This is a genomic window from Thauera sp. (assembly GCF_047601425.1).
GTDB lineage: Bacteria > Pseudomonadota > Gammaproteobacteria > Burkholderiales > Rhodocyclaceae > Thauera.
Genome location: NZ_JASGJL010000002.1, coordinates 505,523 through 562,623, shown reverse-complemented (window position 1 = coordinate 562,623; position 57,101 = coordinate 505,523). Strand labels below are relative to the sequence as shown.

Sequence of the window (57,101 nt, the reverse complement as noted above, 5' to 3'; positions counted from 1 at the left end):
GGCGAGATTTCGAAATAGTCCGCCGGCCCACCTGCACGCAGGATGGGGCAGGCATCCTGCGTCCGATAGATGCCATCGCGCACCAGTGCAGCCGCGATATGCACCACGACCACCTCCCCGAGGACCATCCAGGTATCGATCTGCCGGCCATCGGCATCAGCAAGCTGCAGCACCTGCGTGACGCGGCACTCCAGGGCAACCGGGCTCTGCGCAACGCGAGGCGCCGCGACGAGGCGGCAAGGCGCGGCGGCCAAGGCGGCAAGCTCGAATTCGTCCACATCGCCCGGCACGCTGGCGCTCGTCATATTCACCTGCTCGGCCAGCGCCCGCGTGGCAAGGTTGACAACGAACTCGCCCGTCGCCTGCGCATTGCGAACGGTGTCCTTCCAGCCGACGCTGGCGAACGCCACGATGGGCGGCGTGTAGTTGAAGATGTTGAAGAAACTGTACGGCGCCAGATTCGCCCGGCCCTCCGCGGAACGCGTGGAAATCCAGCCGATGGGCCGGGGCGCGACGATCGAGGCGATCGGATCGTGCTTGAGACCATGCCCCTTGGCTGGCTCATAGACATGAAAGCCGTCATCCATGCCGATCCTCCCGTAATTCATGCGGCACCGCGAACTCGATCACGGGCACCTCGCCCAGCCCGCCTAGAGATGTCTGCCAACGCCGAGTGCCGGCATCGAAATGCAGCTCCAGCACACCGGGCACCTTGGCATCGATCACGAGCAGCCGGACAGGATGGCGGTAATTCATCTTCGCCGCGCAAAGTGTCTGCAATGCCCGCCCGAGACCTGCGTCGGACAAGCTGTCGGCGATGATCAAGGTGGGCCGGCGCGGCCTGAAATCCGCCAGCCTTGCCGCAACCGCAGAGTCATCCACCAGATAGCCGCAATCCCAGGGCTGGCGCGGATGCCGCTTTCGCCACCACCAAAGCTCGTGCCACTTCACCGCCAGCTTGAGGCGCAAGCCCTTCAGCCTCGACTCGGCAGACAGCGCTTCCAGTTCGGCATTGCGATCGATGTGGCGCGCGAAGGCGTCGGCCAGGCGCAATTTGCCTGCACCGGCCTCCCCCACCATCACGGCCAGGCTGAAGCGCTCGGGCACATCGGGCAGCAAGGACGGGCGCCAGAACGGCGTGCGCCCGGTTCCCATGCCGGACTGGCACCAGGATTCGAGCGCCTGCCACGCCCGCTGCTGCGCCACATCCGGTGGCCCGGCCCGTTGCGGCTCCGGTTCAGTCGGAGGTTCAGGCCTCAGCGCTTCATCATCGTAACGTGCGATCAGGGCGGGACCGATGCGCGCACCTGCCCAGAGACAGGGCAGGAAAAGCGCGAATGCAAGAATTGCCACGTCCCGCCACGGATCGCCGGCAAGGCCGACCGCCAGCAGCGCGGCCTCCAGCAGCATCGCCAGCAACAATGCGGACGGCAGTGCCACGGCAACGCTGGCAAGCCTGTTCTTGGAATGATCGCTACTGCGCTGCTTCAGGACTGTTTGGCTCATCCTTCAATTCTTGCCCACGACGGCCTGTTCTGTCGAACATGCATCCATCCTGGACAGGCGCCGGGCCGGCCCTCCGCCGCGCGCACCGCTCAGTGCAGAGCGCGATTTCCCCACGAGCGTCCAGCCACATCCGCGCAACCCGCCTCGCCCGCCAATCAAGGACGAAGAGCGGCGGTTCGCCTCCTCACCATCCCCAGTCCGAGCATGCCCATCGCAAGACAGGCGAGCACACCGGGCTCCGGTACGTCGCTGGCCTGACCCACCCTGGCGACGAGGGTGAAGTTGAATCTACTGGGGAAGGTGCCGTCTCCCGCATAGTCGATGCCGGTCATCGACAGCGTCGTACCGTCGAAGGCCCCCGCATAGCTGCCGGAATACCCCATCAAGCATGTAAAGGATGCAAGCCACGAGCACCAGTTTTCGCTCGCCGCAAAACCTTGCCCCGTCCGGACGGCAAAGTAGCCAGGAAAGACAAATCCGGCCGCCGACGCGCCGCCACTGTCGATGGAAGACGAATCGAAACGGATCTGCTCCTGCTCGTAGCCATCAAGCGGGGAGAAAGACGTGGTCACGAAAACGGTTTCCTGCAGCAGGTCGAGGCTGCCGGAAAGCGCAAAGGTCTGCGGCGGCGGCAGGGTGCCGCAGGTGCCGTCCGACCCGCACAGCGGAAAACCGCCCGGGGTATAGGTGACCGAACTCCGGCTGGCATCGATCTGCAGCACGACGGCATGGGCAAGCGTGGGTATTGCTCCGAGTGCGGCGAAAGCAAGGGCCGAAACGGCAGCAGCCCGGGAGGCTTTGGCAATGAGGTTCATGTCCGGGGTTCACTCATGAAAGGGCAGCCTGACGGCACGGGCGGCAAACACGGCGGCCGGTATCGGCCACGGCGTCGAGCGATGCAAATTTCATGCCCACAGCCCCACGACGGCATATGTCCTTGTATTTATTTGGACATGACCCTACCTTGATTTGGAACATCGATGCCGATGTAAAAGAGGCCGACATGCGGTGATTCGCCTCCCCTCTTTCCTGGCCGCTTACTCCTTTGCCTGACTGTCTGAAACACCCTCACAATCTGCCCAAGCGCATCCGGATGGGCCAACGAACGTGCCGACGCAGCCCCGGGCTTCCCCACAGCTCGGCGAGATCGACGGAAAACGCGGTCAACAGATGTTCGCGCCCCGCCTCACGCGCCTTACGGACGGCAGACCACGTCGAGATGTAGCCAAGCAGTTCTTCCAGCTTCCAGGCTGCATGGATTTCCATCGGCGGCACGGCATGTTCGTCGAAAGGAAAAGGCAGATCGGCATAACCGCCATCCACCAGCTTGCGTTCGGCCGGCCAGAAGGGGCCGATTTCATCCGCGTAGAAGCGCCCGAAACGCGCGCTCAGCGTCTCATCCAGGCGGGGAGCCCCGTAGCTGAGCAAGGCCAGGACCGCGCCCGGAGCGGCGGCGCGGCGGACTTCGGCGTAGAAACGCGACAGGTCGAACCAGTGCGCCGCCTGCGCCACGGTGATCAGATCGGCGCCGCCGTCCGCAACCGGCAGGCACTCGGCGGCAGCGCAGACATAGCCGACCTGTGGATGCGGCACGGCACTGGCAAGCTGCGCCGCGCTCGGATCGAGGCCCAGCACCATGCCGAAATGCTCCCCGAGCAGCCCCGTCAGCTGCCCGCTGCCGCAGCCCACGTCAACTGCCAGCGCCCGGCCCGGAGCGAGGCCCGCCAGAAAGCGCGCGAGTTCCGGCGGGTATGTCGGCCTGAAACGCGCATAGGCTTCGCCGCCCTGTGAGAACCAGTTTCTCGGGCGTTTCGATTCGTTTTCCATCGGCGTTCCCACTCCGGCGTGGCAGCCAGCAACACAGACATTGTCAGGCTTCAGGCTCAAGGACAAATCCGGGCAGAACGACTTCCACGACTCGCAGCAGCATTGCGCCTGATGGCCGGACTCGATATCGCAAGCCGGAGTGTGCCAGACAGGGAGGCGGGCATGTCGGCGCGGCGCGCCTTGTCGGCATTCTTTACATATGCCTGCCGCCAGCACACACCTGCATGGCAAACATCTTGAAAATCAACAACAAATCACCCGAATATGTTATCGGCACCAAATATGCTTCATACGCTTGCCATCGCTGGGAGCGAGCTCGGCAGTGATGCGCACCACCACCAATGGCAGGGAGATGCTCATGTCCATAAGGAAATCCTTCGCGGCGGGCGTGCTGGCCTTGTGCGTTTCGGGCACCGCTTTTGCAGGCCTGATCGGAAAGACCTTCGGCATTGCATACCATCATCCGGACATCGGCACGATCTATCCGGACGTCAGCTTTTCATCATCGACGTTCACGGTCGGCTCCGGCGTCGAAACCGTCGGCGATGTGGAAGGAGTGACGTCCCTGCTCGTGGACCTTGCGGATTCCGGGCTCACCGTGACCTTCGAAACCGTGCTGTCGAACCCGACATGGAACAGCACGCCATTCAATGGAATCATCCTGACCTCGGCAGACCTGCTCGATCTGACCACCCCGATCATGGTGGATGGCAGCTTGAGCGGATTCGACGCGAGCAGGGTGAGCATCGACGGAAACAGGATTCTGCTGAACTGGAGCGGCTTGAGCTACGTGAACGGAAGCATGCTGTCGCTCAGGTTCGGCAATGCCCCGAACCCGGTGCCGGAACCGAACCCGCTGGCCCTGCTCGGCCTCGGATTCGCGCTGGCCATCTGGAGCAGACGAGCCCGGGGTTGAACGGCCGCCCATAGCCACCTACGCCGAAGCGCTTGCCTCGGCGGCCATCGCCCCATTCCGGCTCTTTCCAGGGTATCGGGCCGGCCAGCCGCCGCGCGACAAGCACATCGGTCCGTCGGCTCGCCAAGCGATTCCCGCTTTTCCGCCCGCTGCTTCAAACGTCCCACTCCCCCGCTCCTTGCACACCGCAGCGCGTTCCCGTTCCGGAACACACATGCCGCTCCGAATGTCGGACAATCCGCCCGTATGACGATGGCGCCTGCCGTCGACGACGGCAGATGACCGCATCGCCATACCTCCGGAACCCCCGCCATGATCGACCAGGTCGCCGAGAAAATCGTCCGCCGCATCATCCTCGGCCTGCTGCTCGGCGCACTGCTGGTACTCGGCTATGCAGTGCTGCAGCCTTTCATCGTGCCGGTTGCATGGGCGGTCATCATTGCCTACGCGACCTGGCCGCTCCATCGCCGGCTGCAGCAGCGCATGCCCCATCATCCGGGCGTGGCCGCGCTGTTGATGAGCCTGCTGCTGAGCGCCGCGGTGATATTGCCGGCGCTGTGGCTGGGCAGCCTGTTGCGCAACGAGCTCGGCCTGGCGATCGCCGCCATCACCACCGAAATCCGCCACGGTACGCTCGCCCTGCCCGAGTTCGTCCGCAACCTGCCGTGGATCGGCGACGATCTTCAGCAGATGCTCGATGAGCTGACGCATGACCCCGAAGTCTTCCGCGCCCAGTTGACCGACTGGGTGCGCCAGGGTGCCGACCTGATCGTGGCGCTGATCGGCGACGTAGGCCGCAACGCGGCCAAGCTCGGCTTCGCGCTGATCACCGTGTTCTTCCTCTATCGCGACGGCGAGCGCCTGCTGCAGCAGGTGCATCAGGTACTGCAGCGCTTCCTCGGCGCGCGGGTGGACGACTACCTGGCGGCGGTGGGGTCGATGACGAAAGCCGTGGTCTGGGGCCTGGTCGCCACCGCGCTGGCGCAAGGTTTCGTCGCCGGCCTGGGCTACTGGTGGGCAGGAATATCAGCGCCGGTGCTGCTCGGCGCGGTCACCGCGCTGATTGCGATGATTCCCTTCGGCACGCCCTTCGCGTGGGGCTCGATCGGCGCCTGGCTGCTGATCAGCGGCGAGACCGCCGCCGGCATCGGCCTGCTGCTGTGGGGCGTGCTGGTAGTCAGCTGGGTCGACAACCTGGTGCGACCGCTGGTGATCAGCAACGCCACCCGCATTCCCTTCGTGCTGGTGATGTTCGGCGTGCTCGGCGGCCTGGCCGCCTTCGGCCTCGTCGGCCTGTTCCTGGGGCCGGTGGTGCTGGCGGTGCTGATGGCGGTGTGGCGCGAATGGATCGAGGATTCCGACCTGGGCAGTCGCAGCAAACAGCCGGATGCGCAAGCACGGCATGCGGCCGACGGCGAGCGGACGAGCAAGGACTGAAACACGCGGCGTTTCGCCTTATCCTTGCACGCTTTCGCCAATCACCCCGTGCGCCTCACATGAAACCCGCCCAGCACCCCACCGCCCTCCGCACCCAGCAATACCTCGCCGATGCCGGCGTGACGACGCAGGTCGTCGAATTCGAGCAGCCCACCCGCAGCAGCGCCGAAGCCGCCGCGGCCATCGGCTGCAGCGTGGCCGAGATCGCCAAGTCGGTGGTGTTCCGCGGCAAGGAAAGCGGCCAGGCGGTCGTCGTCGTCGCCAGCGGCGACAACCGCGTCAGCGAAGCCAAGGTCGCCGCGCTAGTCGGTGAGAAGATCGGCCGCGCCGACGCCGACTTCGTGCGCGAGGCCACCGGCTACGCCATCGGCGGCGTCTCGCCGGTCGGCCATGCCAAACCCGTGAAGCTGCTGCTGGACACCGAGCTGCAGCGCTTCACCCGGCTGTGGGCGGCAGCCGGCACGCCGTTCTCGGTGTTCCCGCTGACGCCGGCACAGTTGCAGACGCTGACCGCCGCAGAATGGAGCGACATCCGCCAATGAGCGCCCAGCATCCCGAAATCCGCCCGGAACAGTCGATCGAGCTGCTCAAGCAGCTCCACATCCTGACCCGCGACGGCAAGCTGAACCAGGACAGCCGGCGCAAGCTCAAGCAGGTCTATCACCTGTACCAGTTCATCGAGCCGCTGCTGGCCGAGGCGCTGGCGGCACGGCCCGACATCCAGCTCGTCGACCATGGCGCGGGCAAGTCCTACCTCGGCTTCATCCTGTACGACCTGTTCTTCAAGCAGCACGCGCCGGCCGGCCGCATCCACGGCATCGAGACCCGCGACGAACTGGTCATGAGTTCGCGCCGGCTGGCCGACAAGCTGGGTTTTTCCGGCGGCATGCGCTTCCACAACCTGAGCGTGGCCGAATCGATCGGCTCGGACCGCCTGCCCGGCCGGATCGACGTCGTCACCGCGCTGCACGCCTGCAACACCGCCACCGACGACGCGATCCGCTTCGCGCTGGAGAAGCAGGCGCGCTTCATCGTGCTGGTGCCCTGCTGCCAGGCGGAAGTCGCCGCCGTGCTGCGCAAGAACAAGCAGCAGGCGCTGCGGAACCCGCTCGCGGAACTCTGGCGCCACCCCATCCACACGCGCGAGTTCGGCAGCCACGCCACCAACGTGCTGCGCTGCCTGCAGCTCGAATCGCACGGCTACCAGCTCAGCGTCACCGAACTGGTGGGCTGGGAGCACTCGATGAAGAACGAGCTGATCATCGCCAGCTACAGGGATTTGCCGCGCCGCCGCGCCGCCGAACGCCTGCGCACGATGCTGCAGACGCTGGGACTGGAAGAGCTGGAAGGGCGCTTCTTTGCCGGCGACACGGCCGAGGACCACGACGCTCCCGACGGCGAACGCTGAAAACCCGGCCTCACGCCTGCCTGCGCGGACCGGCTTTCGGCAGCCCCTGCGCGAGGCGGGGACACCGCAAGCCGTCAGACGGCCTGCACCAGATTGCTCGGCCTGCCGGCGACGAAATTCTCGATGTTGTCGATCAACTGGTCGGCCAGCGTCTGCTGCGACTCGTCCGACGCCCAGGCCACGTGCGGAGTCAGGATCACGTTGGGGCGGCCGGCGATGCGCATCATCGGGCTGTTCGCCGCCGGCGGCTCGCCGTCGGCGACGTCGAAGCCCGCGCCGCTGATCAGGCCTTCGTCCAGCGCCTGCACCAGCGCATGCTCGTCCACCAGGCCGCCGCGCGCGGTGTTGATCAGCAGCGGCTTGCGCTGCATCGCGCGGAACTCCGCCAGCCCGATCATGCCGCGCGTCGCCGGTGTCAGCGGGCAGTGCAGCGTGATGATGTCGCTGCTCGCCAGCATGTCCTCCCACGGCGTGTACAGCCTGCCGTAGCCCGGCTTGCCCTTGTGCGCGGCGAACAGCGGCTGCATGCCGAAGGCGCGCGCGATGGCGGCGACGCGCTGGCCCAGGTCGCCTTCGCCGATGATGCCCAGCCGGGCGCCGCTGAGATCGCGGACCGGATGGTTGAAGAAGCAGAACTGGCCGGACTTCTGCCATTCCCCCGCCAGCACGTCGTCGCGGTAGGCGACGAGGCTGCGCCGCAGCGCCAGCAACAACGCGAAGGTATGCTCGGGCACCGAATTCACCGAATAGCCGCGGATGTTGGCCACCGCGATGCCGAGGCGCCGGCAGGCGGCCTTGTCGACCTGGTCGGTGCCGGTCGCCGCCACCGCGACCATGCGCAGCGAGGGCAGCTGCTCGAGCACCTCGCCGGGCAGCGGCACCTTGTTGGTGATCGCGATCGTCGCCCCGTTCAGGCGCCCGGCCAGTTCGGCGGGCGCCGTGCGCGCATATTCGACGTAGTCATGGGCGAAGCCGGGGCTGCGCACGCGGATCTGCGGCGCCAGCGTGTCGCGGTCGAGAAAGACGATCTTTTCCATGGTCGGCTCCTGCGGGAGGTGGGTCGGGGACAGGTCATTATCCGCGAGTCGCCCCGCGGATGCGTGCTGGCCGCGCTTCCGGCGGCCGGCACGCGGGTTCAGCGCCAGGGTGCGATGGCCTCGACCAGCGCCTCGATGCGCTGCCCCAGCGCGGCCAGCCGCGCATCGACGTCGGCTTCACCCTGCCCGATCGCCTTCTCCAGCGCACCCGCTTCCTCCATCAGCTCCATCGCGCAGATGAAGCCGGCATTGCTGCGCAGCGTGTGCATGCGGCGGGCGGCGGCCTCGCGCTCGCCCGCGGCCAGCTCGCGGCGCGCCTGCGCCGCGGCGTCGGCGTTGTCCTCGATGAAGAATTCGAGCAGGCCGATGAACATCGCCCTGTCCCGCCCCAGGCGCTGCGCGGCGCGCTCGTGATCGATACCGGGAATCGCGGGGAAGGCGTCCGCGCTCGCCCCCACCTCCGCTCCTCCTGCCGTCTCAGCCGCCGCCATCGTGTCCCCTGGCGGCAGCTGCATGCCGGCTGGCGATTGGGCCGTACTCGCCTGGACCCGCTCCGGGCCGATCCAGCGAGCCAGCAATACCGCCATCTCGTCCAGATCCATCGGTTTGGCCAGCACGTCGTTGGCGCCGGCGCCGTGCGCCGCCGCCTGCTGGGCATCGTTGACGCCGGCGGTGAAGGCGATCAGCGGCAGATCGGTCAGGCCCAGCTCATCGCGGATCGCCCGCATCGCGCTGAGGCCGTCCATCACCGGCATCTGCACGTCCATCAGCACCGCATCGAAAGCGTCGGGCCGGGTCTTCAGCAGCTGCAGCGCCTGCTGGCCGTCGGCGGCGAGCGTCGCCGTGGCACCTTCCAGCGCCAGCGCACGCTCGACCAGGTCGCGGTTCATCGCACTGTCGTCCACCACCAGCACATGCGCCCCTTGCAGCCGCGGCCCGGCAGGCGCTGCCGGCCGCGTCTCGGCCACTGCCGGCGACTCGCCTTCGGCCGCCCGCTGCAGCGGCAGCTCGAACCAGAAAGTGCTGCCGATGCCGGGCTGGCTATCGACGCCGATCGTGCCGCCCATCAGTTCGACCAGGCGCTTGCAGATCGACAGCCCCAGGCCGGTGCCGCCGAAGCGCCGGCCGATGCCGGCATCGGCCTGGCTGAAGGGAGCGAACAGCCGCCCGATCGCCTCGGCGGCGATGCCGATGCCGGTATCGCGCACCTCGAAGCGCAGGCGCAGGCTTTCCGCATCCGCTTCGAGCACATTCACCTTCAGCGCGACTTCGCCGCGCTCGGTGAACTTGATCGCATTGCCGACCAGGTTGAACAGCACCTGCTCCAGCCGCAGGCCGTCGCCCCGCAGCGGCCCGGGCGGCGGCGATGGCATCTGCACCCGCAGCGCCAATCCCTTGCGGTGCGCTTCCAGGCCCATCAGGCTGTCCAGGTTCGCCAGCAGCGCCGCGAGGTCGAAGGCACATGGCTCGATGCGCAACTGGCCGGCCTCGATCTTCGACAGGTCGAGCACGTCGTTGAGAATGGTGAGCAGCGACTGTCCGGCGCTGCGGATCCGCCCCACCATGTCGCGCTGACTGTCGGTCAGCGAATCGCGCGCCAGCACCTGGGCAAGACCGAGCACCGCGTTCATCGGCGTGCGGATCTCGTGGCTCATGTGCGCAAGGAATTCGCTCTTGGCCGCATTGGCCGCCGCGGCCTCGTCCGCCAGCTGGCGGTGACGGGCCTCGCTGACGCGCAGCCGCTCTTCCATCTCCACCCGCACGGTGATGTCCTCGACCATGCCGAGATGGCGCGGCGCCTGCTCGGTTTCGACCTGCACCGGGGCGAAGCTCAGGCTCACCCACACCACCGAGCCGTCGGGCCGCAGGTAGCGCTTGACCAGGCTGTAGCCGGCAATCTCGCCGGCGGTCAGGCGGGCGAGCTGCGTCGTGCTCTGCTCGATGTCGTCCGGATGCGTGAGCGCAATCGGACTGACACCGGCCAGTTCCGCCGGGCTGCGGCCGACGATGTCGGCAAAGCGCTGGTTCGCCTCGGTGATGCGGCCGCTCCTCGAGTCGAGCAGCACCACGCCCAGCGGCGCCTGCTCGAACACCACCCTGAAGCGCGCCTCGGCGGCACGCTGTGCGCGCAAGGCTGCCAGTTCCTGTCGTTGCAGGCCGCGCCGCCACAACAGGTAAGCCGACGAATACACCAGCAGCAGGCCCAGGGCCGTCATCAGCGAGGTGGCCCAAGTCATGGTGCGGATGCCGGCATAGGCCTCGCGCTCGTCGATTTCGGCCAGCATCAGCCAGGGTGTGCCACCGACGGCGGCGGCATAGGCCAGTACCGGCACCCCGCGGTAGTCACGTCCACCCTCGAGGATGCCGGACTCACCCCTCGCCGCTCTCACCGCCGGCACGCCGGCATCGCCCAGGGGCAAGGTCAGCACCAGCGCAGCATCCTTCCGGTGGCGCAGCGGCGTCAGGAAACGCACGCCGCCGCCATCCCGGCGCACCAGATAGGTCTCGGCCGTGCGGGTCGGCACCGGCCAGGTTTCGACCATCGGAAACAGCGTCTCGTCGGCGCGCCAGGTCAGGTAGGCCACCCCGCGCGGCGCCGCGCCAGGCCGGCCGACCGGCGCCAGTACGCCGTAACGCGCCTCGCCCTGCGCATTGAGGTAGAAGTCGACCAGCACCACGCGCGGTGTGTGCAACACGTCGCGGATGGCCTCGGCATGCGCCCGGCTGTCGGCATCGCCGACCGCAAAAGCCTGCTCGCCAGCGGCATCGATCAGCGCCACGCCTGCCCAGCCGCGCGCAACGACCGCCTCCTGCATCAGCTCCCGCATGCGCGCCAGCGCCTCGCCGTCCTGGCGCCCGCCATCCAGCCAGCGGCCGAACAGGGTTTCGAGCTGCGAATGGCCGGAGAAATAAAGCCCGGCATCGATCTGCGCCTTGTGCAGCCGGTCTTCGATGTGCTGGCGCTTCTGTTCGGCGATGACGGCCAGCGTGCGGTGCGTCTCGCGCCGGATTTCGTCGCCCAGGTAACGATAGCCCACGGCCCCGATGGCGCCGATCAACAGGGACAAGGCCAACAAGGGCAACACGAAACGCAGCCACTGGCGGCGCGCACCGCGGGCAATGGCGGGCGTAGGGTCGGCGGTAGCAAGGCTCATGTCGGCGAGTACCCGCGCGGCCAGCGTGGCCGGAAGGTACCTGTTTTGTCTGCAAAGGGAGCGATTATCCAGCATTCAGGCGGGAAAACAGCCACCACGACGTACAATCCGGGCATTCCGACGGCCCCACCGGCGCCGTCCGGCTTCATCGATACGCCCTGGAATCGAGCATGAGCAAGCACATCCCCCTGTCCGATCTGCGCAAGAGCTACGAGCAGGGCGCGCTGGACGAACATGAACTGCCCGGCGAGCCGCTGCGGCAATTCGAGAGCTGGCTGTCGGCAGCGCTCGCACACGGCGTTCCCGAGCCGAATGCGATGACGGTGGCCACCGTCGGCGAGGACGGCCGCCCGTCAACGCGGATCGTGCTGATCAAGGACTACGACGCGCACGGCATCGTCTGGTACACCAACTACCTGAGCCGCAAGGGCCGCGAACTCGAGGCCCGCCCGTTTGCCGCGCTGCAGTTCCACTGGGTGGAGATGGAGCGCGTGGTGCGCATTGAAGGCCGCGTGGAAAAGGTCGCGGACGAGGAGTCCGACCGCTACTTTGCCAGCCGCCCGCTCGGCAGCCGCATCGGCGCCTGGGCCTCGCCGCAGAGCCAGGTCATCGACGGGCGCGGGACGATCGTGTCGAAAGCCGCCGAATACGGCCTCAAGTTCGGCCTCAATCCGCCCCGCCCGCCGCACTGGGGCGGCTACCGCCTGGTGCCGGACTACTGGGAGTTCTGGCAGGGCCGCGCATCGCGCCTGCACGACCGCATCGCCTACCGCCTGCAGGACGACGGCAGCTGGTTGAAGCAGCGGCTGGCACCCTGACGGCAGACCGGTCTGAAGGGGGGGGGGGCCGAGGCACCCCATCCTGTGACACACGACGCGCCCCATGCGAGGCGCACGCAGGGATCAACTCCGGCGCTGGACCAGCGAGAACAACGCCATGCCGGCGACCATCGCCAGCACGAAAACCACGCCCTTGGGCGCGCCCGCGCCCAGCAGCGTCAGCGCCGGCCCCGGGCAGATGCCGGCCAGCCCCCAGCCGATGCCGAACAGCGCGCTGCCGAGCACCAGCGGACGGTCGATGCTCCGGTTCGTGGGAATCTGCATCGGCTCGCCGAGCACCGACAGCTTTCGCTTGCGCGCCAGCGCGAAGCCCACCAGCCCCACGCCCACCGCACCGCCCATCACCAGCGCCAGCGAAGGATCCCAGGCGCCGGCCAGATCGAGGAAACCCAGCACCTTGGCCGGGTTGCTCATGCCGGCGACGATCAGGGCGATGCCCGTCAACAGGCCGACCACCAAGGCAACGATCGTTTTCATGTGCGCGCCTCAGCCCAGCAGGTGACGGACGACGTACACCGTGGCAAAGCCGGTCGCCATGAAGCTCAGCGTCGCCACCAGCGAGCGCGGCGACAGCCGCGACAGACCGCAGACGCCATGGCCGCTGGTGCAGCCCGAACCATGACGCGAGCCGAAGCCGACCAGCAGGCCGGCAACCACCAGCGTCGCCCAGTCGGCCTCGATGCTGATCTCGGGTAGCGCGGCGAACGTCTGGTACAGCAGCGGCGCAGCCACGATGCCGAGCACGAAGGCCAGCCGCCAGGCCTTGTCGCCCGCCGCGCCGTGTTGCAGCAGGCCGCCGACGACACCGCTGATGCCGGCGATGCGGCCGTTGAGAACCAGCAGCAGCACCGCGGCGAAGCCGAGCAGCACGCCGCCGGCGAGCGCCGTGCCCGGAGTGAAATTTGCCCAATCGATAGTCATGAGTCGGAAATCGTCCAGCTTGAAACGGGTTGGAAATGCACCCGCCGGCGCAAAGCCAGGCGGGCATTGGGGATACAAATATATTAGTAAATACTGATCATCTCAAGCGAGCCCGTCAGGCCCGCATCCGCCTTGCCCCCGCGACGGCGAAGACAGATAATCCGGCCTCGCTCATGGTTGCCTGCCGGTATCGGCAGGTATGAAAAGGGAATCCGGTGCCGCGCCCCTGCGCGCGAATTCCGGAGCTGCCCCCGCAGCTGTAATCGGCGAGTCCTGCGCCCCCACATGCCACTGGATGAATTCCGGGAAGGCTGGCGCAAGACGAGGACCCGAGAGCCAGAAGACCTGCCATGCGCATCCACTTCAACAGTTTGGGGCGGGGTGTCCCTGACAAGAGGCATGGCTCATACCATTTCGCTTGCTCGCTTTCCTGACGGACCGGCAACACCGCGCGGCACAGCCGTGCGGCCGGCGCTCGCCTCCGTCTGCCAGCGATCCGCCCCGCCGATACCGGATCGCCACCATGCCAGACATCACCCTCCCGGCGCAGCGGCAGCCAGCGCCAGCTTCCTCCTGCACGAGAACATCGACATGGCGCCGCTGACCCGCTTCGGCCCTGCCGACATTCCGCGCGTCCTCGCCCACCTGCTCTCGCTGGACGCCGATGACCGCATGCTGCGCTTCGGCTACGGCATCCGCGACGACGGCATCGCCAGCTACGTCACCCGCCTCGACTTCATTCGGGATCACCTGCACGGCCTTTGCTCAGCCAGCGGCGAAATCATCGCCCTGGCCCATGTCGGCATACGCGGCGGCGAGACCGATTTCGGCCTCAGCGTCACCCTTGCGCATCGCGGCCGCGGGCTGGGGCACAGGCTGTTCGGCCACGTCATCGAACTGGCGAAGTCGTCGGGCGCCACCTGCGTCGTCTGCCACAGCATCAGCCCCGCCGTGCACCACATGGCAATCCTCCATGGCTTTTGCCGCCCCGGCGGCAGGCTCGCCGCGCCACTGACCCTGCAGCTTTCCGCCAGCATCGCAGCCCCCGCCGGCGCCGAGACCTGAACACCCCCATTCCCCCTTCAGACAGGACATCCCATGGACCGACATCCCGACTCCCTCCATCGCATCGACCCGCAACTGGCCGCTTTCGAAGTCATCCGCCGCAACGGTGCGGTCGTCGCCTTCGACCCGGGCAAGATCTCCGTCGCCATGAGCAAGGCCTTCCTCGCCGTCGAAGGCCGCCAGGGCGCGGACTCCTCGCGCGTGCGCGATCTGGTCGCCCGCCTGACCGAAGCCGTGGTCGGCGCGCTGACCCGCCGCCTGCCCGACGGCGGCATGCTGCACATCGAGGACATCCAGGACCAGGTCGAACTGGCGCTGATGCGCTCGGGCGAACACGACGTCGCCCGCGCCTACGTGCTCTACCGCGAACGCCGCGCCGCCGAACGCGCCGCACAGAAGGCCGCCGGCATGGACGCCGCAGGCGACGCGCCGGTGCTGCACGTCGTCGATGGCGAGCAGCGCCGTCCGCTCGACCGCGCCGCGCTGCTGGCGACCTGCCGCGAAGCCTGCGAAGGGCTGGCCGACGTGTCCGCCGACACCGTGCTCGAACATGCGCTGCACAACCTCTACGACGGCGTGCCGGTCGCCGCCGTGCGCCAGTCGCTGGTGCTGGCCGCGCGCACGCTGATCGAGCGCGAGCCCGACTACACCCACGTCGCCGCGCGTCTGCTGCTGTCGGCGGTGCGCGTCGAGGTGCTGGGCCACGAAGCCTCGCAGGCCGACATGGCCGCCCCTTCAGGCGGCTACGTCGGTTATTTCCCGCAAGCAATCCAGCTCGGCATCGATGCCGAGCTGCTCGACCCGCGGCTGGCCGACTTCGACCTGGCCCGCCTGGCGGCGGCACTGAAGCCCGAGCGCGACCTGCAGTTCGACTACCTCGGCCTGCAGACGCTGTACGACCGCTACTTCCTGCACGTGGAAGGCCGCCGCATCGAACTGCCGCAGACCTTCTTCATGCGCGTGGCGATGGGCCTGGCGCTGAACGAGATCGACCGCGAAGCGCGCGCGATCGAGTTCTACCTGCTGCTGTCCTCCTTCGACTTCATGAGCAGCACGCCGACGCTGTTCAACAGCGGCACCCGCCATTCGCAGCTGTCGTCGTGCTACCTGACCACGGTCGCCGACAGCCTGGAAGGCATCTACCAGTCGATCAAGGAAAACGCCATGCTGCAGAAGTTCGCCGGCGGCCTGGGCAACGACTGGACGCCGGTGCGCGCGCTGGGCAGCCGCATCAAGGGCACCAACGGCCAGAGCCAGGGCGTGATCCCCTTCCTGAAGGTCGTCAATGACACCGCGGTGGCGGTCAACCAGGGCGGCAAGCGCAAGGGCGCGGTGTGCGCCTATCTGGAAACCTGGCACCTCGACATCGAGGAATTCCTCGAACTGCGCAAGAACACCGGCGACGAACGCCGCCGCACCCACGACATGAACACCGCCAACTGGATCCCGGACCTGTTCATGAAGCGCGTGCTCGACAACGCCGAATGGACGCTGTTCTCGCCTGCCGACGTACCCGAGCTGCACGACCTGTACGGCGAGGAATTCGAGGCCGCCTACGTCGCCGCCGAGGCGCGCGCGGCGTCGGGCGAAATCCGCCTGAGCAAGAAGCTGCCGGCGGTGCAGCTGTGGCGCAAGATGCTGACCATGCTGTTCGAGACCGGCCATCCCTGGATCACGTTCAAGGACGCCTGCAACCTGCGCTCGCCGCAGCAGCACGTCGGCGTGGTGCACAGCTCCAACCTCTGCACCGAGATCACGCTGAACACCTCGGACGACGAGACCGCGGTGTGCAACCTCGGCTCGGTCAACCTGCCGGCCCACCTGGCGCGCAACGCCGAAGGTGAATGGCAGCTCGATAGCGACAAGCTGCAGCGCACCGTGCGCACCGCGATGCGCCTGCTCGACAACGTCGTCGACCTCAACTACTACGCCACGCCCAAGGCGCGCGCCGCCAATATGCGCCACCGTCCGGTGGGCATGGGCATCATGGGTTTCGCCGACGCACTGCACGTGATGGGGCTGGCCTACGCCTCCGACGCCGCAGTCGAATTCGCCGACCGCTCGATGGAGCAGGTCTGCCATGCCGCCTACTGGGCCTCGACCGAACTGGCCGAGGAACGCGGCCGCTATTCCAGCTTCCGCGGCAGCCTGTGGGATCGCGGCATCCTGCCGCAGGACAGCCTCGCCCTGCTCGCCGAAGCGCGCGGCCGCGCCAGCGAAGGCGGCGCGCTGCTCGAAGTGGACCGCTCGTCCTCGCTCGACTGGACGCCGCTGCGCGAGCGCATCGCCCGCTACGGCATGCGCAACTCCAACTGCGTCGCCATCGCGCCGACCGCCACCATCTCCAACATCGTCGGCGTGTCGGCCTCGATCGAGCCGGACTACCAGAACCTGTACGTCAAATCCAACCTGTCGGGCGAGTTCACCGTGGTCAACGCCCACCTGGTGCGCGAGTTGAAGGCGCTCGGCCTGTGGGACCCGGTGATGGCGTCCGACCTGAAGTATTTCGACGGCTCGCTGGCGCCGATCGAGCGCATCCCGGCCGACATCAAGACGCGCTACGCCACCGCCTTCGAGATCGAGCCGCAGTGGCTGGTCGAAGCCGTCTCGCGCCGCCAGAAGTGGATCGACCAGGCGCAGTCGCTGAACCTCTACGTCGCCGGCGCCTCCGGCCGCAAGCTCGACGAACTCTACCGCCTGGCCTGGCAACGCGGCCTCAAGACCACCTACTACCTGCGCACCCTGGGCGCCACCGCGATGGAGAAGACCGGCGCCGGCGCCAGCACCGCCGCGGCCCAGCCGGAAGCCGTGCCGGTCGCCAGCTACGGCAGCGCCGCGCCCAAGGCCTGCTCCATCCTCGATCCCGACTGCGAGGCCTGCCAATAATGAGCGCGTTCAACTTCAACGACTGGGACACGCCCGCTCCGTGCACGCCGTCGTCCGTGCCCACGCCGGCAGGCGCGGCGGCGGCTGCCGCACCGACTGCGACAGGTAGCGCATCGACGGCTGCCACAGCAATGGCTGCCACAGCAATGGCTGCCACAGCGATGGCTGCCACAGCGACGGTCGCGCCGCGCCCCGGCCTGGATGCGGACGCCGCGCGCAACCCCGCGATGCTCGCGCCCGAGGCGCGGCCGGGCGCACTGGCGCCGGTGCGCGTCTCCGACAAGCGCATCGTCAACGGCCAGGGTGACATCAACCAGCTCGCGCCCTTCAAGTATCCGTGGGCCTGGGAGTTCTTCCTCAACGCCAACAAGAACCACTGGACACCGCTGGAAATCTCGATGGCACAGGACGTCCATGACTACCACCACCGCCTGGCGCCGGCCGAGCGCCACGTGTTCGAGAACGTGCTGTCCTACCTGACGACCTCGGACATCCTGGCGATGCGCAACATCGGCCTGGCGGTGATGGAGAAGATGACCGCGCCCGAGCTGCAGATCTACCAGGCCCGCCAGGTCTATGAGGAAGCCCTGCACACCTGGACCTACCAGCACTGCATCGAAAGCCTCGGCCTCGACCAGCAGGAAATCTACAACCGCTACCGCGTCGTGCCCGAAATCCACGGCAAGATCGCGCTCGCCAACCGCCGCCTGGAGCGGGTGATGCGCGCCGATAGTGGGCCTGGCGGGGCCTTCGACCTCCGCAACCGCGACAACCTGCACGAGTTCGCCCTCTCCTACCTGTTCTTCGCCGCGATCTTCGAGGGCTGCTGGTTCTACAACGGCTTCTCGCCGATCTTCGCGCTGCAGCGGCGCGGGCTGATGAAGGGCACGGCCGAGCAGCTGCAGTACATCATGCGCGACGAAGTGCTGCACTGCGCCTTCGGCATCCGCGCCGTGCGCACGCTGATCGCCGAGGAAGAGCTGGAACTCGACCCGCAGGCAGTCTCGCTGCTGTGGCAGGAAGCCGAAGCGGCCGAAGCCGCCTATTCCGGCTACCTGCTGCGCGAACCGATGCTGGGCTACTCCGCCGCCCAGCACATGGGCCAGTTCCGCTACATCGCCAACCGCCGCGCCCGCCAGCTCGGCCTCGCCGAGCCCTTCCCCGGCGCCGAGAACGTGCTGCCCTGGCTGGACGAGCAGGCCAACCTGCGCAAGGAGAAGAACTTTTTCGAGACCCGCGTCACCGAATACCAGACCGGCGGCGCGCTGGCCTGGGAGTGAAACACGGGCGGCGCACGGCCATGCTCTGCTGCTAAGCTTGCCTTCTTACTTCACGCTTGCGAGGAAGACATGAAGGCAATCACGCTCAAGGCCCCCGGCGGCCTGGCCAACATCGCCGCGGCCGAGGTCGCCGATCCGGGCCGGCCCGGCAAGGGCGAAATCCGCGTCGCGATCAAGGCCGGCTCGCTGAACTACCACGACCTGCTCGTCGCCTGCGCCGCCGTGCCCACCGAGGACGGCCGCATCCTGCTGTCGGACGGCGCCGGCACCGTGGAAGAGGTCGGCGAGGGCGTGACGGAATTCAGGCCCGGCGACGCCGTGGTATCGACCTTCTTCCCTATCTGGCCTGCCGGGCCGGCGACGCCGCAGGTGGGCGGCTTCATGCACACCCCTGGCGACGGCATCCAGGGCATGGCCTGCGAGCACGTCGTGCGCCCTGCCAGCGCCTTCACCCGCGCGCCGCGCGGCTGGACGCACCGCGAAGCCGCGACCATCACCACTTCAGGCCTCACCGCGTGGCGGGCGCTGGTCGTCAACGGCGGGCTGAAGGCCGGCGACACCGTGCTCGTGCAGGGTACCGGCGGCGTCTCGATCGCCGCGCTGCAGCTCGCCAAGGCGATGGGCGCGCGCGTGATCGCCACCTCGTCGTCCGACGAGAAGCTGTCGAAAGTGGCCGCGCTCGGCGCCGACCTGACGATCAACTACCGGCGCGAGCCGGAATGGGGCAGGAAGGCGCTGGAGCTCACCGGCGGCTTCGGCGTCGATCACGTCATCGAAGTCGGCGGCCCGGCGACGCTGGCGCAGTCCCTCACCGCGCTCAAGGTCGGCGGCCACGTCGCCATGATCGGCCTGCTGTCCGGCATCGATGCGAATCTGCCGATCCTGCTGGCGCTCGCCAAGCACGCCCGGATCGAAGGCCTGATCGTCGGCAGCCGGCAGGACCAGCAGGACTTCGTCCGCGCGCTCGAGCTGATGGAAGCGCGGCCGGTCATCGACCAGGTGTTTTCATACACGGACCTCGCCACAGCTTTCGCCCACCAACAGAGCGGGCAGCATTTCGGCAAGATCGGCGTGGAGTGGTAAACAGCTCCGGCCGGGGCTGGGCCGACTGCTCACCCCTGCCGGAACAGCTCCGCCAGCCGGGCCAGACCGGTTTCCATCTCCTCTTCGCAGGCCAGGCTGAAGTTCAGCCGCAGGGTGCCGATGCCCTCGTCGCCGCCGGCATGGAAGTTCTCACCGGGCATGAAGATGACGCTGCGGCTGATCGCTTCCGCCAGCAGCGTGCGCGTATCGACCGGTCGGCGCAGTTGCAGCCAGAAGAACAGGCCGCCGGGCGGAAGCTGCCAGTCGGCCAGCCCGCTGAAATGGCGGCGCAGCGCGGCGTCGAAGAGATCGCGCTTGCTGCGGTAGCCGTCGCGCAAGGCCTCCAGGCGTTCGCCGCGCGTCGGTGCCGCCAGTTGCTCGCCGACGAGCCATTGACTGATGCGGTTGCTGTGCAGGTCCGCGGCCTGCTTCAGGCGCACCAGCCAGGGCATCAGCTCGCGCGATGCCGCCAGATAGCCGAGGCGCAGGCCGGGCGCGAGGCTCTTGGAAAACGAACCCTGGTAGATCCACGGCGCCTTCTCCAGCATGCTGCACACGGGCGTGCGCTCGCAGGCGTCGTAGGCCAGGTCGCGGTAGGGATCGTCCTCGAACAGCGGAATCCCGGCTTCGTCGCAGGCGCTGGCCAGCGCCTGACGCTCGGCCCGGCTGTAGCAGTGGCCGGACGGATTCTGGAAGGTCGGGATCGCATAGGCGAAAGCAGGCTTCTCCGCGCCCGCGGCGATGGCCTCGGGCCGGGCAGCGGAAAAGGAGCGGAATCCGGCCCCGAAGAAGCGGAAGACCTGCAGCGCCGCGAGATAGGTCGGCGACTCGACCGCCACCATCGTGCCTTCGTCGATGAAGAGCTTGGCGGCCAGATCCAGCCCCTGCTGCGAACCGGACACGATCAGGACCTGCTCCGTGGCGCAATCGAGGCCAAGCGCACGCAGCTCGCCCGCGACCTGCTCGCGCAGGAAGCCGTCGCCCTCGCTCGCGCCGTACTGCAGGCAGCCGGACGGCGCGGCACCGGGCGTCAGGGTCGGAAAGCTGTCCGCGGCCGGCAGGCCGCCGGCAAAGGAGATCATGCCCGGCCTGTCGATGACGGCGAGCATTTCACGGATCGGCGAAGCGTGCAGATCGGCGACACGGCGGGAGTAGCGCGGCGAGGAAGCGAGGTTCATGGCAAATTACGTCAATTTAGTTGACCTATGGACAGCCTAAGCAGGGCTGACTAACATGTCAACATGGTTGACCTAAAAAACCCGGAACTGCTCGAACCCATCGAGCTGTTCTACTTCGCCTACCGCGCCTTCACCTCGCACCCGGACCGCATCCTCGCCGAGCGCGGGCTTGGGCGCGTGCATCACCGCCTGCTCTATTTCGTCGGCCGCAATCCGGGCATCGCGGTGAATGCCTTGCGCGAAACCCTGGGCGTTTCCAAGCAGGCGATGAACACGCCCTTGCGCCAACTGATCGAGATGGGCTTGATCGACGCTTCGACGGCCGCCCACGACCGTCGCGTCAAGCAGTTGAGCCTGAGCGCCGATGGCGCCGAGCTGGAACGGCAGCTGACGGAAACGCAGCTGAAGCTGCTGGCCGACGTGTTCGCCGCCAACGACGAAAAAACCGCAGAAGGATGGCGCGCGGTGATGCGCGCCCTGAGTACCCGCATGCGGAACTGAATCCCCGGGCCAGGCCCGGAAAAAAAGCGGCCGCCGTTACCGGCCGCCCTTCCCCTTCAGTTCGGCATACAGCAGCACCGCCCCGACCAGCAGGATCACCCCGCCGATCCCCGCATAACCCGCCGCGAACGAGCCGGTGATACCAACCAGCGCGGCGAATGCGGGCGGGCCGAGCACGACGCCGAAATAGGTGAAGAACAGCGTGCCGCCAGTCAGCATGCCGGCCTGGCCCGGCGGCGAAAGCTGGGCGACACGGGCCAGGTAGACGCCGTTCCAGCCGATCGCGGTGGCGCCGAACACCATGCTGACGACGATGACGACGAGAAGCGGCCAGTCCGGCCCGAACATCGCGGTGATCAAGGACGCCAGCGCCATCGCGAACGCGAGCAGGCACAGCACCAGGTTCGGCGCCTTCCAGCGGTCGGCGGCATAACCCCACAGCAGGCGCCCGCCTGCGCCGGCGAACTGCGACAGCGACAGCACGAAGCCGGCGGTGACCAGCGAGGCGCCGTATTCCGCGGTCAGATAGGTCACCAGGTAAGTGGTCAGGCACAACTGCATCGCACTGAGGAAGAAAGTGCAGAACGCCAGGTTGCGGATGTCGCGATGGGCGAAGACCTCGGCCAGCGGACGCATCACGCCGCCGAGCGAGACCTTGCGCCGGGGATCGCGGTCGGCATCGAAGCCGGTGCGCACCACCTGGGCGATCAGCGCCATGAGGGCGCAGGCAGCCCCCACCGCAAGCGCGGCGCCCTGCCAGCCCCACAGCAGCACCAGCGGCGGCACGGCCAGGCCGGCCAGCGCACCGCCCAGCGGAACGCCGGTCTGCTTCACCGAGAACAGGAATCCCATGCGGTGCGCCGGCGTGGTACGGGCGAGGATGTGGGAGCTCGACGGCGTGATCGGCCCGTAGCCGGAGCCGATCAGCAGCGCGCTGACGATCATCGACCACACCGTGCCGCCGGCGGCGAAGGCCAGGCCGGCGCCGGACAGCAGCAGGCAGGCCTGGCTGACGCGGATCGCGCCGTAGCGGCCGACGAGCGCGCCGCTCGCCAGCGAGGACAGCATCGCGCCGACATAGACCAGGGCGATGAACACGCCGACCAGCGCGCCCGGCAGGCCGGTGGTGCGCGCGGCTTCCGGCGCCAGCACCGGCACGGTCAGCGCCGCCATGGTGGCGAGGATCTGGATCGCCAGCGTGATGCTCAGCGAGACGAACATCGTCAGTCCCCTGCCGAGCACCCGGCCGGGCGGCCGCTGACCGTCATTCGATGGACTCCGGCGGGTTCATGCCGCCCTGCGGCGGTTTGCGGTACCTGAAGGTGCCGACGCCCTTGGCGACGATGTGCCCTTCGGCATCGCGTATCTCGGCTTCGCAGAAGCAGGTGGAGCGCCCGCCGCCGATGGCGCGGCCCTCGACCAGCAGGCGGCCGCTGCCCGGGCGCAGGAAGCTGGTGGTGACGCCGATCGACACCACCGACAGGCGGAAGCCCTGGCGCGCCATCGCCGCCCGCGCCATCGTGGTGTCGAGCAGGGCCATCAGCACGCCGCCGTGGACCTTGCCGTGCATGTTGGTCAGTTCCGGCCGCGCATCGAGCGCGACCCGCGCCCAACCCGGCCCGACGCCGTCATCGACGGCGCCGAGCAGGTCGAGGAAGGGATTGCGGAAGCTGGGCGGCGCCAGCAGCGGCTCGGCCCCGGTCTCGGCGGCCGCAGCGCCCTCGATCCGTGCCTGCTCAGGCGGACTGGACATTGGCCACCTCGATGAGATTGCCGTCCGGATCGCGGCAGTACACGGACCGGATCGGCCCGGTCGCACCGGTGCGCGGCACCGGCCCCTCCTCGATCGCCACTCCGCAGGCTTGCAGATGGGCGATCACCTCGTCCAGCGGTTCGGAAGTCAGGAAGCACAGATCCGCCGAACCCGCCTGCGGCGTGCGCGCATGGGGCCGGATCGGCGCAGCCGCGGGATGCAGGTTGATCTTCTGGCTGCCGAACGCGAGCGCGCGCCGGCCCTCGCCGAAGGTGACGGCCTCCATGCCCAGCACACTGACGTAGAAGGCGATCGTGGTGTCGATGTCCGCCACGGTGAGGACCAGATGGTCCAGTGCATCGATCTTCATCGAAAAATCTCCTGGAGCTTGCGCAGGCCTCATTGTGGCGCCATGGCCGGCACCTTGCCCACGGCTCCGCCCCGTCCAGGACTGCGGCGGGGCGGAACGGCCTGGTCAGGCCAAGCCGGGCTCAGCCGGTCAGAGCTTGTCCGGATCGAATCCGGTGGCTTCGTAGATCGCCTGGATGGTGTCTGCGCCGACACGCGACGCCATCTTCTTGTGCACCGGCACCAGCGCCTTGATGAAGGCCTTGCGCTCGGCCTCGCTCAGGACATGGACTTCCGTCTTGCCCGACGCCCGGATGGCTTCCAGCATCTGCTCGTTCTCTTCCTTGGCGATCTTGTTGGCATAGTCGGTGGCCTCGGCCATTGCCTTCTCGAGCTGGCTGCGCACGTCCGCAGGCAGACCGTCCCAGAATTTCTTGTTGGTGATCGCCGCATAGCCGATGTAGCCGTGGTCGGACACCGTCATGTGCTTCTGCACCTCGTGGAACTTCTGGGTGAAGTAGTTCGAGAACGTATTCTCCGTGCCATCGACGACACCGGTCTGCAGCGCCTGATAGACCTCGGAGAAGGCCATCGCCTGCGGCAGCGCCCTCACTTCGCGCATCTGCTCCTCCAGCACCTTGGAGGACTGGATGCGCAGCTTCTTGCCGCGCAGATCCTCCGGCTTGCGGATCGGGCTGTTCGCGCTCAAGGCCTTGAAACCGTTGTCCCAGTACGCCAGGCCCTTGATCCCGCGCGGCTCCAGCAAGCCGAGCATCTGCTGGCCCACCGGGCCCTTGGTCACCTTGTGCAGAGCCCCGTAGCCATCGAAGATGTAGGGCAGGTCGAAGACCTCGAACTCACGCACCCCCAGCGGGCCGAACTTCGACAGCGAGGGCGCCAGCATCTGCACCGCGCCGAGCTGCAGCGCTTCCAGTTCTTCCTTGTCCTTGTACAGCGTGCTGTTCGGATACACCTCGACCTTGACCGCGCCATTGGTGTATTTCTCGGCCAGCTCCTTGAACTTGTCGGCGCCCTTGCCCTTGGGGGTGTCCTGCGCCGTGACGTGGCTGAACTTGATGACGATCGGGTCCGCGGCGACGGCCAGCGTCGACATGGGTGCCAGCGCCAGCGCCAGGGCGGTGCCGATCAGGGTACGGCGAAGTTGGGAAATTTTGCTCATGGTCTCCTCCTGCTTGTTGTAAAAACGACTGCAAACACTGGACATCAAAGGCCGAAGCTGGCGGCCACGGCCAGGACACGCTCGGCGCGGGCGATGACGGGGGCGTCGATCATCCGCCCCTCGACCACCGCGGCACCGCCACCCGCGGCCGCCGCGGCCTGCCGCACCGCGCGCGCCCACTGGATTTCACTGTCCGACGGGGTGAAGGCGGATGCCGCTCCCTGCACCTGGTTGGGATGGATCAGCAACTGGCCGCCGAAACCGTGGCGGCGGGCGCGCCGGGCATAGCGCAGCAAGGCCTCGGCGTCGCCGATCACGGTGAATACGCCATCGACCGGCGCCGGCAGTCCGGCACGCTGGCTGGCGAGCACAAGCATCGCGCGCCAGGGCAGGAAGACGAGCTCCTCGGGATCGGACTCGTCCGGCACCAGGTCCAGTTCGACGGCGAGATCGAGCTTGCCGAACACCAGGCGGGCACAGCCTCCGGCGCCGGCGATCTCGCGCAGCGCATCGAGGCCGAGCGCGGTCTCGATGATCGCCAGCACCGGCTTGCCGCTGCCGGCGTGGGCATGCCGCATCTGCGCCGCGCTGTCGGCCTTGGGCAGCATCAGACCGGCCACGCCGGCATGGCGGCAGGCCTGCAGGTCGTCCTCATGCCAGGCGGTGCCGGCGGCGTTGATGCGCACCACCACCGCGGCATCCGGGTTGGCATCGAGCCAGGCCAGCAGCGCCTGGCGCGCAGCCGGCTTGTCGGCGGGCGCGACGGCGTCCTCCAGGTCGACGATGACGACGTCGGTGCCGGTGGCGAAAGCCTTGGCGATGCGCTCGGGGCGGCTGGCCGGCACGAACAGGAGCGTCCGCGCCCGCGCCAGATCGGGATTGTTGCGGCTCATCACACCACCTTTCTTGCGTGCAGGTCGGCGACACGGCCGCCATAACCGAGCTCGGCGAGGATCGCATCGGTATGGGCGCCGAGCGCCGGCACCGGGTCCATGCGCGCCGGATACTCGCCGCCCATGCCCGGCGGCTGCAGCGCGGGCAGCGGGCCGACCGGCGAATCCACCGTGGTCCAGCGCTTGCGCGCCTGGAGCTGGGGATGGGCCCAGATGTCGCTCATGCTGTTGACGTTGGCATTGGCGATGCCTGCTTCGTCGAGCCGGGCCAGCACCTCTTCGGCGCTGAGGCTGGCAAAGCTCTGTTCGATCAGGCTCCGCAGCGCATCGCGGTTGGCCACGCGCTGCGCATTGCTGGCGAAGCGCGCGTCGGCCGCGACGGCCGGATCCTTCAGCACCTTGTCGCAGAACACGGCCCATTCGCGCTCGTTCTGCAGGCCGAGCATCACGGTACGGCCGTCTCCCGAGCGGAACGGGCCATAGGGGTAGATCGTGGCGTGCGCCGCGCCGCAGCGCCTGGGCGGCTCCTGGCCCTTGTAGGCGTAGTACAGCGGGAAGCCCATCCACTCGACCATGGAGTCGATCATCGCGATCTCGATGCGGCGGCCGCGGCCGGTCCTGCCGCGCTGGATCAGGGCGCCGAGGATGTTGGTGTAGGCATACATGCCGGCGGAGATGTCGGCGATCGAGATGCCGGCCTTGGCCTGCTCCTCGGGCGAGCCGGTGACGGACAGGAAGCCGGACTCGCTCTGGATCAGCAGGTCGTAGGCCTTCTTCTCGGTGTAGGGGCCGCCGTCGCCATAGCCGGAGATGTCGCAGACGATGAGGCCGGGGTTCTGCGGCGCCAGCGCCTCGTAGGACAGGCCTAGGCGCGCGGCCGCGCCCGGCGCGAGGTTCTGCACCAGCACGTCGGCCTTGGCCAGCAGCTTGTGCAGGATCTCCTGCGCCTCGGGCTGCTTGACGTCCAGGGTCAGGCTTTCCTTGGAGCGGTTGGCCCAGACGAAATAGGAAGCCTCGCCATCGACGCGATGGTCGTAGGCGCGGGCGAAGTCGCCGACGCCGGGACGCTCGACCTTGATCACGCGGGCGCCGAGGTCGGCCAGGTGGCGGGTGGCGAAAGGCGCGGCGACGGCGTGCTCGAGCGAGACGACGGTCACGCCTTCGAGCGGCAGCGAGCCCGCTTGCGGCTTGTGGATATCGGTCATGGTCGGTCCGTCTCTCATGCAGATGGAAGAAGCGCGCCGATGCGCGGCGCGGCATGCAGTTGCCACACTTGCTCGATCAGGGCATCGATCTCGGCCCGGCTGGCGGCACCGGAGAAGGCCGCCAGCCGGCGCGCCTTGTCGGCCAGTTCGGCGCGCGACAAGGTGTTGCCCGGGTCGCCCTTGGGGTCGTCGATCGCGCCGGCGAAGCAGGCGCCGGACTTCGTCCTGACCTCGACCCGTCCCAGCCAGCGGTTGGGATAGGCGGCATCGACCTCGTCGTCGAGCGCCATGCTGACCTTGTCTCGGAAGGCGGCAACCGCCGGGTCGCTCAGCGCGTGGTCGCGGAAGCTCTCGAGGCCGGCATCGCCGTGCACCGCGAGCAGGCCCAGCACCGTGCCCATCGAGAACTTGGCCTGGTGCACGGTCGTCGGCACATCGACGACGCCGAGCACGTCGATCGCGCCCTTGTGCACCCGGGTCAGCACGGCTTCGATGTCGTCGGGCGCCAGGCCTTCGCGCTGCATCACCGCCTGCAGCGCATCCGCCGCCGGGTGGGTGTGGCGGCAGGAGGCGTGGAACTTGAACGAGGTTTCGAGCAGGGCCCAGCGGCTGCCGAGCCGGTCGCCGAGGCGTGCCGGATCGGCATCGGAGGACATGCCGGCGGCCATGCCCTTGTCGCCGTCGAGGATGCGCCGCGCCGCGGTCACGCCATCGCGCGCCAGATAGGCGGCCGCCAGCCCGCTGGCCGCCGCATGCGCGGTGTGGAGCTGCTTGGAGTCGGCGGCGTCGCGCAGGAATTCCCACAGGCCCGCGGCCTGGGTGCCGGCCGAACCGATGGCGTTGCTCATCTGCTCCGGCGTCAGCTTCAGCACATGGCCGGCGGCAACGGCGGCGGCCAGCGTGCCGACCGTGGCCGTGGTGTGGAAGATGCGGTAGTGCGAACGGCCGAGGAATTCGCCGATGCGGATGCCCGCCTCGTAGCCGGCGACGCAGGCGGCGATGAGCTCTTCGCCCGAGGCGCCCGCGTCCTGCGCCGCTGCCAGCGCGGCGGGAAACACCACCGTCGCCGGATGCAGCACCGAGCTGTTGTGCAGGTCGTCCTGCTCCACCAGGTGCGAGGACGCCGCATTCACCCAGGCGGCGAAATACGGCGAGCTGCGGCCGCGGCTGGCCAGCACTTCGGCAGCCCCGTCGGCCGGCCCCATGGCACGGGCGAAGGCTTCGAACTGCGGCAGCGGGTGCATGCCTTTCGCCGCCAGCGCCGAGGCGAGCCAGTCGAGGAAGAGCTCCTCGCAGCGTTCCACCACCGGCATGGGCAGGTGCTCGTAGCGCAGGCCGGCGACGAAGGCGCACAGCGCCTCGGCGGGCGTGTTCCGATCGGTCATCGTGCAAGCTCCTCTGGACTCAGAACGAACGCGGCAGCCCGAGCAGGTGCTCGGCGACGTAGGAGAAGATCAGGTTGGTCGAGATCGGCGCCACCTGGTACAGGCGGGTCTCGCGGAACTTGCGCTCGATGTCGTACTCGTTGGCGAAGCCGAAGCCGCCATGGGTCTGCATGCAGACGTTGGCCGCTTCCCACGAGGCCTTGGCGGCGAGGTACTTGGCCATGTTGGCCTGGGCACCGCAGGGCTGGTGGGCGTCGAACAGCTCGCAGGCCTTGAAGCGCATCAGGTTGGCGGCCTCGATCTCGATGAAGGCATCGGCGATCGGAAACTGCACGCCCTGGTTCTTGCCGATCGGGCGGTCGAAGACGACGCGCTCGTTGGCGTACTTCACCGCGCGCTCGATGAACCAGTAGCCGTCGCCGATGCACTCGGCGGCGATCAGCGTGCGCTCGGCGTTCAGGCCGTCGAGGATGTACTTGAAGCCCTTGCCCTCTTCGCCGATCAGGTTCTCCTCGGGAATCTCGAGGTTGTCGAAGAACAGCTCGTTGGTCTCGTGGTTGACCAGGTTGGGAATCGGCCGGACGGTCAGGCCCTTGTCGATCGCGTCCTTCAGCTCGACGATGAAGATCGACATGCCTTCGGACTTCTTCTTCACCTCGGCCAGCGGCGTGGTGCGCGCCAGCAGGATCATCAGGTCCGAGTGCTGCACGCGGGAGATCCAGACCTTCTGGCCATTGACGACGTAGCGGCCGTCCTTCTTCACCGCCACGGTCTTGATCTTGGTGGTGTCGGTGCCGGTGGTCGGCTCGGTGACCGCCATCGACTGGATGCGCAGCTTGCCGGCGGCGATGTCCGGCAGGTACTTCTCCTTCTGCGCCTTGCTGCCGTTGCGCAGCAGCGTGCCCATGTTGTACATCTGGCCATGCACCGCGCCGGAGTTGCCGCCCGAGCGGTTGATCTCTTCCATGATCACCGAGGCCGCGGTGAGGCCGAGGCCGGAGCCGCCGTATTCCTCCGGAATCATCGCCGACAGCCAGCCGGCGCCGATCAGGGCATCGACGAAGGCTTCGGGGTAGCCGCGCTGCTCGTCGATCTTGCGGAAGTATTCATCGGGAAATTCCGCGCACAGGCTGCGCACGGCATCGCGGATGTCCTGGTGCTGGTCGGGGGCGTTCATGGCGGACATGGCTGTCTCCTGTCTGTATGCGGGGGAATCGCGGCGAAGCAACTCCCTGCGCTTCATTGCCGAAGCGCATCGGTCGGTGAAAAAGGAAAACGGGGAAACCGGGCGGGGCTTACTCGAAGCCGACGGTGGCCTTCATCGTCATGCGGCCGTTCTCGTCGGTCCAGAGCTCGGCGCCGCCTGGCCCGGTGATGCGGCCGCAGACGTCGAAGCGCTGGGTATCGAACAAGGGCCCGACGGCACGGAACGAGAAGCTCGTGACGCGCTTGTCCGGATGGGCTGCGCGGAAGGCCTCGAGCAGCAGGGTCGCCGTCAGCGGGCCATGGACGATCAGGCCGGGGTAGCCTTCGACCCCGGTCACGTAGGGATGGTCGTAGTGGATGCGGTGGCCGTTGAAGGTCAGCGCCGAGTAGCGGAACAGCAGCACCGGATCGGGATCGATGGTGCTGCGGAAATCGCATTCCGCCGGCACGGCCTCGCCCGCCGGCTTGCCGCCGCCGGGCGAGGCGTTGCGGTAAACGATGTCGTGCTCCTCGACCAGCACCGTGTCGCCGCCAGCGCCGGAGAGGGTGTGCTCGACGGTGACGAAGACGAGGTCGCCGGTCCGGCCCGACTTGCGCTCGCAGCTCAGGATGCGGGACAGCCGGCGCAGGCTTTCACCGACACGCAAGGGACGCACGAAGCTCAGCCGGCCCCCGGCCCACATCCGGTTCGGCAGTTCGACCGGCGGCAGGAAGCCGCCGCGGCGGGGATGGCCGTCGGGGCCGATCTCGCTGGCGCGGGCATTGGGCGTGAAATAAACCCAGTGCCACAGCGGCGCCAGCGCATCGCCTTCGCCGATCGCAGCAGGGTCATGGTCGAGCGTCGCGGCCAGGGCCTGCGCGATGCGAAGATCGACGCGGTCGGTCCGGATCTCTTCCCGCCCCACCCATGCCGACAGATCGGCGTTGCTGCTGCTGGCCCCTGCCTCCATAAACCCTCCTTTTTTGCTCATACGTTTTTATGTGGGAACATGATCCGCCCGGCGCTGCCCGATCACAATTCGCCATTCCTTTACCCCGCCTTAAGGACAAATGAAGTCTCGGCGGCACGCTCAGGCGATACCCTCTGGTTCACCGACAGCCGGCACCACAGCATGAATATCGACCTGCGCGACCTGACCCTCTTCAATCTGATCGCGGAAACCAAGAGCCTGACCCGGGCGGCGGAGCGCAACCACCTGTCGCTGCCCGCCGTCAGCGCACGGGTGAAGGACCTGGAAGCCAATGCCGGCGTGCGGCTGCTGTACCGCACGCCGCGCGGCGTGGCGCTGACACCGGCTGGCCAGAGCCTGCTGCGGCATGCGCGCACGGTGCTGAGCGAGATCGAGCACATGAAGTCCGAACTGCAGCGCTTCGGCGAAGGCGTGCAGGGCAGCATCCGGGTGTTCGCCAACACCACCGCCGTGGTCGAGTTCATGCCCGAAGTGCTCGCCACCTTCCTTGCCGCGCATCCCAAGGTGGACGTCAACCTGCAGGAGCGCCCCACCGCCGAGATCATCCGCGGCGTGCTGGACGGCACCACCGACCTGGGCATCACCTCCGGGCCGGTCGCGGCCGACGGCATCGACATCCATACCTTCAGTTCGGACCACCTGGTGCTGGCCGTCACCCCGGGGCATGAACTCGATGCACAGGACAAGGTCCGCTTCGCCGACGTCATCGGCTACGACTACATCGGCCTCCACCAGGGCAGCACCCTGCAGCACTTCGTCGACCAGTTGATGCTGAACGCGCGGCGGCGGCTGCACATGCGGGTGCAGGTGAGCAACTTCGAATCCTTGTGCCGGATGGTGGAAGCCGGGGTCGGCATCGGCATCGTCCCCGAGTCCGCCGCGCTGCGGAACCTCAGGACCATGAACATCTCGGTCAAGCCGCTCGACGAGGAATGGGCAGTGCGCGAACGCCACGTGCTGTCGCGCCGCAGCGACGCGCTGCCGAGCTACACCCAGGCCTTGATCGACAGCATCATGAACTACCCCGGCCATGCCGCAAGCCGTGCGGCCGGCAAGCAGCCCAGACCACACTCCTGACAAAAAAACCGGCCCTGCGCATGGTGCTGCGCAGGGCCGAAGCTCGTACCGGAAACCCGGGGAGAGGGAGGGAGACGGGTCTCCGGACAAAGCGAAACCAGGGCGGCCCTGCCGCCACGGCATGACTGGATCAGACGGCCGCGGTGAGTTCCGGCACGACCTCGAACAGATCGCCCACCAGGCCGTAGTCGGCCACCTGGAAGATCGGCGCCTCCGGGTCCTTGTTGATCGCCACGATCACCTTCGAGTCCTTCATCCCCGCCAGGTGCTGGATCGCCCCCGAGATGCCCACCGCGATGTACAGCTGCGGCGCCACGATCTTGCCCGTCTGGCCCACCTGGTAGTCGTTGGGCACGTAGCCCGCATCGACCGCCGCACGGCTCGCGCCCAGCGCCGCCCCCAGCTTGTCCGCCAGCGGCTCGAGCAGCGTGTGGTAGTTCTCGCCGCTGCCCACGCCACGGCCGCCCGAGACGATGATCCTGGCCGCACCCAGCTCGGGGCGCTCGCTCTTGGTCAGCTCGCGGCTGACCAGCGCCGCCACGCCCAGGTCGGCTCCCGCCGCCAGCGCCTCGACCGGGGCGGCACCGCCTTCTGCGGCCGCATCGAAGGCGGTGGTGCGCACCGTGATGACCTTGATCGCGTCGGCGCTCCTGACCGTCGCCAGCGCGTTGCCGGCGTAGATCGGGCGCACGAAGGTGTCGGCGCTTTCGATGGCGACGATGTCGCTGATCTGCGCCACGTCCAGCAGCGCCGCCACCCGCGGCAGCATGTTCTTGCCGTTCGGCGTCGCCGGCGCCAGCACGTGGCTGTAGTTCGGCGCGAGGCCCTTGACCAGTTCGGCGACGTTCTCCGCCGTCTGCGCTTCGTAGTGCGGCGCATCGCACGCCAGTACCTTGGCCACGCCGGCGATCTTCGCCGCCGCCTCGGCCGCCGCGCCGCAGCCGGCACCGGCCACCAGCACGTGGATGTCGCCGCCCAGCTTGGCCGCCGCGGTCACGGTGTTGAGCGTGGCGGCCTTGAGCGATTGGTTGTCGTGTTCGGCAATGACGAGAATGGCCATGTTCAGATCACCTTCGCAACGTTCTTGAGTTTGTCGACCAGTTGGGCGACGTCCGCCACCCGCTCTCCCGCGCTGCGCTTGGGCGGTTCGGCCACTTTCAGCGTCTGCAGCCGCGGCGCCACGTCCACGCCCAGCTCTTCCGGCTTCAGCGTGTCGAGCGGCTTCTTCTTCGCCTTCATGATGTTGGGCAGCGTCGCGTAGCGCGGCTCGTTGAGCCGCAGGTCCGTCGTCACCACCGCCGGCAGCGCGATCGACAGCGTCTCCAGCCCACCGTCGATCTCGCGCGTGACCTGTGCCTTGCCGTCCGCGATCACCAGCTTCGAGGCAAACGTCGCCTGCGGCCAGCCCGCCAGCGCCGCCAGCATCTGCCCGGTCTGGTTGGCGTCGTCGTCGATCGCCTGCTTGCCGCCAATCACCAGCGCCGGCTGTTCCCTGTCGGCCACCGCCTTCAGCAGCTTGGCCACCGCCAGCGGCTGCAGCTCGGCATCCGTCTCGACCAGGATCGCGCGGTCGGCGCCGATCGCCAGCGCCGCGCGCAGCGTCTCCTGGCACGCCCCCACGCCGCAGCTCACCGCCACCACCTCCGTGGCCACCCCGGCTTCCTTCAGCCGAACCGCCTCTTCCACCGCAATCTCGTCGAACGGGTTCATGCTCATCTTGACGTTGGCAATATCCACGCCACTGCCGTCGGCCTTGACGCGAACCTTCACGTTGTAATCGACAACGCGTTTCACGGGTACCAGGATCTTCAATGTCATCCTCCTTGTTCTGATGTCCGGGCCTATGCCCCGAACGGAAGCAGTTTAGTTTTTCCACACCCGCAGCAGATTCACCATTTCCGAATACCCGCTTCAGCAGGCTCGAAGCGGCGGACAGGCTCTTCGCCAGCGGAAGCGTGCTCAGGCACTCATGCGTGTCACTTCGGCCGACAGCAGGTAGCCGTCGCCCCAGGCCGTGCGCAACAGGCGCGGGCGGCGCGGGTCCTCCTCGATCTTCTTGCGCAGACGGCTGACCTGGGTGTCGATGCTGCGGTCGAAGGCGCCGTGCTCATCACGATGAGTGAGGTCGAGCAGGCGTTCGCGGCTCAGCACGGTGTTGGGATGCTCGGCCAGGACGAGCAGCAGGCGGAACTCGACTGCACTCAGTTCGACGATGCGGCCATCCCGATGCGACAGCGCGCGCCGGCTGATATCCAGGGTCCAGGCATCGAAGCTCAGATAGCGCGCCTCGCTCGCTGCCGGCGCAATGGCTTCGGCGCTGCGCATCGCATTGCGCATCCGGCGCAGCACGGTCTTGATGCGCGCCACGAGTTCGCGCGGATCGAAGGGCTTGATGATGTAGTCGTCGGCGCCCAGTTCCAGCGCCGCCACACAGTCCGCCGGATCGGCCAGCACCGACAGCAGGATGACCGGCAGCTTCAAGTGCTCATACAGATAGCGGCACAGCGACAGCCCGTCCTCGTCCGGCAGCATGACCTCGGCGAGCGCCAGATCGAAACGTTCGCGCGCCAGCAGGCCGCGGCCGGTACAGGCATCGGCAGCCGTGCTCACCTCCATGCCATAGCGGCCCAGGTAGCTGGTCAGCAAGGAGCGGATCTCGGGATCGTCATCGATGAGCAGGATGCGTGGAGCGTCAGTCGGCACGATGATTCATCCGGAATGCCGCGCCGCGGCCGGTTTCGGACGGGAGCGTTCGAGCAGGGAAGTGCCGTTGTCCATGGGTATCCGCCGATGGCTTGCCCGGCGCGCGCCTTGCGGACAGGCACATTCGCGCAACGGCACAGTCATGACACACATTTTCCACATTCTGACAAACAATTACAGTTATTAATGATTATGATTCTTATTTCTTTATCTATCCGGGCACACGATTCTACCCGCAGTCATGCTGGTGGCGTTGCCGTGCCGCGTATTTTTACTTCCGCCAGCGAGAACGACGATGCATCACGCTTCCCCCAGCCTCCTCATTCCACGCCGTCTGAGGCCATTGGCAGCAGCCATCGGCCTTGCCTGCCTCTCCTCGCACACCGCATTCGCCCAGGACGCCACGCTCGCCGAGGTACAGGTGCTCGGTACCGCCGAAGAACAACTGCGCCAGGCACCCGGCGTCTCGGTCATCACCGAGGAAGACATCGCCGAACGTCCGCCGGCCAACGACCTGTCGGAACTGATCCGCACCATGCCCGGCGTCAACCTGACAGGCAACAGTTCCTCCGGCGCCTACGGCAACAACCGCCAGATCGACCTGCGCGGCATGGGCCCGGAAAACACCATGATCCTGATCGACGGCAAGCCGGTCAGCTCGCGCAACTCGGTACGCATGGGCCGCAACGGCGAGCGCAACACGCGCGGCGACTCCAACTGGGTGCCTGCCAGCGCCGTCGAGCGCATCGAGGTGCTGCGCGGCCCCGCCGCCGCGCGCTACGGCTCCGGCGCCGCCGGCGGCGTGATCAACATCATCACCAAGCGCCCGAGCGACACCCTCAGCGGCGCGGTCACCCTGTACACGCTGGTGCCGCAGGACAAGGACTTCTCCAGCACCCAGCGCCTCGGCTTCAACCTCGCCGGCCCGCTGGCCGACAAGTTTTCCTTCCGCCTGTACGGCAACGTCGCCAAGACAGATGCCGACGAGCCCGACATCAACGCCTCGGCCGTCGTTCCCAACGCGACGCCGCCCGCCGGGCGCGAAGGCGTGCGCAACCGCGACATCAACGGCCTGCTGCGCTGGGACCTGACCGCAGGCCACGTGCTCGAATTCGAGGCCGGCTTCTCCCGCCAGGGCAACATCTACGCAGGCGACCGCCTGTTCGACAGCAGCAACGCCGCCATGCAGGAGCTGGCGAACTCCGGCGCCGAGACCAACACCATGTACCGCCGCACCGGCAGCGTCACCCACCGCGGCGACTACGGCGAAGGCCGCACTTCGCGCGTCACGCTGGCCTACGAGGGCACGACCAACCGCCGCCTGAACGAAGGCCTGGCGGGCGGCGGCGAAGGCTCGATCAGCGCCAATGCCAAGCCCTCGGAAAACCAGCTGGACCAGTACTTCCTGAACGGTGAGTTCAACACGCCGCTGGAGATCGGCGGCATCCGGCAGATGCTGACCGTCGGCTTCGAATACCGCAAGGAAAAGCTGGAAGATCCCTACGCCACCGCCCGCGGCCAGACCCTCAACAACAACCCGACGGCGATCAGCAAGTCCGACACGCGCGCCGTGTTCGTCGAGGACAACATCGCGCTGGGCAACTGGGTGGTCACCCCCGGCCTGCGCCTGGACGACCACGACAAGTTCGGCCTCAACTGGAGCCCCAGCCTGAACGCATCATGGGAAGCAACGCCCGAGATCACCGTCAAGGGCGGCATCGCACGCGTGTTCAAGGCGCCCAACCTCTACCAGTCCAATCCCAATTACCTGTACCAGACCGGCGGCAACGGCTGCCCCTACCTGCCCGACGGCACGCGCGTGCAAGGCCCCTGCTACATCTTCGGCAACGAGGATCTCGACCCCGAGATCAGCATCAACAAGGAACTGGGCGTGGCCTGGAACCGTGCCGGCTGGGGCGCGGGCCTGACCTATTTCCACAACGACTACAAGAACAAGATCATCGCCGACATGGGCGACCAGGACATCCCCGAATTCATCAACATCGGCGGCTCGCTGGTACGTCCCTTCGAATGGACCAACACCGGCAAGGCCATCATCCGCGGTTTCGAAGGCAACCTGGATGTGCCGCTGCTGGGCGATATGGGCCGCATCCTGATGCTGCGCAACAACTTCACCTACATGATCGAAAGCAAGAACAAGAACACCGGCCAGCCGCTGTCGGTGATTCCGCGCTACACGATCAACAGCACGCTGGACTGGCAGGCCACCGACAAGCTTTCGGTACTGGCCACCGCCACCTTCTACGGCAAGCAGGAACCGCGCGACCGCAACCCGGCCAACAACACCACCGTCACCGGCGACGGCCTGAAGGTCCGCAGCGCCTACGCCCTGTACGGCCTCAGCGCGGGCTACCAGTTCAACAAGACCTTCAACCTGCGCGCGGGCGTCAACAACCTGTTCGACAAACGGCTCTATCGCGCCTCGTCAGGCTCCGCCCAGGGCGCGAACACCTACAACGAGCCCGGCCGCACCTTCTACGCAACGCTGACCGCTTCGTTCTGAGCCGGCGCGGCAGCCCGGCCCGCCTTGCACTGCCTCGCGCCCGGCTTTTGCCGGGCACGATTTTCATCCTGCCCCCGGCCTGCCGCCGGACATCCTGTCCGGCACACGGACATGACGCCAGCAGCGAGGCATGAAGACGTCCGCGCGGGAATTCCCGCACCTCAGGAGGTCAAGCCAGATCGCCACAGTTTTGACACATTCAGACAAAATATGAAAATATTGAATAGGTATGATTATCATTATTTTATTTATCCTCTGGCACGACTCCGGCGGCAGCAATGCCATGGAACCGATGCCCTGAATTTTTCATCGCCCCCGCACAACGAGAACACGATGCGCCGCTCCTCTCCCAATTCCTTCACCTCGTTCCGTCTCAAGCCGCTCGTCGCCGCCATCGGCCTTGTCTGCCTTCCCGCACACAGCGCATTCGCCCAGCAAACGGCGGAAGCCGATGCCACGCTCGCCGAGGTGCAGGTGCTCGGCACCGCCGAGGAAACGCTGAAGCAGGCGCCGGGGGTCTCCGTCATCACCGCCGAGGACATCGAGAAGCGCCCGCCGGCCAACGACCTGTCCGACATCATCCGCCGCATGCCGGGCGTCAATCTCACCGGCAACGCCGCCAGCGGCGCACGGGGCAACAACCGCCAGATCGACCTGCGCGGCATGGGCCCGGAAAACACCCTGATCCTGATCGACGGCAAGCCGGTGACGTCACGCAACTCGGTGCGCTACAGCCGCAACGGCGAACGTGACACGCGCGGCGACAGCAACTGGGTGCCGGCCGAGGAAGTCGAGAGCATCGAAGTCATCCGCGGCCCGGCAGCAGCGCGCTACGGCAGCGGCGCGGCCGGCGGCGTGGTCAACCTCATCACCAAGGGCATCCCGGAAAAGCTGCGCGGCTCGGTGTCGCTATACACCAACCAGCCGGAGGATTCCGACGAGAGCGACACCCAGCGCATCAACTTCAACGCCAGCGGCCCGATCAACGACCAGTTCGGTTTCCGCGTCTATGGCAACTACAACAAGACCGATGCCGACGCGCCCGACATCAACCTCGACGAGACCGTCGGCAGCACTGCCGCCGGCCGCGAAGGGGTGAGGAACAAGGACATCAAGACCACGCTGCGCTGGAAGCCGGTGCAGGGGCAGACGATCGACTTCGACTACGGCTATTCCCGCCAGGGCAACATCTACGCCGGCGACACCAACCTGGGCTCCAGCGCCACCGACCCGAACCAGGCTACCGGCACCAACCCGGCAACCTTCCTCGGCAAGGAAACCAACACCATGACCCGCCGCACCTATGCGATCACGCACAAGGGCGACTGGGCCTTCGGCAAGTCGAGCGGCTACATCCAGTACGAGAACACGCGCAACAGCCGTCTCGGCGAAGGCTCGGCGGGCGGCGGCGAGGGCAACATCAACAGCAACCAGAAGTTCACCAGCGAGCTCGACAACCTCACCCTCAACGGCCAGGTGGATATCCCCTTCAAGCTCGGCGTCAACCACGTGCTGACCGCAGGCGTCGAATGGAACAACACGAAGCTCGACGATCCGCGCTCGGTGCAGAACGCGGTCTCCGGCGGCATCAACTGGCCCGGCGTCGTCCCCGCCGACCAGCGCGACACCGAATCCAAGGCCACGCTGACCTCGGTCTTCGTCGAAGACAACATCGAACTCACCCAGGACGTCATCCTGACCCCGGGCCTGCGCTTCGACCACCACAGCGAATTCGGCAACAACTGGAGCCCGTCCCTCAATGCGTCGTGGATGATGACGCCCGAGTTCACGCTGAAGGGCGGCGTCGCCCGCGCCTTCAAGGCCCCCAACCTGTACCAGATCAACCCCAACTATCTGTACAACACGATGGGCAATGGCTGCCCGATCGGCATGACCGGCCCATGCTACGTGCTGGGCAACCCCGATCTCGATCCGGAGGTCAGCGTCAACAAGGAAATCGGCATCAACTACACCGCCAACGGCTGGAACGCGGGCCTGACCTATTTCCACAACAAGTACAAGAACAAGATCACCTCCGGCGAGATCAACTACAACACCGGCGGGCTCGTCACCGGCTCGGTGCTGAAGTGGGAAAACGCCACCGACGCCACCATCGCCGGCGTCGAAGGCAACCTGCTGATCCCGGTCGCGCACAACATCAACTGGATCAACAACTTCACCTACATGGACAAGCACCACGACAAGAACGGCCAGCCGCTGTCCATCATTCCGAAATACACCGTCAATACCACGATGGACTGGCAGGCCACCGACAAGCTCTCCTTCGTCGTCACCGGCACCTTCTACGGCAAGCAGAAGCCGCGCACCACCAACATCAGCACCGGCGGAACGGCCACCGGCAATTCGCTGAACGAGCGCGAAGCCTACAGCCTGTGGGGCATCAGCGCCGGCTACACCTTCAGCAAGACCCTGAAGGGCCGCGTCGGCATCAGCAACCTGTTCGACAAGCGCCTGTACCGCGAAGGCAACGGCAGTTCCGCCGGCGCGAACACCTACAACGAACCCGGCCGCGCCTACTACGCAACGCTGACCGCCTCATTCTGAACCGGCAGCCGCAAAGCCCCAGGCATTGCGCTGTCCTGCGTCCGGCGAAAGCCGGACGCTTTTTGATTTTCGGCCGCCCCTGCATGCATGCGATGCGTTTCGCCCTCGTCCTGATGTCCGCCGTTCTCGCCCTGTGCGGCGGCACGGCCATCGCCCAGCCCAGCCTCGAACGCGGTCCCGAGCCGGACATCGCGGAACGGGGCTCGGCCCACTACACCTTCGAGACACTGATGCTGGAAGCCCCGGGCAGCGAGCGCCGCTACCGCATCCAGATCGCGCGCCCACGCCTGGCACCTCCGCCAGCAGGCTATCCGGCCATTTTCCTGCTCGATGGCAATGCCGCCATCGAGGCGCTCGACGACGAACTGCTGGGCGCCCTGGCCACGGCCGATCCGCCGGTGATCGTCGCCATCGGCTACGACACGCCGCTGCGCTTCGACGTCGTCGCCCGCGCCTACGACTACACGCCGCCGCTGCCCGGCGAAGGGCCACAGACCGATCCGCTCGACCCCACGCGGTCGAACGGCGGCGCCGGGCGTTTTCTCGATTTCATCCAGACCCGGGTCAGACCCGAGCTCGCCGCGCGCGTCCCGCTCGATGCCGGGCGCCAGGGCATATGGGGGCACTCCTATGGCGGCCTGTTCGTGCTCCACACCCTGCTCACGCAGCCCGCCGCGTTCAGCCACTATGCTGCCGCCAGCCCTGCACTGTGGTGGCGCGGCGGCCATCTGCTGACGCTCGAAGACGGCTTCGGCCGCAGCTTCGCCGGCCGGCATGCCCACCTGCTGGTACTCCGGGGCGGCGCCGAAGGCCGCCGGACGCGCCCTGCCCCTTCCGCCGCGCGCCTGGCCGAACGCGAGCGCGCAACGGCCGTCCTGCCCGCCGACGCCGTGCCGGCCCTCGTCTCGCGGCTGGACAAGGTGGCCGGGCTCGACGCGCAGTACCGCGAACTGCCAGACCTGGAACACGGCCCCATGCTGCCTGCGTCGCTCGCCCTCACCCTGCGCTGGATGGCGGGAGCGGCACGATGAAAGCGCGGACCGACGGCTACCACACCGGGCTCGCCTATCCGGCGCTCTTCCATCGCGAACTGACGCCGGCCTGGCTGACTGCAGTCGCCACCGCGCTGGGACATCGCGCGCCGGACGCAAGCGCTCCCTACACCTGGTGCGAACTGGGCTGCGGCCCGAGCCTGACCACACTGATATCGGCTGCGGCCAATCCCGGCGGAACGTTTCATGGCGTGGACTTCGACCCGGCGGCGATCGCACACGCCCGCGGGCTGGCCGGGCAAGCGGAACTGGACAACGCCCATTTTCTGCAGCAGAGCTTCGCCGAACTCGCCGGCGCGGAGGACAGCGCACTGCCGCAACTGGATTTCATCGTGATGCACGGTGTGCTGTCGTGGATCTCGGCCGACAACCGGCGCGCGGTGATGCGCATCGTCGAACGCTGGCTCAAGCCCGGCGGCATCGTCTGCATGGCCTACATGACCCAACCCGGCAGCGCGCCGATGATGGCGATGCAGCGCATGCTCCGGCGCAGCGCGGAGATCGCCGGCGCCACGGCGGGCCTGGCTTCGGGGCTGGCATTGATGCGCAAGCTGCGCGACGGCGGCGCCGGCCAGTTCGCCGTCGTGCCGGAACTCGGGGCGCAGCTCGACCAAGTCATGATGCATCCGCCAGGCCATCTGGCGCACGAGTTCCTGGGCGACCACTGGGAGCCGCTGCACGTGGCCGACGTGCTGGGGGCAGCGGAGCAGGCGGGATGCAGCTTCATCGGCAGCGCCACGCCCCTGGAAAACATCGACGCGGTCTCGCTGCCCGGCGGCACGCAGGCGACGATCGGCGCCCTGAGCGATGCGGCGCTGCGCGAAACGGCCAAGGACATCGCCCGCAACCAGACCCTGCGCCGCGACATCTACCAGCGCGGACCGAAACCGCTCACTCCGGCCGAACATCGCCAGGCGCTGCAGGCACGGCAGTTCGCCGCCCTGCCGGGCGCGCCTGCTGGCGGCGCATTGCGCTTCGATACCCGCATCGGCCCGGTCGACGGGCCGGCGCAGATGTTCTCGCCATTGCTGCAGGCCCTGTCCAGCGGGCCGGCCTCCTTCGGCAGCCTGCTGGCCCTGCCGGCCTATGCCGGCCACGGCGGCATGCTCAATCAGGCCTGCCAGATGCTGCTGTGGGCGGGTCATCTCCACCCCGCCTTGCCAACGGCAGCCGCCGCGCCGGCACAAAGGCTCAACCGCGCATTGTGGCGCGCGGCCGCCGCAGGCCACGGCCACGGCTGGCTAGCAGCACCGGCTCTCGGCTCCGGCCTGCCGGTGGAGCGGCCCGCCATGCTGGCCGCGCACGCTCGCGATCTCGACCCTTCGCTGCGCGGCGAAGCGCTATTGGCCGCGGTACGCGCTCTCGACCCCGAAGCCGCGGATGCAGGGCAGCTTGCCTCGTTCGAGCGCACTCTGCTGCCCGCATGGCGACAACTGGGCGTGCTTGCCGACTCGAGCTGACGCATGCCTCCAGCCCGGCGCACCGCCGTGCCGACATATCACCACCAGAGAAAACGACAATGAAACCCGCCGATACCGCCGATACCTATTCCACCTGCTTCGCCGACCATCGGCCAAGCCTCAACATCACCCTGCGCTCGATCATGGCCGTCTTCGGCAGCTATGGCGTCGCTGCGCTGGCCGCCGCTGCATTCGCGGTCGGCCTGCCGCTGCCGCGCACCGACGCGGTGATGGCCGCCATCATGCTCTCGTTCCTGATCTACACCCTCGCGGTGATCTGGGTGTTCGCCGCCGCCACGCTGCTGCGCGCGGCCGCCGGCCTGGTGATCGCCGCAGCCGTATTCGCCGCCTGGCAATGGCTGGCCGCCCCCGGAGGTGCAGCATGAGATTCGACAAGCCACGCTACTTCCGCCAGTCCATGTCCTGGGTGCACACCTGGGCCGGACTGCTGCTCGGCTGGCTGCTGTTCGCGGTATTCGTGACCGGCACCCTGTCCTTCTTCCGCAACGAGATCACCCTGTGGATGCAGCCCGAGCTGCATCGCGCCCAAAACGACGGCCAGGCCGCCGCCAATGCGCTGCGCACCCTGGAGCGCGTCGGCAGCGGCGCCCAGCAATGGTCGATCTCGCTGCCCAGCCCCCGCAGCAACGTGGTCAGCCTGAGTTGGCGCGAAGCCCAGCCCGAGCAGGCTCAGGATCCGCAAAGCCGCGGCGGCGACACGCGCGGCGGCCCCCCCCAGGGCAGCGGGGCACGTGCGGACGGACGGCCCCAGGCCGCGCGCGAAGCGGCCGAATCGGCTCCAGCCGCAGCGCGCGCGCAGGGCGAACGGAATGGCCCGCGTACTGCCGACGGCAACCGCCGGGCAGGCCGCGGCGCGGAAGCGGACGAGGGAGGCGAGGGCGAGACGCCGGCAGCCCGGCCGGCCGCAGCCCCGCAAGCCCCTGCCGCACAAGGCGGCGGCCGCCAGCAGCCCGGCGTTCATCGCGCCATCATGGACCCCGCCACCGGCGAACTGATCGAGGCCCGCCAGACCGCCGGCGGCAACTTCCTCTACCGCTTCCATTTCGAGCTGTACGGCATGGATCGCGTCTGGGGGCGCTGGATCGTCGGCATCGCCACGATGGCGATGTTCATCGCGCTCATCACCGGCGTCATCGTCCATCGCCAGATCTTCCGCGACTTCTTCACCTTCCGCCCGGCCAAGGGCAAGCGCTCGTGGCTGGATGCGCACAACGCCAGCGGCGTGCTGTCGCTGCCCTTCCACATCGTCATCACGTTTTCCGGGCTGGTGCTGCTGGGTTCGATGCTGATGCCCTCGGCCGTGTCGTCCGCCTATCCGGACGACAGCGCCGCCTATGGCCGCGAGCTGCGCGGCATGGCCAACGCCGCGCCGGCACCCCGCGCCACCGGACAGGCAGCGCCGCTCGCGCCCATCGCCCCGCTGCTCGCCGAGGCGGCACAGCGCTGGCCGGACGCTGGCGTCGGCAGCATCTCCGTCACCCATCCCGGCGACGCCGGCGCCATCATCGAACTGCGCCAGGCGCGCGGCGACAGCCTCGCCAACCGCGGCGCCACCGAACGCCTGGTGTTCAACGGCGTCAGCGGCGAGTTGATGGAAGCTCCGCCATCCACCGAGCCGTCCACCGTGCGGGCGATCCAGAACGTGCTCAGCGCCGTCCACCTGGGCCGCTTCGCCTCGCCGCTGCCGCGCTGGCTGCTGTTCCTGTCGGGCGTGCTCGGCTCGCTGATGGTCGCCAGCGGCCTGGTGCTGTGGGTCGTGTCGCGCGCCAAGGACGGACCGTCGACCGAACCCGTGCCGCGCGGCCACCGCCTGGTGCAGGTGCTCAACATCGCCGCCGTCGCCGGGCTGATGATCGCCATCGCCACCTACTTCTGGGCCAACCGCCTGATTCCGGTCGAGCAGGCCGAGCGCAACCTGTGGGAAATCCGCACGTTCTTCAGCGTGTGGGGGCTCACGCTGGTCCATGCCCTGTTCCGTCGCCACAAGCGGGCGTGGATCGAGCAGCTCGTCGCCGCCGGCGCGCTGCTCACCGCCCTGCCGCTGCTCAATGCCTTCAGCGGCGGCGCCCACCTGGGCCAAAGCCTGGCGAACGGCCAGTGGCAGGTGGCAGGCTTCGACCTGACGGTATTCGCCTGCGGCCTGCTGCTGTTCTTTGCCGCCCGCGGCGTGATCCGGCACGTGCCCCGCGCCCGCCCGAACAAGGCCCGCCCGGCGAAAGCGCCCGCGCCGACCAAGGCTGCGGCGGATGCCCCCATGGCCGATACCCCTCCTTCCACTCCTGCCGCAGCCCCGGCGCTGCGTACCGCGGAGCAGGCCGGATGAACATGCTGACACTGGACTTTCTCGCCTTCGCCCTCGCCTTCGCCGCCTTCAGTGCCATCGCCCTGGGCACCGAACGCCACTCCAAACAGGTGTTCGGCCGCCACCCCACCCCGGCAGCACGGCACACGCTGACCGCTGCCGGCTGGATCCTGCTGCTGGCCTCGCTGCCGCCGGCGCTCGCCGCACGCGGCCCCTCCATCGGCAGCCTGGCCTGGCTGGGCTATCTATCGGTGGCCAGCGTCGGCATCGGCCTGATGCTGAGCTATAGGCCGCGCCCGCTGCGCTTCGCCGCGCCGGCCTTGCTGGGGCTGGCGGTGCTGGCATGGGGCGTGGCCGGGCGCTGACAAGCCTGGACCAGGACCCCAAGACCGCCGCCCGCGTCACGAGCCGGATGTCAACGTCCGGCGTGGCGGCACTTCCTTTCCAGAGCCATGAAACGAAAACGCCTCGCAAAAAATGCGAGGCGTTTTCACAGGCCGGAAGCAGCTTTCGGCTCCAGCGCTGAATCGGCTTCAGCACCGGCGCTCGACCCCGCCCGGTTTACTCCACCGTCACCGACTTCGCCAGGTTGCGCGGCTTGTCCACGTCCGTGCCCTTGACCAGCGCGGCGTGGTAGGACAGCAGCTGCAGCGGGATCACGTGCAGCACCGGCGACAGCATGCCGTAGTGCTCGGGCATGTGCAGGATGTGCACGCCTTCGGACTCGGGGATCTCGCTGCCGGCGTCGGCGAAGACGTAGAGTTCGCCGCCGCGGGCGCGGACTTCCTGCAGGTTGGACTTGAGCTTTTCCAGCAGTTCGTCGGCGGGCGACACGGCGATGACCGGCATGTCCTTGTCCACCAGCGCCAGCGGGCCGTGCTTGAGCTCGCCGGCGGCATAGGCTTCGGCGTGGATGTAGGAGATTTCCTTGAGCTTCAGCGCGCCTTCCATCGCGATCGGCCAGTGGCTGCCGCGGCCGAGGAAGAGCGCGTGCTCCTTGCCGGCGAAGCGCTGCGCCCACTTCTCGATCTCGGGCTCGAGCTCCAGCACCTTCTGCACCGCGACCGGCAGGTGGCGCAGCGCGGTGAGGTGGCGTTCCTCGTCGGCTTCGGACAGGCGGCCCTTGATCTTGGCCAGCGCCAGCGTCAGCAGCGCGAAGGCGGCGAGCTGGGTGGTGAAGGCCTTGGTCGAGGCGACGCCGATCTCGGGGCCGGCGCGGGTGATGAAGCGCAGCGCGGTTTCGCGCACGATGGCGGATTCCGGCACGTTGCAGATCGCCAGCGTGCGCTCCATGCCGAGCGACTTGGCATGCTTGAGCGCGGCCAGGGTGTCGGCGGTCTCGCCCGACTGCGAGATGACGACGACCAGGGTGTCGGCGTCGGGCACGGATTCGCGGTAGCGGTATTCGCTGGCGATCTCGACCGTGACCGGCAGCTTGGCGATGGCTTCGATCCAGTAGCGCGCGACGAAGCCGGCGTGGTAGCTGGTGCCGCAGGCGAGGATCAGCACGCGGCGCACGCCGTCGAAGATTTCGGCCGCACGCGCGCCGAAATGCTGCGGGGAGATGCCGGCGCCGCCGGCGATCATTTCCAGCGTGTTGCCCAGCGCCTGCGGCTGCTCGAAGATTTCCTTCTGCATGTAGTGGCGGAACTGGCCCAGCTCGACCGCGTCGGCCGACAGGCTGGACAGATGCACCGGACGCTCGACCGGCGAGCCGTCGGCCAGCACCACGCGGTAGCTGTCGCGGCGCAGTTCGGCCAGGTCGCCGTCTTCCAGATAGACGACCTTGCGCGTGACCTGCAGCAGCGCGGCAGTGTCGGAAGCGGCGTACATGCCGTCCTCGCCCACGCCCAGCAGCAGCGGCGAGCCGCGGCGGGCGACGATGGCGCGGTCGGGCTCGTTTTCGGCCAGCACGCCGATGGCGTAGGCGCCGATCAGTTCGTTGGTGGTCAGACGCACCGCCTCGAACAGCTCGGGCGTGGTCTGCAGCTTGCTGTGCAGCAGGTGGGCGATGGCCTCGGTGTCGGTGTCGGAGGTGAACACGTAGCCGCGCGCCTGCAGGTCGGCCTTGATGGTCTCGAAGTTCTCGATGATGCCGTTATGCACCACCGCCAGGCCGTCGGAGATGTGCGGGTGGGCATTGCGCTCGGACGGCACGCCATGGGTGGCCCAGCGGGTGTGGGCGATGCCGATGTCGGCGGACAGCTTGCTGTCGTCGGCCAGCGCGGCGAGCTCGGCGACGCGGCCGGCGGAACGCAGGCGGGTCAGTTCGCCCGCCAGCACGGCGAGGCCGGCCGAGTCATAGCCGCGGTATTCGAGTTTGCGCAGCCCTTCCAGCAGGACGGGGACGACGTTGTTGCTTGCAATGGCGGTGACGATGCCACACATGGCGGGGCTTCCTTGAAAGTGTGATTCGTTGGCGATGACGGGAAGCAGGCGCTCAGCGCGGCTGCTTCACCGGGCGCTTCCAGTGTTCGAGGCTGATCTGCCTGACGCGGGTGACGGTGAGCTGCCCCGCCGGCGCGTCCTTGGTCAGCGTGGTGCCGGCGCCGAGCGTGGCGCCGCGGCCGACGCGCACCGGCGCGACGAGCTGGGTGTCGGAGCCGATGAAGACGTCGTCCTCGATGATGGTGCGGTGCTTGTTGGCGCCGTCATAGTTGCAGGTGATGGTGCCGGCACCGACGTTGACCTTGCTGCCGATGTCCGCGTCGCCGACGTAGGCCAGGTGGTTGGCCTTGGAATGGTCGGCGATGACGCTGTTCTTGACCTCGACGAAGTTGCCCAGATGCACGTCGCTGCCCAGCACGGTACCCGGCCGGGTACGGGCGTAGGGGCCGATCACGCAGGCCTGGCCCATCGTCGTGCTGTCGATGTGGCTGAAGGCTTCGATGCGCGAGCCGGCGCCGATGCGCGCGTTGCGGATCACGCAGTTGGGGCCGATGCGCACGTTGTCGCCCAGTTCCACCGAGCCTTCGAACACGCAGTTGGCGTCGATCTCGACGTCGCGGCCGATGCTCAGGCAACCGCGCACGTCGATGCGCGCCGGATCGATCAGGGTCGCGCCCTCTTCCATCAGGCGGCGGGCGATGTTGCCCTGGTGGATGCGCTCCAGTTCGGCGAGCTGCATCTTGTTATTGACACCCAGCGTCTCGGCGAAGGCATCGGGCTGCTCGCTGACGACTTCGACGCCGTCGGCCACGGCGAGGCCGATGATGTCGGTGAGGTAGTACTCGCCCTGGGCGTTGTCGTTGCCGATGCGGCCGAGCCAGCCGCGCAGGCGGGCGACCGGGGCGACGAGGATGCCGGTGTTGACTTCGCGCACCTTGCGCTCTTCGTCGGTGGCGTCCTTTTCCTCGACGATGCGGGTGATCCGGCCGGCCTCGTCGCGCAGGATGCGGCCATAGCCGGTAGGATCGTCCATCTTCACCGTCAGCAGCGCCAGGCGCTCGCCGCCGGCTGCCGCGACCAGGCGGCGCAGCGTGGGCACGCCGATCAGCGGCACGTCGCCGTACAGCACCAGCGCCATGTCGCCGTCGGTCAGGTGCGGCAGGGCCTGCTGCACGGCATGGCCGGTGCCGAGCTGCGGCTGCTGGCGCGCCCAGGCCAGATCCGGGGCATCGAGGTGTTCGCGCACCACTTCGCCGCCATGGCCATAGACCACGCAGATGCGCCGGGCATCGAGGGTACGGGCGGCATCGAGCACATGAGCCAGCATCGGCTTGCCGGCGATGGGTTGCAGAACCTTGGGCAGAACCGAACGCATGCGCTTGCCCTGACCGGCGGCGAGAACGACGACTTCCATGGAAATCTTCCAGCGGGTTGATGAGTGGCGCGGAGTGTACCACTGCGGCACAGCCTGAAATGTGAGGGATTGCATGGCAAATGCGTGAAAACCCCAGCCGAACGCCACCAAATCCCACATAAATTGACGCAACGCACAAAAGCCGCACTTTTCCACTTATATTCGTCACAGGCAGGGGCTAGAATCGCATGCTGCACTGCACATATAAATCAGGGATCCGCCATGGAACATTCCGACACCCAGTTCATCCAGAACCGCACCTTCGACGAGATCCAGGTCGGCGACTTCGCTCAGCTGGTGCGCACCCTGCGCCCGGAAGACATCCACCTGTTCGCCGCCATGTCGGGCGACGTCAATCCGACCCACGTTGACGTCGAATACGCCCGCTCCAGCCAGTTCCGCGAAGTGGTCGGCCACAGCATGTGGGGCAGCACGCTGATCTCGACCGTGCTCGGCACCGAATTCCCCGGCCCCGGCACGGTGTACGTTTCGCAGGGGCTCAACTTCTGGCGCCCGATCACGATCGGCGACACGCTGACGATCACCGTCACCTGCAAGGAAAAATTCGAGCACAACCACCACATCATCTTCGACTGCCTGGCGGTCAACCAGGACGGGCTGAAGGTCATCGACGGCATCGCCGAAGTCATGGCGCCGACGCAGAAGATCAAGCGCACCCGCGTCGTGCTGCCCGAAGTCACCATTTCGGACCGCGAGCTGCGCTACCGCCACCTGCTGTCGGTGTCGGCAGGCCTGTCGCCGATCCCGATCGCGGTGACGCATCCCTGCGACAAGGAATCGCTGTCCGGCCCGGTGCAGGCTGCCAAGGCCGGCCTGGTCGACCCGATCCTGGTCGGCCCGGAGAACAAGATCCGCGCAGTGGCCGAAGAACACGGCATCGACATCAAGGGCTTCCGCATCGTCGACACCGAGCACAGCCACGCCTCGGCGGAAAGGGCTGTCGCGATGTGCCGCGACGGCGAGGCCGAAGCGCTGATGAAGGGCTCGCTGCACACCGACGAGATGATGAGCCAGGTGGTCAAGAACCTGCGCACCGGCCGCCGCATCAGCCACGTCTTCCTCGCCGACGTGCCGACCTACCCGCATCCGCTGATGATCACCGACGCGGCGATCATGATCGAGCCGACGCTGGAGGACAAGGTCGACATCATCCAGAACGCGATCGAACTCGCCCACATGCTCGGCCTGCCCGAGCCCAAGGTGGCGATCCTGTCGGCGGTCGAGACCGTCACCTCCAAGATCCGCTCCACCATCGAAGCCGCCGCGCTGTGCAAGATGGCCGACCGCGGCCAGATCAAGGGCGGCCTGCTCGACGGCCCGCTCGCCTTCGACAACGCGGTGTCGCTGGTCGCCGCCAGGACCAAGGGCATCAAGTCGGTGGTCGCCGGCAATGCCGACATCCTGGTCGTGCCCGACCTCGAATCCGGCAACATGGTCGCCAAGCAGCTCGAATACCTCGCCAACGCGCTGATGGCCGGCGTGGTGCTGGGCGCGCGCGTGCCCATCGTGCTGACCAGCCGTGCCGACACCGCCGAAACCCGCGCCGCCTCGTGCGCCGTGGTGCAGTTGATGGCGCACAAGAAGCGGGAGATGCTGAAAGCATGAAGGCGGTCCTCATCCTCAATGCAGGCTCCAGCAGCCTGAAGTTCGCGCTCTACGCCATCAACGGCGATGTCGCCGCAGCGCCGGCCGTCTCCGGCCAGGTCGAAGGCATCGGCGCCACCCCGGAAATCACGCTGAAGACGGCCGACGGCCAGCGCATCCAGGAAGCGGTGAACGCCAGCGGCAGCCAGGGCGAACAGCACCGCGATGCGCTCGACCACGTCTTCAAGCTGCTGACGGCGCACAATCCGAACCTTGAAATTGCCGCCGCCGGCCACCGCATCGTGCATGGCGGCGACCGCTACAGCGCACCGGTGGTGCTGGACGCGAGGCTCATCGACGAACTGGAAGACTTCATCCCGCTGGCGCCGCTGCATCAGCCGCACAACCTGCGCGCCGTGCGTGCGGTGGCGGCACTGATGCCGTCGATCCCGCAGGTGGGCTGCTTCGACACCGCCTTCCACCGCACCCAGCCGGCCGTGGCCCAGGCCTTTGCGCTGCCGCGGAAGCTCTCGGCCGAAGGCATCAAGCGCTATGGCTTCCACGGCCTGTCCTACGACTACGTCGCCCGCCAGTTGCCCGACATCATCGGCGAGCGCGCCCGGGGTGCGGTCGTCATCGCCCACCTCGGCAACGGCGCGTCGATGACCGCGCTGCGCGACGGCAGGAGCGTGGCCTCGACGATGGGCTTCACCGCGGTCGAGGGCCTGATGATGGGTACCCGCACCGGCAGCCTGGACCCCGGCGTGATGCTCTACCTGATGGAGCAGAAGGGCATGGATACCAAGGCCCTGACCAACCTGCTGTACAAGGAATCCGGCCTGCTCGGCGTCTCCGGCATCAGCCAGGACATGCGTACCCTGCTCGCCTCCGACGCCGCCGAGGCCAGGGAAGCGGTGGATCTGTTCTGCTACCGCATCGCCCGCGAGCTTGGTTCGCTGGCGGCGGCGGCCGGCGGCCTGGATGCGCTGGTGTTCACCGGCGGCATCGGCGAGCATGCCGCGCCGGTGCGCCGGAAGGTGGCCGAACTGGCGGCCTGGATGGGCGTGAAGATCGACGCCGCGGCCAATGCCGATCATGCCCGCCGCATCGATGCCGCCGACAGCCGTGTCGCCGTGGCGGTGGTGCCGACCAACGAAGAGCGCATGATCGCGCGCTACACGGCCGAAGCACTGGGGCTGTGATCCAGCACGCGGGTGCGGCCTGCCCGGCTGCACCCGCATCTCGACGGAGCCCGCCCGTCCGGGGGCCATCCGCCCGGGTTGTCCCTCCTTGAAGCAGTTTTCCGCCGGGTGCTAACGTCATTGCTCCAGCACGATGGAGCAATGACATGAATCCCACCCGCAAGCTTGTCGCCACCGCCCTGATGATGGCTGCCTTCGGCGCCTGGGCGGAGCAGGCCGCCGAAAAACAGGCAGTCGACACTGGCCATGGCGGCGCCGTCGCCACCATCTCGCACCATGCCAGCCAGGCGGCGATGGAAATCCTCGATGCCGGCGGCAACGCGATCGACGCCGCGGTCGCCGCCGCCGCCACGCTCGGCGTCACCGACCCCTTCAGCTGCGGCATCGGCGGCGGCGGCTTCATGCTGATCTATTCGGCGCGGGACAAGCGCGTGATCGCGCTCGACCACCGCGAAACGGCGCCCGCCCGCTTCCATCCGGCGGTCTTTCTGAATGCCGACGGCAGCGAAATGGAATGGGAGGCTGCCGTCCCCAACGGCCTGGCCGTCGGCGTGCCCGGCACCGTGCGCGGCTGGCACGACGCGCTGGCGCGCTACGGCACGATGGGCTTCGAACAGGTGCTCGCGCCGGCGATCCGCGTCGCCGAGCAGGGCTTCGCCATCGATGGCAACTTCCACCGCCTCAACAAGGGCAACGAGGCCAAGTTCGCGCGCTTTTCCACGACCTCGGCGCTCTATCTGAAGGACGGCAAGGCGCTGCCGGTCGGCACGCATTTCCGCAACCCGGACCTGGCGCAGACCTATCGCGACATCGCCCGCGGCGGCGTGAAGGCCTTCTACGAGGGACCGATCGGCGCCAGCATCGTCGCCGCGGTGAATTACCCGCCGGCCAATCCCGGCGTCAGCGTCATTCCGGGCCATATCAGCATGGCCGACCTCGCCGACTACGAGGCCCGCGTCCGCCAGCCGATCCGCTCCACCTATCGCGGCTACGAGATCCACGGCATGCCGACGCCGTCCAGCGGCGGCATCGCCATCGCCCTGGCGCTGAACATGCTGGAGACTTTCGACCTGTCCCGCCTGCCGCGCGCCGAAGCCGAGCATCTCTACCTCGAGGCCTCGCGCCTGGCCTTCGCCGACCGCAACGCCTACGTCGCCGACGAAGCCTTCGTCGATGTCCCGCGCGACGGCCTGCTGTCCAAGGACTATGCGCGTCAACGCGCCACGGCCATCGGCCCGGTCGCCGCGGCGGGCAAGGTCGAGGCGGGCGATCCCTACCCGTTCCAGACCGACCTGTCGGTACCGCTGCGCCCGGCTCCGCGGCCGCTCGCGCACGAGTCGATGCACACCACCCACTTCACGGTGTCCGACCGCGAAGGCAACATCGTCGCCTACACCTTCACCATCGAGGATTGGGGCGGCAGCGGCATCGTCGTGCCGGGGCGCGGCTTCATCCTCAACAACGAGATGACCGACTTCGACTTCAGCGGCCCGCACCCCAACGTCGCCGAAGCCTACAAGCGGCCGCGCTCCAGCATGAGCCCGACCATCGTGCTGAAGGACGGCGCCCCTGCCTTCACGATCGGCTCGCCCGGCGGCTCGACCATCATCATCACCGTGCTGCAGACCATCGTCAATCATGTCGACCTCGGCATGAGCCTGGCCGACGCGCTCGCTGCGCCGCGCATGAGCCAGCGCAACGCCGGCACCACCCAGGTCGAGACCTTGCTGAACTTCCCGGGCAGCGCGCAGGCCAGGGCGCTGGAAGCGAAAGGCCACGCCTGGAAGGAAAGCGATCAGATCGGCGCCGCCAACGGCATCCGCTTCAACACCGACGGCACCGTCACCGCCGTCAGCGAGCCGCTGCGCCACGGCGGCGGCAGCGCCATCGTGCAGAAGCAGTGAGTCAGGCAAACATGCCCGCCTCGTCCGCAGCGATCCATGCTGCGGTCGCGGCGAGCAGCACGGCCATCGTGTAATTGAAAATGCGCAGCGCCGCCGGCTGCTGCAGCCATTCGCGCAAGCGTGCGCCCGCCCCCGCCCACAGCGCGATGCAGGGCAGATTGACCACCAGGCAGACCAGCGCCAGCCCGGCTGCCGCCTGCCAGCCCGCGTTCGGCGGCAGGAACAGGATCGCGGCGTTCAGCCCCATCATCCAGGCCTTCGGATTGACCCACTGGAACATCGCCGCGCCCAGGAAACCGAGCGGCTTCGCCCGTCCGCCGCTGCCCGGCTGGCCGGCACGGGCCTGGCGCAAGGCCAGCCACAGCAGGTAGCCGCAGCCCACGACCACCAGCGGCGGCCGCAGCGCATCCAGCCAGGCCATGGCCCAGGCCAGGCCGCTGGCCACGATCAGCATCTGCAGGCTGCTGCCGACGCTGACGCCGAGCATGTGCGGCAGCGTGCGGCGAAAGCCGAAATTCACCCCGCTGGCGGCGAGCATGATGTTGTTCGGCCCCGGCGTCACCGACATCGTGGCCACGTAGGTCATCAGCGGCAGGTCGAGCATGGCGTTCTCCTTGTGGGCATCGAGGAGGAACTATACGAATCGGCGGCTCATGGTTACAGCGCCAGTAAAATGGATTTATAGTGGTCACAGATAAAAAACCACACCAACTGTATCCAGCAAAAGCAGCGTGTACTGTGCCCGCTGAAACCCACTCTCCAGCGCTCCTGCCTCCGCCGCTTTACCAGGCGCTGACCGAGGAACTGCGCGAAGCCATCCGCGACGGCCGCCTCGCTGCCGGCGCGCGCCTGCCGTCGGTGCGCGAAGCGGCCACCAGCCGCGGCATCAGCATCAACACCGTGCTCGCCGCCTACCGCCAGCTCGAAGCCCAGGGCCTGGTCGACGCGCGGCCGCAAGCCGGCTATTTCGTCCGCGCCCGGCTGGCCGTGCCTCCCGCCCTGCAAGCCGCGGTGGCCGAGCCGAGTTCGGCGATGGCGGCCGAGAGCACCGTGCTGAGCCGCATCGCGACCGTACTGGCGGCTCAGACCCGCCCCGACACCATCGACCTGTCGCTGGCCTGCCCCAAGGGCAGCGATTTCTATCCGGGCGAAAAGCTCGGCCGCATCGTCGCCGAGCTGACCCGCCGCCATCCGGAGCTGCTCACCGATTATTCGCTGCCGCCCGGCTCGCTGCTGCTGCGGCGCGAGATATGCCGCCACGCCACCGAGCTCGGCATGCAGCTGCAGCCCGAAGCCATCCTGCTGACCAACGGCTGCATGGAAGCGCTGCAACTGGCGCTTCGCGCCACCACCCGGCCCGGCGACACCGTCGGCCTCGAATCGCCGACCTACTTCAACCTGATTCCGCTGCTCGACCGCCTGGGCCTGAAGGCGATCGAGATCCCCACCCACCCGGAAGGCGGGCTGTCGCTGGACGCGCTCGAACTGCTGCTGTCGGAAGAACGCCTGCAGGCAGTGGTGACGATGCCGACGGTGCACAACCCGCTCGGCACCAGCATGAGCCCTGCCAACAAGCGCCGCCTGGCCGAGCTGGCACACGACTACCAGGTGCCGGTGATCGAGGATGCGCTGTACGCCGAACTGCAGTTCAGCACGCCGCTGCAGCCGGCGGCAAAGGCCTTCGACCGGGACGGCTGGATCATCGTCTGTGCGTCCTACACCAAGACGCTGGCGCCCGGCATGCGGATAGGCTGGCTGGAAGGCGGCCGCTTCGGCCGCGAGCTGGCCGAGCTCAAGTTCTGCGCCTCGGTGGCGCAGCCGGCGCTGCTGTGCGAAGCGATCGGCCGCTTCCTCGAAAGCGGCGGTTACGCCCAGCACATGCGCCGCCTGCGCCGCACCTACGCCGCCCAGACCGAGCGCCTGCGCGGCCTGATCCACGACGCCTTTCCCGCTGGCACGCGCGCCACCCGGCCCGGCGGCGGCTTCCTGGTGTGGGTCGAACTGCCCGAAGGCTGCGACACCAACCGCCTGTTCGATCTCGCCCTGCGCCGCGGCATCGGCATGACGCCGGGCAAGCTCTATTCGCCCTCGGGCCGCTACGACCGCCACCTGCGCCTGTCGGGCTGCTACCCCTTCAGCGACCGCCACGTCCACGCACTGATGACGCTGGGCGAACTGGCCGGCGCCCAGCTGCGCTGAACCACGCGCCGACACGCCGCCGTGCTGCGTCCGGCACAGGCTAGCGGCCGCGCCAGACGGCCTCGGCGCCGATCTGCTCCAGCCGCGCGCAGCCGAGCTGCGCCATCGCCAATTCCAGTTCGGTGCGCAGCAGGTGCACCAGGTGCGCGACGCCAAGCATGCCGCCCACCGCCAGCGCATGCAGCTGCGGGCGGCCGATGAGCACCGCGCTCGCGCCCAGCGCCAGCGCCTTTGCCGCATCGGTGCCGCAGCGCACGCCGCTGTCTAGCAGCAAGGGGGTGCCGGGAACGGCGGCGCGCACGGCGGGCAGCACTTCGATCGGCGCAGGCACGCCGTCCATCACCCGGCCGCCGTGGTTGGAGACGACCAGCGCATCGGCGCCGCGCGCCACGGCCTCGGCAGCCACCGCCGGCGAGAGCACGCCCTTGACCACCAGCGGCAGGCGGGTCTGCGCCCGCAGCCATTCGAGATCGGCGAGCGAGGGGGCGGCGTCGGCCAGCGGCGTGCCCAGCAGGATCGCCCCCTGCCCGGCCTGGGAAGTCTGGCGCGCGGAAGGAAAACCGCGCAGATTGGCCGCCTCGACTCCCGGCGGCAAGGCGAAACCCGAGCGCTTGATGGAGGCGTCGATCGTCCACACGATGGCCTGGTAGCCTGCCGCCTCGGCACGGCGCAGCAGCGCCAGCGTATGTTCGCGCGCCGGCTGCGAATAGAGCTGGAACCACAGCGGCGCGCCGTGGCCCAGTTCCTGCATCGCGGCCCGCGCCGCGGCGGCGATCTCTTCGAGCGTGTGGCTGGACAGGGTGCTGGCCATGTAACCCGCCTGCAGCGCCATCGCGGCACGCACGCTGGCGAGTTCGCCTTCGGGATGGGCGAGGCACTGGTAGGCGACGGGCGCGAGCAGCAGCGGATGGGCCAGCGCTTGGCCAAGCAGTTGCAGGCGCGTATGGCCGCCCCGCAGATCGGCCAGCGGACGGGGCAGCAGATGCAGGCCATCGAAGGCGGCGCGGTTGTGCGCCAGCGTCAGGTTGCGGTCCGAGCCGCCCTGGATGTGGCGCCATGCCATCGCCTCGAAGTGATGGACGGCGTGGCGCTCATAGTCGAAGGCGCTCTCGATGTCTGCCGGAATGCGTGCATGGGCCGGACGCACGGCCTCGCCCAGGGCGTTGAGGATGGCTGCGCCGCTCATGCCTGCGACCACATGCGCAACAGGTTGTGATAGGTGCCCGACAGCGCCGACAAGGCCGGTTCGTCCGGATGACGCACGGTGAGCTGCTGGATCTGCTGGTCGAGGTCGAACAGCAGCCGCCGCTGCTCGGCGGACGCGACCAGGCTGTGCGTCCAGAAGAAGCTGCCGTAGCGCGTGCCGCGCGTGACGGGGTTGACGCGGTGCAGGCTGGTGCCGGGATAGACGATGGCGTCGCCCGCGGGCAGCTTCACGCTCTGGTGGCCGTAGGTGTCTTCGACGACCAGTTCTCCGCCTTCGTACTCGTCGGGATCGCTGAAGAACACCGTGGTCGATACGTCGGTGCGCACCTTGATCGCCGTACCGGGAATGTTGAAGAAGGCATTGTCGATGTGATTGCCGTAAGTGCCGCCGCCTTCGTAGCGGTTGAAGCGCGGCGGCAGCACCTTCAGCGGCAGCGCGGCGGACATGAACAGCGGGCTGGCACCCAGCTTGTCGAGGATCAGTTCGCCGATGCCGCGCGCCACCGGACTGTCCAGCGGCAGCTGCAGGTTGCTCTTGACCTGGACGGCCAGATGGCCAGCGGTCTTGCGGCCGTCCTGCCATTCGGCCTGCGCCAGCGCCTGGCGGCATTGGCGCACTTCGTCGGAGGAAAGCAGCGCGGGTATGCGAAGCATCATGGCGTGAAAACCTGTCGTGTCATTGCAAATGGAAAACGGCCCTGCCCGCATTGTCTGCGGGCAGGGCCGTTCGGGCCATGCGCTCGATCAATAGGTGAACTTGAGCGCTGCCACCACCGAACGACCGGCTGCCGGCGTGGCGTAGTGGGTGGAGTAGGTCGAAGCGTAATACAGCTTGTCGGTCAGATTGTAGCCATTGATCTGCAGGCTGAGGTTCGGGCTGAAGGCATAGCTGGCCATCGCGTCGTAACGCACGTAGCCCGAAGTGCCCTTCTTGATGAGCGAACGGTTGGTGCTGTACGCATAGGTCCCCACCACGTCGCTCTGGCCGACCGCGCCCACGCCCACGGTGAACTTGGGCGTGAAGGCGTAGGTCGTCCACAGGCTGGCGCTGTGCTCGGGCGTGCTGGGGAAGGCCTTGCCGGTACCGGCGTTGCCGCGACCCAGGGCATCCTTGCCGATGTCCTTCTGCTCGCTGTCCATGTAGGTGTAGCCGCCGAACACTTCCCACTGCCGCGTCAGGCGGCCGGCGAAGCCCAGCTCGATGCCATCGACCACTTTCTCGCCGGCCATCGATGCCAGGCCGGTGGTGGAATCACGCAGGCGGGCATTGGTGGTGACGTTGCGGAAGATGGCGGCCGTCAGCGACAGCTGGTTGTCCAGCACGTCCCACTTGGTGCCGATTTCGTAGGAACGGGTCTTTTCCGGCTTCAGGTCGTCGGCGTTCGGGGTCGGCGAGCGGCCGCCGCCGGTGGCGATGCCCATCGATTCGCTGCCCTGGCCATTGGAGGCATTGCCCGGCGTGCTCGAGGTGCCGATGCTGGCGTAGAGGCTGGCATTGG

At 67.8% G+C, this 57,101-nt stretch carries 49 protein-coding genes and 1 riboswitch (2 of these 50 running past the window's edge); of the genes, 22 read left to right on the top strand and 27 right to left on the bottom strand.

Features of this window, described 5'->3' with window-relative positions:
- From QM748_RS19140 to QM748_RS19125, 4 genes are all read right to left on the bottom strand, one after another.
- On the bottom strand, positions 1-587 hold the 5' portion of the coding sequence (locus tag QM748_RS19140) for a flavin reductase family protein (RefSeq protein ID WP_415248576.1). 34 nt of this gene lie to the left of the window's left edge; 587 of the gene's 621 nt are visible here — the first part of the coding sequence; its start codon is at positions 585-587; its stop codon lies beyond the left edge, outside the window.
- The gene (locus QM748_RS19135; protein ID WP_415248575.1) at positions 580-1,410 is read right to left on the bottom strand and encodes a hypothetical protein; all 831 of its coding nucleotides are present in this window, start codon (positions 1,408-1,410) and stop codon (positions 580-582) included. The genes QM748_RS19140 and QM748_RS19135 overlap by 8 nt, the downstream gene beginning before the upstream one ends.
- 251 nt (positions 1,411-1,661) lie before the next feature.
- Positions 1,662-2,321 (bottom strand): PEP-CTERM sorting domain-containing protein, encoded by a 660-nt coding sequence (locus QM748_RS19130; protein ID WP_415248574.1) that lies wholly within the window; start codon positions 2,319-2,321, stop codon positions 1,662-1,664.
- A gap of 253 nt (positions 2,322-2,574) precedes the next feature.
- Positions 2,575-3,549, bottom strand: a complete 975-nt coding sequence (locus QM748_RS19125) for a class I SAM-dependent methyltransferase (protein ID WP_415248573.1) — start codon at positions 3,547-3,549, stop codon at positions 2,575-2,577.
- Positions 3,550-3,658: 109 nt separating this feature from the next.
- Here QM748_RS19125 and QM748_RS19120 point away from each other — a divergent pair, with 109 nt between their 5' ends.
- The 4 genes from QM748_RS19120 (at position 3,659) to QM748_RS19105 (ending at position 7,094) form a co-directional block, all read left to right on the top strand.
- Entirely contained in the window at positions 3,659-4,249 is a 591-nt protein-coding gene (locus QM748_RS19120; protein ID WP_415248572.1) for a PEP-CTERM sorting domain-containing protein, read from the top strand.
- Between the two features lie 312 nt (positions 4,250-4,561).
- The gene (locus QM748_RS19115) at positions 4,562-5,686 is read left to right on the top strand and encodes an AI-2E family transporter (protein ID WP_415248571.1); all 1,125 of its coding nucleotides are present in this window, start codon (positions 4,562-4,564) and stop codon (positions 5,684-5,686) included.
- A gap of 59 nt (positions 5,687-5,745) precedes the next feature.
- Positions 5,746-6,228 (top strand): YbaK/EbsC family protein, encoded by a 483-nt coding sequence (locus QM748_RS19110; protein WP_415248570.1) that lies wholly within the window; start codon positions 5,746-5,748, stop codon positions 6,226-6,228.
- Positions 6,225-7,094: a class I SAM-dependent methyltransferase gene (locus tag QM748_RS19105; RefSeq protein WP_415248569.1), complete on the top strand. Its 870-nt coding sequence runs from the start codon at positions 6,225-6,227 to the stop codon at positions 7,092-7,094. The genes QM748_RS19110 and QM748_RS19105 overlap by 4 nt, the downstream gene beginning before the upstream one ends.
- A 74-nt stretch (positions 7,095-7,168) precedes the next feature.
- Here the strand turns inward: QM748_RS19105 and QM748_RS19100 are convergent, their stop codons facing one another.
- Positions 7,169-8,131 carry a D-2-hydroxyacid dehydrogenase gene (locus QM748_RS19100; RefSeq protein WP_415248568.1) on the bottom strand — a complete coding sequence of 321 codons (963 nt, stop codon included), beginning with the start codon at positions 8,129-8,131 and terminating at the stop codon, positions 7,169-7,171.
- Between the two features lie 98 nt (positions 8,132-8,229).
- Complete coding sequence (locus QM748_RS19095; RefSeq protein WP_415248567.1) at positions 8,230-11,286, bottom strand: ATP-binding protein; 3,057 nt, start codon at positions 11,284-11,286, stop codon at positions 8,230-8,232.
- Between the two features lie 170 nt (positions 11,287-11,456).
- Here QM748_RS19095 and pdxH point away from each other — a divergent pair, with 170 nt between their 5' ends.
- The gene (gene pdxH / locus QM748_RS19090) at positions 11,457-12,104 is read left to right on the top strand and encodes a pyridoxamine 5'-phosphate oxidase (protein ID WP_415248566.1); all 648 of its coding nucleotides are present in this window, start codon (positions 11,457-11,459) and stop codon (positions 12,102-12,104) included.
- An 84-nt stretch (positions 12,105-12,188) separates the two neighbouring features.
- Here pdxH and QM748_RS19085 read toward each other — a convergent pair whose 3' ends face one another.
- Together QM748_RS19085 and QM748_RS19080 are read right to left on the bottom strand one after the other, a co-directional pair.
- Entirely contained in the window at positions 12,189-12,602 is a 414-nt protein-coding gene (locus QM748_RS19085; RefSeq protein WP_415248565.1) for a DUF6691 family protein, read from the bottom strand.
- Between the two features lie 9 nt (positions 12,603-12,611).
- Positions 12,612-13,046 carry a YeeE/YedE family protein gene (locus QM748_RS19080; protein ID WP_415248564.1) on the bottom strand — a complete coding sequence of 145 codons (435 nt, stop codon included), beginning with the start codon at positions 13,044-13,046 and terminating at the stop codon, positions 12,612-12,614.
- A 157-nt stretch (positions 13,047-13,203) separates the two neighbouring features.
- Positions 13,204-13,414, top strand: a riboswitch (cobalamin riboswitch).
- A 223-nt stretch (positions 13,415-13,637) separates the two neighbouring features.
- Here QM748_RS19080 and QM748_RS19075 point away from each other — a divergent pair.
- The 4 genes from QM748_RS19075 (at position 13,638) to QM748_RS19060 (ending at position 19,360) form a co-directional block, all read left to right on the top strand.
- Positions 13,638-14,111: a GNAT family N-acetyltransferase gene (locus QM748_RS19075; protein ID WP_415248563.1), complete on the top strand. Its 474-nt coding sequence runs from the start codon at positions 13,638-13,640 to the stop codon at positions 14,109-14,111.
- Between the two features lie 33 nt (positions 14,112-14,144).
- Positions 14,145-16,997, top strand: coding sequence for a ribonucleoside-diphosphate reductase subunit alpha (locus QM748_RS19070; RefSeq protein ID WP_415248562.1), 2,853 nt, complete (start codon positions 14,145-14,147; stop codon positions 16,995-16,997).
- 161 nt (positions 16,998-17,158) lie between these two features.
- On the top strand, positions 17,159-18,277 hold the full coding sequence (locus QM748_RS19065; protein WP_415248561.1) for a ribonucleotide-diphosphate reductase subunit beta: 1,119 nt from the start codon (positions 17,159-17,161) through the stop codon (positions 18,275-18,277).
- 69 nt (positions 18,278-18,346) lie between these two features.
- Complete coding sequence (locus QM748_RS19060) at positions 18,347-19,360, top strand: zinc-dependent alcohol dehydrogenase family protein (RefSeq protein WP_415248560.1); 1,014 nt, start codon at positions 18,347-18,349, stop codon at positions 19,358-19,360.
- 29 nt (positions 19,361-19,389) lie between these two features.
- On the opposite strand, the gene QM748_RS19055 is transcribed toward QM748_RS19060, so the two are convergent.
- Entirely contained in the window at positions 19,390-20,538 is a 1,149-nt protein-coding gene (locus QM748_RS19055; protein WP_415248559.1) for a PLP-dependent aminotransferase family protein, read from the bottom strand.
- A 63-nt stretch (positions 20,539-20,601) separates the two neighbouring features.
- Here QM748_RS19055 and QM748_RS19050 point away from each other — a divergent pair, with 63 nt between their 5' ends.
- A complete protein-coding gene (locus QM748_RS19050; protein WP_415248558.1) occupies positions 20,602-21,039 on the top strand; it encodes a MarR family winged helix-turn-helix transcriptional regulator in 438 nt (145 codons plus the stop codon).
- A 36-nt stretch (positions 21,040-21,075) separates the two neighbouring features.
- Here the strand turns inward: QM748_RS19050 and QM748_RS19045 are convergent, their stop codons facing one another.
- The 9 genes from QM748_RS19045 to QM748_RS19005 all read right to left on the bottom strand — a co-directional run bounded on the left by QM748_RS19045 (position 21,076) and on the right by QM748_RS19005 (position 29,959).
- Positions 21,076-22,260 carry an MFS transporter gene (locus QM748_RS19045; protein ID WP_415248557.1) on the bottom strand — a complete coding sequence of 395 codons (1,185 nt, stop codon included), beginning with the start codon at positions 22,258-22,260 and terminating at the stop codon, positions 21,076-21,078.
- Positions 22,261-22,303: 43 nt separating this feature from the next.
- Positions 22,304-22,792 carry a PaaI family thioesterase gene (locus QM748_RS19040; protein WP_415248556.1) on the bottom strand — a complete coding sequence of 163 codons (489 nt, stop codon included), beginning with the start codon at positions 22,790-22,792 and terminating at the stop codon, positions 22,304-22,306.
- Positions 22,776-23,162, bottom strand: coding sequence for a VOC family protein (locus QM748_RS19035; protein ID WP_415248555.1), 387 nt, complete (start codon positions 23,160-23,162; stop codon positions 22,776-22,778). Before QM748_RS19035 ends, QM748_RS19040 begins: the two co-directional genes overlap by 17 nt.
- Positions 23,163-23,291: 129 nt before the next feature.
- The gene (locus tag QM748_RS19030; RefSeq protein ID WP_415248697.1) at positions 23,292-24,254 is read right to left on the bottom strand and encodes a TRAP transporter substrate-binding protein; all 963 of its coding nucleotides are present in this window, start codon (positions 24,252-24,254) and stop codon (positions 23,292-23,294) included.
- Between the two features lie 110 nt (positions 24,255-24,364).
- Positions 24,365-25,213, bottom strand: coding sequence for an HpcH/HpaI aldolase/citrate lyase family protein (locus tag QM748_RS19025; protein ID WP_415248554.1), 849 nt, complete (start codon positions 25,211-25,213; stop codon positions 24,365-24,367).
- Positions 25,213-26,418 (bottom strand): CaiB/BaiF CoA transferase family protein, encoded by a 1,206-nt coding sequence (locus QM748_RS19020; RefSeq protein WP_415248553.1) that lies wholly within the window; start codon positions 26,416-26,418, stop codon positions 25,213-25,215. Before QM748_RS19020 ends, QM748_RS19025 begins: the two co-directional genes overlap by 1 nt.
- Positions 26,419-26,432: 14 nt before the next feature.
- Entirely contained in the window at positions 26,433-27,803 is a 1,371-nt protein-coding gene (locus tag QM748_RS19015) for an MmgE/PrpD family protein (protein ID WP_415248552.1), read from the bottom strand.
- Positions 27,804-27,822: 19 nt separating this feature from the next.
- Positions 27,823-28,989: an acyl-CoA dehydrogenase family protein gene (locus QM748_RS19010; protein WP_415248551.1), complete on the bottom strand. Its 1,167-nt coding sequence runs from the start codon at positions 28,987-28,989 to the stop codon at positions 27,823-27,825.
- 109 nt (positions 28,990-29,098) lie between these two features.
- Positions 29,099-29,959 (bottom strand): MaoC family dehydratase N-terminal domain-containing protein, encoded by an 861-nt coding sequence (locus tag QM748_RS19005; RefSeq protein ID WP_415248550.1) that lies wholly within the window; start codon positions 29,957-29,959, stop codon positions 29,099-29,101.
- Positions 29,960-30,121: 162 nt separating this feature from the next.
- On the opposite strand from QM748_RS19005, the gene QM748_RS19000 reads away from it, so the two are divergent.
- Positions 30,122-31,057 carry a LysR substrate-binding domain-containing protein gene (locus QM748_RS19000; RefSeq protein WP_415248549.1) on the top strand — a complete coding sequence of 312 codons (936 nt, stop codon included), beginning with the start codon at positions 30,122-30,124 and terminating at the stop codon, positions 31,055-31,057.
- 130 nt (positions 31,058-31,187) lie between these two features.
- Here the strand turns inward: QM748_RS19000 and QM748_RS18995 are convergent, their stop codons facing one another.
- The 3 genes from QM748_RS18995 to QM748_RS18985 form a co-directional block, all read right to left on the bottom strand.
- Entirely contained in the window at positions 31,188-32,117 is a 930-nt protein-coding gene (locus QM748_RS18995) for an electron transfer flavoprotein subunit alpha/FixB family protein (RefSeq protein WP_415248548.1), read from the bottom strand.
- Between the two features lie 2 nt (positions 32,118-32,119).
- Complete coding sequence (locus tag QM748_RS18990) at positions 32,120-32,869, bottom strand: electron transfer flavoprotein subunit beta/FixA family protein (RefSeq protein WP_415246002.1); 750 nt, start codon at positions 32,867-32,869, stop codon at positions 32,120-32,122.
- 147 nt (positions 32,870-33,016) lie between these two features.
- Positions 33,017-33,760: a response regulator gene (locus QM748_RS18985; protein ID WP_415248547.1), complete on the bottom strand. Its 744-nt coding sequence runs from the start codon at positions 33,758-33,760 to the stop codon at positions 33,017-33,019.
- A 295-nt stretch (positions 33,761-34,055) separates the two neighbouring features.
- Here QM748_RS18985 and QM748_RS18980 point away from each other — a divergent pair, with 295 nt between their 5' ends.
- The 7 genes from QM748_RS18980 to QM748_RS18950 all read left to right on the top strand — a co-directional run bounded on the left by QM748_RS18980 (position 34,056) and on the right by QM748_RS18950 (position 44,049).
- Positions 34,056-36,284, top strand: coding sequence for a FepA family TonB-dependent siderophore receptor (locus tag QM748_RS18980; protein WP_415248546.1), 2,229 nt, complete (start codon positions 34,056-34,058; stop codon positions 36,282-36,284).
- Positions 36,285-36,617: 333 nt separating this feature from the next.
- Positions 36,618-38,849: a FepA family TonB-dependent siderophore receptor gene (locus QM748_RS18975; RefSeq protein WP_415248545.1), complete on the top strand. Its 2,232-nt coding sequence runs from the start codon at positions 36,618-36,620 to the stop codon at positions 38,847-38,849.
- 92 nt (positions 38,850-38,941) lie between these two features.
- A complete protein-coding gene (locus QM748_RS18970) occupies positions 38,942-39,880 on the top strand; it encodes an alpha/beta hydrolase (protein ID WP_415248544.1) in 939 nt (312 codons plus the stop codon).
- Positions 39,877-41,361: a class I SAM-dependent methyltransferase gene (locus QM748_RS18965; protein ID WP_415248543.1), complete on the top strand. Its 1,485-nt coding sequence runs from the start codon at positions 39,877-39,879 to the stop codon at positions 41,359-41,361. The genes QM748_RS18970 and QM748_RS18965 overlap by 4 nt, the downstream gene beginning before the upstream one ends.
- 59 nt (positions 41,362-41,420) lie before the next feature.
- The gene (locus tag QM748_RS18960) at positions 41,421-41,747 is read left to right on the top strand and encodes an iron transporter (protein WP_415248542.1); all 327 of its coding nucleotides are present in this window, start codon (positions 41,421-41,423) and stop codon (positions 41,745-41,747) included.
- Positions 41,744-43,705: a PepSY-associated TM helix domain-containing protein gene (locus QM748_RS18955; protein ID WP_415248541.1), complete on the top strand. Its 1,962-nt coding sequence runs from the start codon at positions 41,744-41,746 to the stop codon at positions 43,703-43,705. The genes QM748_RS18960 and QM748_RS18955 overlap by 4 nt, the downstream gene beginning before the upstream one ends.
- On the top strand, positions 43,702-44,049 hold the full coding sequence (locus tag QM748_RS18950) for a DUF3325 domain-containing protein (RefSeq protein WP_415248540.1): 348 nt from the start codon (positions 43,702-43,704) through the stop codon (positions 44,047-44,049). Before QM748_RS18955 ends, QM748_RS18950 begins: the two co-directional genes overlap by 4 nt.
- A gap of 196 nt (positions 44,050-44,245) precedes the next feature.
- Here the strand turns inward: QM748_RS18950 and glmS are convergent, their stop codons facing one another.
- Both glmS and glmU read right to left on the bottom strand, forming a co-directional pair.
- Positions 44,246-46,072, bottom strand: coding sequence for a glutamine--fructose-6-phosphate transaminase (isomerizing) (gene glmS / locus QM748_RS18945; RefSeq protein WP_415248539.1), 1,827 nt, complete (start codon positions 46,070-46,072; stop codon positions 44,246-44,248).
- A 52-nt stretch (positions 46,073-46,124) separates the two neighbouring features.
- Positions 46,125-47,486: a bifunctional UDP-N-acetylglucosamine diphosphorylase/glucosamine-1-phosphate N-acetyltransferase GlmU gene (gene glmU, locus QM748_RS18940; protein WP_415248538.1), complete on the bottom strand. Its 1,362-nt coding sequence runs from the start codon at positions 47,484-47,486 to the stop codon at positions 46,125-46,127.
- A gap of 222 nt (positions 47,487-47,708) precedes the next feature.
- Between glmU and QM748_RS18935 the strand changes: the two genes are divergently transcribed.
- From QM748_RS18935 to ggt, 3 genes are all read left to right on the top strand, one after another.
- Complete coding sequence (locus tag QM748_RS18935; RefSeq protein ID WP_415248537.1) at positions 47,709-49,112, top strand: bifunctional enoyl-CoA hydratase/phosphate acetyltransferase; 1,404 nt, start codon at positions 47,709-47,711, stop codon at positions 49,110-49,112.
- On the top strand, positions 49,109-50,293 hold the full coding sequence (locus QM748_RS18930; protein WP_415248536.1) for an acetate/propionate family kinase: 1,185 nt from the start codon (positions 49,109-49,111) through the stop codon (positions 50,291-50,293). Before QM748_RS18935 ends, QM748_RS18930 begins: the two co-directional genes overlap by 4 nt.
- 146 nt (positions 50,294-50,439) lie before the next feature.
- Positions 50,440-52,197, top strand: coding sequence for a gamma-glutamyltransferase (gene ggt, locus QM748_RS18925; RefSeq protein ID WP_415248535.1), 1,758 nt, complete (start codon positions 50,440-50,442; stop codon positions 52,195-52,197).
- A 1-nt stretch (position 52,198) separates the two neighbouring features.
- On the opposite strand, the gene QM748_RS18920 is transcribed toward ggt, so the two are convergent.
- Positions 52,199-52,801, bottom strand: coding sequence for a LysE family translocator (locus QM748_RS18920; protein ID WP_415248534.1), 603 nt, complete (start codon positions 52,799-52,801; stop codon positions 52,199-52,201).
- Between the two features lie 134 nt (positions 52,802-52,935).
- Between QM748_RS18920 and QM748_RS18915 the strand changes: the two genes are divergently transcribed.
- On the top strand, positions 52,936-54,396 hold the full coding sequence (locus QM748_RS18915) for a PLP-dependent aminotransferase family protein (RefSeq protein ID WP_415248533.1): 1,461 nt from the start codon (positions 52,936-52,938) through the stop codon (positions 54,394-54,396).
- A 40-nt stretch (positions 54,397-54,436) separates the two neighbouring features.
- Here the strand turns inward: QM748_RS18915 and QM748_RS18910 are convergent, their stop codons facing one another.
- The 3 genes from QM748_RS18910 to QM748_RS18900 all read right to left on the bottom strand — a co-directional run.
- The gene (locus QM748_RS18910) at positions 54,437-55,582 is read right to left on the bottom strand and encodes an alpha-hydroxy acid oxidase (RefSeq protein ID WP_415248532.1); all 1,146 of its coding nucleotides are present in this window, start codon (positions 55,580-55,582) and stop codon (positions 54,437-54,439) included.
- Entirely contained in the window at positions 55,579-56,259 is a 681-nt protein-coding gene (locus tag QM748_RS18905) for a Fe2+-dependent dioxygenase (RefSeq protein WP_415248531.1), read from the bottom strand. The genes QM748_RS18910 and QM748_RS18905 overlap by 4 nt, the downstream gene beginning before the upstream one ends.
- A gap of 87 nt (positions 56,260-56,346) precedes the next feature.
- A protein-coding gene (locus QM748_RS18900) for a TonB-dependent receptor (protein WP_415248530.1) crosses the window boundary here: on the bottom strand, positions 56,347-57,101 show its 3' portion. 1,519 nt of this gene lie beyond the right edge of the window; the window shows 755 of its 2,274 coding nt (coding positions 1,520-2,274); its start codon lies off the right edge, out of view — the gene reads right to left on this strand; its stop codon occupies positions 56,347-56,349.

Bases quoted from the DNA above. Each gene is read 5' to 3' on its own strand.
- QM748_RS18970 (WP_415248544.1), top strand. From the start codon at position 38,942: ATGCGTTTCGCCCTCGTCCTGATGTCCGCCGTTCTCGCCCTGTGCGGC.
- QM748_RS19025 (WP_415248554.1), bottom strand. From the start codon at position 25,213: ATGAGCCGCAACAATCCCGATCTGGCGCGGGCGCGGACGCTCCTGTTC.
- QM748_RS18965 (WP_415248543.1), top strand. From the start codon at position 39,877: ATGAAAGCGCGGACCGACGGCTACCACACCGGGCTCGCCTATCCGGCG.
- glmS (WP_415248539.1), bottom strand. From the start codon at position 46,072: ATGTGTGGCATCGTCACCGCCATTGCAAGCAACAACGTCGTCCCCGTC.
- QM748_RS19085 (WP_415248565.1), bottom strand. From the start codon at position 12,602: ATGAAAACGATCGTTGCCTTGGTGGTCGGCCTGTTGACGGGCATCGCC.
- QM748_RS19135 (WP_415248575.1), bottom strand. From the start codon at position 1,410: ATGCTGCTGGAGGCCGCGCTGCTGGCGGTCGGCCTTGCCGGCGATCCG.
- pdxH (WP_415248566.1), top strand. From the start codon at position 11,457: ATGAGCAAGCACATCCCCCTGTCCGATCTGCGCAAGAGCTACGAGCAG.
- QM748_RS18955 (WP_415248541.1), top strand. From the start codon at position 41,744: ATGAGATTCGACAAGCCACGCTACTTCCGCCAGTCCATGTCCTGGGTG.
- QM748_RS19010 (WP_415248551.1), bottom strand. From the start codon at position 28,989: ATGTCCGCCATGAACGCCCCCGACCAGCACCAGGACATCCGCGATGCC.
- ggt (WP_415248535.1), top strand. From the start codon at position 50,440: ATGAATCCCACCCGCAAGCTTGTCGCCACCGCCCTGATGATGGCTGCC.
- QM748_RS19130 (WP_415248574.1), bottom strand. From the start codon at position 2,321: ATGAACCTCATTGCCAAAGCCTCCCGGGCTGCTGCCGTTTCGGCCCTT.
- QM748_RS19000 (WP_415248549.1), top strand. From the start codon at position 30,122: ATGAATATCGACCTGCGCGACCTGACCCTCTTCAATCTGATCGCGGAA.
- QM748_RS19035 (WP_415248555.1), bottom strand. From the start codon at position 23,162: ATGAAGATCGATGCACTGGACCATCTGGTCCTCACCGTGGCGGACATC.
- QM748_RS19110 (WP_415248570.1), top strand. From the start codon at position 5,746: ATGAAACCCGCCCAGCACCCCACCGCCCTCCGCACCCAGCAATACCTC.
- QM748_RS19100 (WP_415248568.1), bottom strand. From the start codon at position 8,131: ATGGAAAAGATCGTCTTTCTCGACCGCGACACGCTGGCGCCGCAGATC.
- QM748_RS19065 (WP_415248561.1), top strand. From the start codon at position 17,159: ATGGCTGCCACAGCGACGGTCGCGCCGCGCCCCGGCCTGGATGCGGAC.
- QM748_RS19075 (WP_415248563.1), top strand. From the start codon at position 13,638: ATGGCGCCGCTGACCCGCTTCGGCCCTGCCGACATTCCGCGCGTCCTC.
- QM748_RS19005 (WP_415248550.1), bottom strand. From the start codon at position 29,959: ATGGAGGCAGGGGCCAGCAGCAGCAACGCCGATCTGTCGGCATGGGTG.
- QM748_RS19095 (WP_415248567.1), bottom strand. From the start codon at position 11,286: ATGAGCCTTGCTACCGCCGACCCTACGCCCGCCATTGCCCGCGGTGCG.
- QM748_RS18910 (WP_415248532.1), bottom strand. From the start codon at position 55,582: ATGAGCGGCGCAGCCATCCTCAACGCCCTGGGCGAGGCCGTGCGTCCG.
- QM748_RS19120 (WP_415248572.1), top strand. From the start codon at position 3,659: ATGCGCACCACCACCAATGGCAGGGAGATGCTCATGTCCATAAGGAAA.
- QM748_RS18920 (WP_415248534.1), bottom strand. From the start codon at position 52,801: ATGCTCGACCTGCCGCTGATGACCTACGTGGCCACGATGTCGGTGACG.
- QM748_RS18905 (WP_415248531.1), bottom strand. From the start codon at position 56,259: ATGATGCTTCGCATACCCGCGCTGCTTTCCTCCGACGAAGTGCGCCAA.
- QM748_RS18960 (WP_415248542.1), top strand. From the start codon at position 41,421: ATGAAACCCGCCGATACCGCCGATACCTATTCCACCTGCTTCGCCGAC.
- QM748_RS19030 (WP_415248697.1), bottom strand. From the start codon at position 24,254: ATGTCGACGCTGGCCGTCGCCGCGGACCCGATCGTCATCAAGTTCAGC.
- QM748_RS19080 (WP_415248564.1), bottom strand. From the start codon at position 13,046: ATGACTATCGATTGGGCAAATTTCACTCCGGGCACGGCGCTCGCCGGC.
- QM748_RS18980 (WP_415248546.1), top strand. From the start codon at position 34,056: ATGCATCACGCTTCCCCCAGCCTCCTCATTCCACGCCGTCTGAGGCCA.
- QM748_RS18930 (WP_415248536.1), top strand. From the start codon at position 49,109: ATGAAGGCGGTCCTCATCCTCAATGCAGGCTCCAGCAGCCTGAAGTTC.
- QM748_RS19020 (WP_415248553.1), bottom strand. From the start codon at position 26,418: ATGACCGATATCCACAAGCCGCAAGCGGGCTCGCTGCCGCTCGAAGGC.
- QM748_RS19060 (WP_415248560.1), top strand. From the start codon at position 18,347: ATGAAGGCAATCACGCTCAAGGCCCCCGGCGGCCTGGCCAACATCGCC.
- QM748_RS19115 (WP_415248571.1), top strand. From the start codon at position 4,562: ATGATCGACCAGGTCGCCGAGAAAATCGTCCGCCGCATCATCCTCGGC.
- QM748_RS18950 (WP_415248540.1), top strand. From the start codon at position 43,702: ATGAACATGCTGACACTGGACTTTCTCGCCTTCGCCCTCGCCTTCGCC.
- QM748_RS19015 (WP_415248552.1), bottom strand. From the start codon at position 27,803: ATGACCGATCGGAACACGCCCGCCGAGGCGCTGTGCGCCTTCGTCGCC.
- QM748_RS18935 (WP_415248537.1), top strand. From the start codon at position 47,709: ATGGAACATTCCGACACCCAGTTCATCCAGAACCGCACCTTCGACGAG.
- QM748_RS19040 (WP_415248556.1), bottom strand. From the start codon at position 22,792: ATGTCCAGTCCGCCTGAGCAGGCACGGATCGAGGGCGCTGCGGCCGCC.
- QM748_RS18995 (WP_415248548.1), bottom strand. From the start codon at position 32,117: ATGGCCATTCTCGTCATTGCCGAACACGACAACCAATCGCTCAAGGCC.
- QM748_RS19050 (WP_415248558.1), top strand. From the start codon at position 20,602: ATGGTTGACCTAAAAAACCCGGAACTGCTCGAACCCATCGAGCTGTTC.
- QM748_RS19055 (WP_415248559.1), bottom strand. From the start codon at position 20,538: ATGAACCTCGCTTCCTCGCCGCGCTACTCCCGCCGTGTCGCCGATCTG.
- QM748_RS19105 (WP_415248569.1), top strand. From the start codon at position 6,225: ATGAGCGCCCAGCATCCCGAAATCCGCCCGGAACAGTCGATCGAGCTG.
- QM748_RS19070 (WP_415248562.1), top strand. From the start codon at position 14,145: ATGGACCGACATCCCGACTCCCTCCATCGCATCGACCCGCAACTGGCC.
- glmU (WP_415248538.1), bottom strand. From the start codon at position 47,486: ATGGAAGTCGTCGTTCTCGCCGCCGGTCAGGGCAAGCGCATGCGTTCG.
- QM748_RS19045 (WP_415248557.1), bottom strand. From the start codon at position 22,260: ATGTTCGTCTCGCTGAGCATCACGCTGGCGATCCAGATCCTCGCCACC.
- QM748_RS18975 (WP_415248545.1), top strand. From the start codon at position 36,618: ATGCGCCGCTCCTCTCCCAATTCCTTCACCTCGTTCCGTCTCAAGCCG.